The organism is Rhizobium sp. R634, assembly GCF_002211305.1.
GTDB lineage: Bacteria > Pseudomonadota > Alphaproteobacteria > Rhizobiales > Rhizobiaceae > Rhizobium.
In genome coordinates this window covers 457,517-515,187 of record NZ_LOKW01000001.1, presented here as the reverse complement: position 1 = coordinate 515,187, position 57,671 = coordinate 457,517, and the positions used below count along the sequence as shown (strand labels likewise).

The following is a 57,671-nucleotide window of genomic DNA, read 5'->3' as shown; positions in this document are numbered from 1 at the left end:
CCATTCGAAGGAGATGCCGAAATCGCCGCGCGAGAGGATTCCCCATATCCATTTGAAATATTGGACGAGCATCGGATCATCGAGGCCGAAGCGCTCGCGCAGTTGCGCGGCCGTGTTCTGGTCGACGATTTCATTGGATGCCGCGAGCGTCGCGATATAGGTCGTGACATAGTCGCCCGGCGGCAGCTGGATCAGCACGAAAGCCAGGAAGCTGACGGCGAAAAGCGATGGAATCATCCATAAAAAGCGTTTGGCGATGAACACCAGCATTGAGGCGTCTCCCGACGTGGACGCCGCCCTCCGTCCCCTTCGGCCTTTAGGGCCGGCAAGGTTTCGGAGGGCGAACCTGAATGAAAGCGCCGTGCCCGAAGGTACGGCGCTCGAAGATCGACATCAGCTCGTGAAGGTGAATTGTTGCGGCAGCGCGGGACCGGGATTGGGCCAGGACCAGCTGTCCGGCTCCTTCTCGGGCACGTTGCGCAGATTGTTGCGGATGATGCCGAAGCCGCCGACGGCGAGGCAAAGCCCGACGGTCTCGAATTCCTCCGCCGCAATGTCGAAGATTTGCTTCATGATCGCGCCGCGCTTGTCGAGATCGGCCGTAGACCGCGCCTCGTCGAAGAGCTTCATGCGCTTCTTCTGGCTTTCCGGCGGCTCTTCGCCGCGCGCGCCGTTGGACGTATACCAAAGCGTCCACGGAATGGCGTAGCGCGACCCCTGCGGATGGAAGGCGAAGAAGTCGCGCGGATCGAGCATCGGGTCGAGACCGCCCGGTCCCGGCCAGACGGCCGCATCATGGGCGTTGTCGTCGCCGCGGGTATAATAGAGCGCACGCTCGATCGTGTTGACCTTCATGTCGACGCCGATCTGGGCCCAGTGCGCCTTGACCAGTTCGAGCGCGTCGACGAGGTCCGGATAGAGCGTCGGGATGACGTCGATCGAGAAGAACACCTTCTGCCCGTCCGGCCGAACGCGCATGCCGTCGCCGCCCTTCTTGTAGCCGGCCTCGTCAAGCATGGCGCCCGCCTTGTCGGGATCATATTCGGTGAACTGGCGCGCATATTTCTCATGGTACCAGGGATGGGTCGGACGCGGTCCGGCTTGGTAAGGCTCGCTCTGGCCGAAATAGACGATGTCGATCAGTTCCTGGCGATTGATGCCGATCGAAAGCGCCTGCCGGAACGCCTTGTCGGCAAACATCTTGCGCATGGCAGGATCTTTGTGGGTGATGTTGAAATAGATCTGGCACTGCTGCGCGGCCGAGGGAACGAGCGTCAGCAAGCGGTAATCGCCCTTCTGCATGTTCTGGGAGAGCGTCGGCTTGTTGGCGAGCACGCTGATATGGCGCTCCTGGATGTCGATCTTCCCGGAGATGACGTTCAGCATCAGCGATTCCACATCCTGCGAAATGCCGAAATTGACCTCATCGATATAGGGAAGCTGGTTGCCTGACGTATCGACCTGCCAGAAATAAGGGTTGCGGGTCATGACGACGCGCGTCGCACCGCCGACATAGGGTTCCTTGACGACCCAGGGATCAAGCGTCGGCTTGTCGACATTGCCCCATCTGGTCGGGATCTCGATATCGCCGCAGCGGCTGCGGAAGAGTTCCGTCCAGCTGGTGACGCCTGCCTTCTTGGCATCGGCCTCGATGTTCGGGTTATATTTCGGCAGGAACTGGCTGCAATAATGCTTGGGGAAGAGCGTCGGATGCTGGCCGAGCGGCGTGGCGAGGTTTTCCAGGTAGAGCGCGTTGGCCGCGGCAAAGGTGAATTTCACCGTATAGTCGTCGATCTTCTCGACATTGACCGCCTTGCCGGCGACGGAAAGCTGCGCCGGCGTGGCGCTGTAAAGCTCGGTGTTCTTGACACAGTCCTCGATGGCAAAAACCACGTCGTCGGCCGTGAAGGGATGGCCGTCGGACCAGCGCACGCCTTCGATCAGATGGAAGGTGAATTGCGTCGCGTCGTCGCTGACCTCCCAGCGCTCCGCGAGGTTCGGCTCCACTGCGGTAAATTCCAGATTCCAGCGCACGAGGCTCTGGTTGCCGACCATGCGCAGGATGCCGTTATGGTCGGATGAACCGCGCAAGCCGCGGCGCAGCGTACCGCCATAAGTGCCGACCTTTTCGAACGGCGTCACGACCATCGGCTTCTTCGGCAGGCGCTCGGCAAGCGGCGGCAGCTTGCCGTCCTTGACGAGCTGCGCCAGCGCAGGCGCCTCGCCGCCCGCCGCAAAAGCGCGCCCGGCGATGGACAGTGCCGCAGCGCCGGCCATGCCACCGAGAACGGCGCGGCGGGTGACACCGCGAGACAGAATTTCATTGGGCATCGATTCCTCCCCTTTTATGCCGGAACAGGCTTGTCCCGCTTGGCACGGCAGGCTCCCGGCCTGCCGTTTTGCGCCCTCCTCGGCGCTGGGAGGAAACCATAGACACGTTCCCAGATGATTACAAGAGTTGACAGATAATTACAGATTCGATAGCGATGCAGCATCAAACGGGGCGCCCAAGCCGTTGGGAAGATAGCCTTGGGGGAGAAAAAACGGCTGATCTGTCAGATGCTGTCCAGCAGCCACAGCGTGGCCGCGGCGGCGCGGCGCCATCTCGGCGCATGATCGGGCAGGCATATTTGGCTTCTGCTCGCCGGCCGGAAAGGCGACGGCTGAATTTGCCGCGTGGCGGGAGAGAAAAGGACGATAATGACATTCGCAGTCGACGCCGTTCCCACCAGAGGCGCAACGCGCTTCAGCGACATCATCTACGAGAAGATCGTAGGGATGATCGCGGACGGCAAATTTCCGGTAAACGAGCGGCTGCCGTCGGAGACGAAGCTCGCCACCGATTTCGGCGCCTCGCGGCCCGTCGTGCGCGAGGCCCTGGAGCGGCTCAGAACCGACGGCCTCATCGTCTCGCGCAAGGGATCCGGTTCCTATGTCCGGCAGCGGCCGGATTCGTCGATGCTGAAGATGGTTCCGGTGGGATCGCTCGCCGACGTGCAGCGCTTCTTTGAATTCCGGGCCGGGCTCGAGGCCGAGGCCGCGGAGCTTGCCGCACGCAACTGGCAGCCGGCCGACAAGGAACGGATCACGGCAGCCCTGGTTGCGATCGAGCAATGTCTGGGGAACGGCGAGCTCGGCGCCGAGGAGGACCAAGCGCTGCACGATGCGATCGCGATGGCGACCGGGAATCAGTTTCACATCACCGTGCGCGAATGGTTCCAGCCGCACTTCGCCATCGGCCATTCGGTAACGCGAAGCCTCAGCTTGAAGCGCACGCCGGAGCAGATCCGCAGCGTCCAGGACGAGCACGCGGTGATCGTGGAGGCGATCTTCGCGCGGCGGGAAACCGAAGCCCACGATGCGATGAAGAAACACATACTGAATGCGCGCGCCCGCATGTTCCAGGGGGTTTGAGCGATGACGGAAGGAAAAACGATGAGACGGGTTGCTGTGACGGGTGCTGCCGGACGCGTCGGGACGCTGCTTCGCCCGTTCCTTCGCCAGCATGTGGAGCACTTGCGTCTGATCGATATTCATGAGCCCGCCGAGCTCGCTGAAAACGAAGATTTCGTGCGCGCCGATCTTTCGAAGCTGGACGAGGCAACGGCGGCCCTCAGAGAGGTCGACGGCGTCGTTCATCTCGCCGGCATCGCGAGCGGCATCGACATGAACGCCATTCTGCAGGCCAATGTGCTCGGGACCTACAATCTCTACGAGGCCGCCCGGATCAACAGGGTCGGGCGGATGGTTTATGCCTCGAGCAACCACGCGACGGGCTTTTATCCGCGCGGCGAAGTCATATCGCCGCTCGATCCCATGCGGCCGGACAGTCCCTACGGATTGTCCAAATGCTGGGGCGAGCTGGTGGCGGGGCTCTACTACGACACTTCGGGCATCCGCTCGCTTTCCATCCGCATCGGCAATGCCGGCACCTATCCCAACAGCGAACGCTCGATCGCGATCTGGATCAGCGCCCGGGATCTCGCGCAGCTGGTGCAGATCGGACTCACCCATCCCTCGATCGCCGCGACTGTGATCTACGGCGTGTCCGATACGGACGAAAAATGGTGGGACAACGATCTGGCGAAGCGGCTCGGCTACCAGCCGCAGGACCGGCCGCGCGATCACGCCCGCATCGAGGGCGGCGCGGAAGGACGGGTCGCCCGCGCCTTCCAGGGCGGCGGCTTCTGCGAATTCAATCACGACGGCAACATCCGCATGCGCGATGCCGAGGGTCTCGTCAAAGAGCTGGAGACCGTATCGTGACGGCGCCCCGCATCATCGAACCGAAGATCCGTTCTGTGCTGCAGCAGCCGCTGACGGTCGGTGAATCGCCGGTGTGGGACGAAGAGACCGGCGCGCTCTGGCTCGTCGACATCCTGGCGCCGGCGATCGTCCGGATCGCGGCGGATGGCAAGGCCGAGCGCTTCGACATGCCGGCGGCGGTCGGCTGCCTTGGGCTTTGCCGCGACGGCAGGATCGTCGTCGGCCTCCAGACCGGCGTTCACATCTTTGACCCGGTTACTCGCCATCTGGAATTTCTCTGCGATCCAACCGGGCGCGAGATGATCGGCCGCCTCAACGACGGCAAGGTCGGCCCGGACGGGCGTTTGTGGGTCGGCTCGATCAGCGAGGCCAAACCGCAGGTGAACGATGGGGCGCTCTTCCGTGTCGGTGCCGATGGCAGCATGCGGACCGTCGCGACGGGACTGACGAGTTCCAACGGCCTTGCCTGGTCGCCGGATGGCCGGCGCATGTATCACTCCGACAGCCGGCAATGTTTTCTGCAGGCTTTCGATTTCGATCCCGGGACGGGAGAACTCGGCGAAGGGCGCCGCCTTCGCAGCTTCACCGAAGAACAGGGCCGGCCGGACGGCTCGACGACCGATCGCGACGGGTTTTACTGGAGCGCCGGCGTTTCCGCCGGTCGCCTCAACAGAATATCGCCCGAAGGCGAGATCGTCGAAATTTACATTCTGCCGGTCGCAGCACCGACCATGCCGTGTTTCGGAGGGCCCGATTTCAGCACCCTCTACGTCACGAGCCTGTCGACCGACCGGACCGGTCGTTTCGAGGCGGGCACGGTCATCGCCTTCGACGTGGATGCGGAGGGATTGCCACCCTTCCGCTTCGGCAAACAGTCATCTTGATGGAAAGCGAGCGGGGTAGAAAAATGAGCATCGCGAACATGCGCAAGGCGCTTACGGGGGTATCGGGCGTACCTGTCACGGCTTATGACGGCGGGGGCGAAGTCGAACCCCGGATTACCGCGAAGGTTTATGCGCGGGTGGCTGCGGCGGGCATTCACAACATCGTCGCAGCCGGCAATACCGGGGAATTCTACGCGCTGACGCCGCAGGAGATCCGGATCGTCCACGAAGCGGCGGTCGCAGGCGTCGATGGGCAAGCGCCGGTGACGGCGGCGGTCGGCCGGTCGCTGCGCGAAGCGATCGGCATGGCCAGGGATGCTGCCGCGATGGGTGCATCGGCCGTCATGTCGCATCAGCCCGTCGATCCTTTCGCGGCACCTTCGGCCCAGATCGATTATTTCTGCAATCTCGCCGATGCGTCCGCCCTGCCGCTCGTCGCCTATGTCAGGGCCGAGGGTTTCAGCGTCGCGGAGATCGTCCGCCTCGCCAATCACGGCAATATTGCCGGCATCAAATTCGCCACAACAGATCTGATGCTGCTGTCGCGCGCGATACCCGCCGCCGATCCCAATGGCGCGCTCTTCGTCTGCGGCCTGGCGGAAAGCTGGGCGCCGACCTTCACGGCAGCCGGCGCGCGCGGCTTCACGTCAGGCCTCGTCAACGTGGCGCCGAAACTTTCGCTCGCCGTTCACGACTCGCTTGATAAGGGCGATTTCGCCGCGGCGAGAGCAATCGTCGGCAAGCTCGAACCCTTCGAGCGGATGCGAACCAAATTCCGCAACGGCGCGAACGTGACGGTCGTGAAAGAAGCCGTCACCTATTCCGGCCTCGATGTCGGACCGGTCCGCGTGCCGGGACTGCCGCAGCTCGATCAGCAGGACCGCGAGGAGCTGCATCGCCTGCTTCGAGGCTGGGAGGCCGAGGGCGACATTCAAACACAACCGGACCGGCAGGCCGTGAAGGCTGCCGGCTGAATTCGAACATTCTTCTTCAAGCAACAGGCGCGGGATGGCGCCACGAGATTGGGAGGTCTTGAGATGCTGAAACAGCTATTGACGACGATCGCAGTTACCGGCGCCCTGATGGCGGCGCAGCCGAGCCTGGCGGCATCGCCGCCCAACATGCTGGTGATCGGGACGAATCTCACCGGTATCCGGACGCTCGATCCGGCCCAGAACAATGCCCGCACGGTCTCCGAGCTGATCTCCAACCTCTACGACAACCTCGTGCAACTGTCGCCGGACGATCTGAAGACGTTGAAGCCGATGCTGGCGACGCAATGGAGCGTCTCCCCTGACGGCAAGGTCATCACGCTGACCCTGCGCGACGATGCGGTCTTTCAGAGCGGCAACAAAGTGACAGCCGAGGATGCGGCCTGGTCGATCCAGCGCGTCATCAAGATGGGCCAGGTCGGCTCCACCGATGTCGCGCTCTGGGGCTTTACTTCAGACAACGTCGAGAAGCTCGTTCGCGCCAAGGACGAACACACGCTGGAGATCGAGCTGCCGCAGGCCGTCAACACCGACCTCGTCCTCTATTCGCTGGCCGGCTCTTCGATCGGCATCGTCGACAAGAAAACGGTGCTGTCGCATGAGGCGAACGGCGATTTCGGCGGCGCCTGGCTTTCGGCCAATTCCGCCGGCAGCGGTCCGTTCAGCCTGGCGCAATGGCGTCCGAACGATGTGGCGATCTTCAATGCGCAGCCGAAATATTGGGGCGGCAAGCCGGCCATGGCCCGCGTCGTCGCCCGCCACATCCCGGAATCCGGCAATCTTCGGCTCCAGCTCGAAGCAGGCGACGTCGACGTTGGTCAGTATGTGGCAAGCGGCGATCTCGATGCGCTCGCTACCAACAAGGACGTGGTAATCGAAAACGTTCCGGGTCTCGGCTTCTACTATATCGCCCTCAACCAGAAGGATCCCGATCTGCAGAAGCCGAAGGTTCGCGAGGCCTTCCAGCATGCCTTCGACTGGAAGGCGATCTCCGGCAACATCATGCGCTACACCGGCTTTCCCTGGCAGTCGATGATTCCGCGCGGGATGATCGGCGCGCCCGAAGAGGCAGCCGTGCGCTATGACTACGACCCCGCCAAGGCCAAGCAGCTGCTGGCGGAGGCCGGATATCCCAACGGCCTGAAGAAGGTGCTCAATCCCTCGGGAGCCCCAACCCTGCCCTTCGCGGAAGCGCTGCAGGCAAGTGCGCGCGCCGCCGGTTTCGATCTCGATCTCGTGCCCGGCGAGTTCACGCCCGCCTTCCGCGAGCGCAAATTCGAGGTGCTGCTCGGCAATTCCGGCGCCCGCCTGCCCGATCCCTTCGCTGTCGCGACGCAATATGCCTTCAACCCCGACAATAGCGACGAGGCACGCCTCGGCAGCTATTATCTCTGGCGGACGGGCATGAAGGTGGACGAGCTCAACACACTCATCGACCAGTCGATGCGGGAGCGCGACACGGAAAAGCGCACCGACATCTTCAAGAAGATGGACGGCATCTATGCCGGCATGGCTTCGCCGCTCGTCATCTTCTTCCAGCGAACCGACCCCTATGTCATGCGCGCCAACGTGAAGAATTATCACGGGCACACGACATGGTCGACGCGCTGGCACGATGTGACCAAGGAGTAGCGCGCGTGGCGAATGCCGATCTGACATCGAAGCGCGAAGGCCGCCAGCCGGGAGGGAGTGGGTTCGCCGAGGCGGCCCCGCACCCTCTGCTGAGCCTGCTGCGGCGGCTGGCGGGACGCGTGGTGGCCGTCGTGACGACGCTGCTCGGCCTGCTCTTCCTGACCTTCTCGATGGGCCGCCTGCTGCCTGCCGACCCGGTGCTTGCTATCACCGGGGCGGAAGTCAGCAAGGAGGTTTACGACCGCGTCTATAACGAGCTCGGCCTCGGGCAGCCGATCTGGATGCAGTTCCTCTCCTATGTCGGCAAGATCGCCACCGGCGATCTCGGCATGTCGGCGACGACAGGCCAGCCGATCCTGACCGATCTGATGACGATCTTTCCGGCGACCATCGAGCTTGCCATCATCGCCATGATCATCGGAGCGATCGTCGGCATTCCCTTGGGCATCACCGCTGCGGTCCGGCGCGGGACGATCATCGACCACATCGCCCGCATCGTCGCCCTTGCCGGCCATTCCATCCCGATCTTCTGGACCGGCCTGATGGCGCTTTTCATCTTCTACGCCAAGCTGAAGCTCGTCGGCGCATCGGGCCGGGTCGACGTCTTCTACGAAGGCCTCGTCACGCCCATGACCGGTTTTCTCTTGATCGATGCGGCAATCGAGGGCCAATGGGACGTTTTCCACAATGCGCTCGGCCACATCATCCTGCCGGCGGCAATCCTCGGTTATTACTCGGTCGCCTATATCAGCCGCATGTCGCGAAGCTTCATGCTGGAACAGTTGAGCCAGGAATATATTATCACCGCCCGGGCAAAGGGGCTCGGCACCCGCAAGGTCGTCTGGCGCCATGCCTTCCGCAATATCCGCGTGCAGCTGCTGACGATCCTGGCGCTGACCTTCGGCGGTTTGCTCGAAGGCGCGGTGTTGATCGAAACGGTTTTCGGCTGGCCGGGGCTCGGCCAATACCTCACCCGCGGGCTGCAGATGAACGACATGAACGTCGTGATGGGCTCGGTGCTGACGATCGGCGCCGTCTTCTTGACGATCAATATCCTGTCCGACGTCCTCTATCGCATCCTCGATCCGAGAACACGGTGACGCCATGACGATCTCCACCGAAGACGCAGACACCACCCATGCCGGCGGCTTTCGCAACTGGCTGCACGCGCCCGAGCCTCAGGGCTGGTTCCAGTCGTCGGCGCAGCAGATCCACCAGGGCTGGCTAAAGTTCAGCCTGCACCCGCTCGGCCTCGCCGGCCTCGTCATCATCGTGCTGCTGATCGTCGTAGCAACCGCCGCTCCCCTGCTCACGAGTTACGATCCGATCGGTCAGGACATGGCAGGACGGCTTGCGCCGCCTTCGGCGGAGCATTGGCTCGGCACCGACAATTTCGGCCGCGACGTCTTTGCGCGGGTGATCTACGGCGCCCGCACGACGCTCTACATCATCATGCTGGTCACGATCATCGTCGCGCCGCTCGGCCTGCTGATCGGCACCTTCTCCGGCTATTTCGGCGGCATCGTCGACGAAATCCTGATGCGCATCACCGATATCTTCCTCTCCTTTCCCGGGCTGGTGCTGGCGCTCGGCTTTGCCGCCGCTCTCGGCCCCGGCATCACCAATGCGATCATCGCCATTTCGCTGACGGCCTGGCCGCCGATCGCGCGCCTCGCACGCGCCGAGACGCTCAGCCTGCGCAAGGCGGATTATATCGCCGCCGTACGCCTGCAAGGCGCAACATCGATCGCCATCATCACCCGCCACATCCTGCCAATGTGCATTCCCTCGGTGATCGTGCGCGTCACGCTCAACATGGCCGGCATCATCATCACCGCCGCGGGCCTCGGCTTTCTCGGCCTCGGCGCACAGCCGCCATGGCCGGAATGGGGTTCGATGGCCGCCAGCGGCCGCGAATTCATGCTCGACAGCCCCTGGGTGATCGCCGCGCCCGGCATCGCCATCGCGCTCGTCAGCCTCGCCTTCAATCTCGTCGGCGATGCGCTGCGCGACGTGCTCGACCCGAGAGGTTCGGAATGACAGAGCCCCTGATCGATATCCGCAATCTCGAAATCGCCTATGGCGGCGGCCACATGCGCGCAGTGCGCGGCGTGAGCTTTACGCTCGGCCAGGAAAAGCTCGGCATCGTCGGCGAATCCGGATCGGGCAAATCCACCGTCGGCCGGGCGATCATGAAATTGCTGCCGCCGACAGCACAGGTCAGCGCCGAGCGCATGCGCTTTCACGACCTGGATCTCCTCAAGGCGAATGAGCGGACGATGATGACGATCCGCGGGCGGCGGATCGGGCTGATCCTGCAGGACCCGAAATATTCGCTCAATCCTGTCATGCGGATCGGCGAACAGATTGCCGAGACCTACCGCTTCCATCATCCCAAGGTGAGCGCGAAAAAAACCTACGCCCAGGCGCTCGACATGCTAGAAGCCGTCCAGATACGCGATCCCGAGCGCGTCGCCCGCCTCTATCCGCATGAAATATCCGGCGGGATGGGCCAGCGCGTGATGATCGCCATGATGCTGATCGCCGAACCGGAGGTGCTGATCGCCGACGAGCCGACCTCGGCGCTCGACGTGACGGTCAGGCTCGAGATCCTGGCGCTGCTCGATGAACTCGTTTCCCGCCGCAATCTCGGCTTGATTTTCATCAGCCACGACCTCAACCTGATCCGCAATTTCTGCGACCGCGTCCTCATCATGTATGCCGGCCGCGTCGTGGAAGTGCTGGAGGCGCGCGATCTCGACAAGGCCAAACACCCCTATACGCAAGGGCTGCTGGCCTCGCTGCCGACGATCGAGGATCCGCCCGCCCGACTGCCGATCCTCAAGCGCGATCCGGCCTGGCTGAATGACCTGACAACGGAGACGCCGCGATGATCCGGATCGACAATCTCACCATCCGCTTCGGACACGGTCAGCGGCCTGTCGTCAAAGACGTAAACCTCGCCATCGAGAGCGGCACGGCCTTCGGTCTCGTCGGCGAATCCGGCTGCGGCAAGTCCACGGTTCTCCGGGCGCTTTCCGGCCTCAACGCCAATTATGATGGCCGGATCGCTCTCAACGGCGAGGCGCTGGAGCGGCAGCGCAGCCGGCCGTTCTATCGGCGGGTGCAGATGGTGTTTCAGGACCCTTATGGTTCGCTGCATCCGCGCAAGACCATCCGCTCGCAGCTGCAGGAGCCGCTGCGCAACCAGGGACTGGACAGGAATTCCGTCGATGTGAACGCGGTGCTGCGATCGGTCGGCCTCGACCCGGCGCTCAGCTACCGGTTTCCGCACCAGCTCTCCGGCGGGCAGCGGCAGCGCGTGGCGATCGCCCGCGCCCTGATGCTGAACCCCGATATCCTGCTCCTCGACGAGCCGACATCGGCGCTCGATGTCTCGGTCCAGGCCGAAATCCTCAACCTGTTGCAGGACCTGCGCAAGGAGCGCGGCCTCACCTATCTCCTCGTCAGCCACGATCTCGCCGTCGTCTCCCACATGTGCAGCCGCGTCGCGATCATGGAAGCGGGCGAGATCGTCGAAGAGGTCGATATCGAGGCCTTGCGAAGAGGCGCGGTCGAACATCCCTATTCGCAACGTCTGCTGCGGGCGAGCCGGATGTATGGTAGGGCGTAGGCCCGCGCCTCATCGGAACAACAGGGTATGACCGCCTCGCCTCTCTTCCTCGGCCTTCCCGACGACCGCGCGCCCCGCGACGTGATCTGATAGCTATTCAAAGAGAATGATGCTTGCCGGCGTTGGCGGCATCGGCTTGACCATGACGCCCGCAAGGCCCGCCAGTCTGGCCATCTCGGTCAGCTCGCTCTGCGTATAGGCTTGGCCAGCCGGCGTGCTGGCGAGCATCTCCCAGGAGAACGCCGCGGGAAAAGGCGGTGACACGCCATCTTCGTTCGGCACGAAATCGACCGCAACGATCCGGCCATCCTTTGCAAGGCTCGCATTGATCTTTCGCAACAGCCCGGCGCATGTCGGCAAGTCGAAATGGTGCAGGAAATTCGGGAGCAGGACGAGATCATAGTCCGTGCCCCAATCGACGTCGAAGGCACTGCCGGCGATGGTCCGATACCGATGAGCCACACCGGCTTTATCCGCGTTCTGCCGCGACAGCTCCAATACTGCGGCCCAGTCGACAGCAACGATCTCCGCCGATGGGAAGGCCTTCGCGATTTCGATCCCGAAAACGCCGGGACCCGAGGCGATATCCAGAACCTTCTTGGGAGATAACGCCCAGCCGGAGATTTCGTCAGCCAGCAATCTGGCGCTGAGCCCGGTGAAGGAGCCCATGCCGCCCGCAAATTTCAGCCAAACGGGATTGTCCGCCGACATATTCGCAAGCCCGGCCGAACCGCCGTTCCGCACGACCGCGGCCGGATCGCGCAGAAAATTGTCCAGTATTTCGGGTGCGGCGACGAATTCGATCGCGGAGCCCATGTAGGCCGGCGAATTGCGATCGAGGAACATCCCGGTCGCAGGCGTCATTCGGTACCGTCCGCCCTCCTTTGTCAGGAAACCATGGACCACGAGATAGTCGCACAGGATGCGCACCCCGCGCTCCGAGGCGCCTATTGCCGACGCCAGCAGGGCCGCCGTTTTGCCTTCGCCGATATGCGTAAAGAGATCGAGCTCGATGGCCGCCCGGATCGCCGCCGTCTTTCGGCACGCAAATAGTGCATCGACCACGAGTTCGGGCGACACGACGCCGGCATGGGCGTCCCCGACGATTGTTTCCATGAGATCCCCCGAGCCATCGATCGTTCCTGCCTGGCAGCGACAGCCGCGGAAATTATGCGTACATCCGCATATTCTACAATACCTACCACGCTAACCCTATCGGGTGCCCTCTCCGTGATGGCCGGCCTGTCTCGCCGCCCCCGTTATTCGAACCGTTCCTTCTCGACGGTAGACAGATCCTCCTGACGGACAGCCGCCCGGGAAGACTCTGTAGAGAAGGCCTCTGCAGAATATTTCGCCTTGAAAGGAATCGAACCACAGCGTGGGCTGCAAATCTACTAAAGCGTTTGACGACCGCCCATTTTTTTGGCGCTCTAGCGTTGGGGGCGGCCTTCGAGCTGTCTGCAGCTTATTCGTCGATTGCACATAAAGGCCACGTAGAACCTAGATAATTATTGAAGCTCAGCGCTCGATACGCTTGCCAGTCTGCGCCAGCATACGTTTAGCCTCACGCGTCCGTGCGCAGACGAGTGCGTCCCAAATCTTCTGGCCGACATGCCAACGTGCATGGTTTGATTCGCGGGTAATTGGATCGCTCTCTGTTAGAAACTCTGAAAGACCTCATAGATGAAGCAGTCTGAGAGTTGCAGCCTAGAGCTTGCATCGCAGCAATGCATTTTCGCATTAGTTGGCGCCTTCACGGGGCGGGACCAAACGCAACAGAAGAGTTTCGTTTTAGAACCACGTGCAATAGATTAGCTCGGCCAAGAGAGTTCAGGACAAGCATGCAGCTCCCCATCAAGTCGATCCTGGTTTTCCACGCAGCCGCACGTGCAGGAAGTATTTCGCGCGCCGCAGAAGAGCTGCGCGTGACACCATCCGCCGTCAGCCAACAGATTCAATTGCTGGAAGGCCAACTCGGCGTCACGCTTCTGGCGAAAGCAGGCCGAGGGATCGTGTTGACGGAGGCAGGTGAGCGATATTTCTCGATGATCGCCGATCAGATCGAGCGTATCGAAGACGCCACGGGCACGATCCGAGGATTCAGATCCGTTACGACATTGACAGTGCGCGCTACCCCTACCCTGTCCAACAAATGGTTGCTGCCGCGGCTGAGCACCCTCCTCGACAAGCATCCCGACCTCGAGCTTCGCCTCGATGGCACCAACGAACCGACAGACTTCAACCAGGAAGCCGTCGATATCGAGATTCGGCATGGGGACGGCCGCTGGCCAGGCCTATTCGTCGAGGGTGTCGCAGACGAGCAGTTCTATCCGGTCTGCTCTCCAGACTATGCGCCGGCTGGCAGCATGAGGCCTCAGGACCTGCTTGATCATCGCCTGATACATTCCGCAAAATCGCAAGCGCAGTGGAATGGCTGGTTTCCGCTAGCCGGAATCGCCCCTAAAGAACGTTGGCGCCGCATCCTGTTCGACCGAAGTCACATGGCCATTGACGCTGCGGTCCGGGGCATGGGCATCGCCCTCGAAAGCACGCTGATGATGGGTGACGAAATTGAAAACGGGCGTCTCGTCTGTCCAGTGGTTTCCCCACCAATCGTTAGGATCACGACACAATGGATCGTTTGTCCGCGTGATCACCTTCGGCAGAAAAAGGTGCGTATATTTCTCGATTGGCTCCGACTGGAAAGGGAGACTTGGCAGACGACCTATCCGTCGGGATCCCTGTCACGTTGAGTGAGCTGGATCAAGCAGTTCGGCCACCGCCCTCTGCGCAAGCAAATCTGGCGGCAGCGCAATTTCGAGCCAGATTGCCTCTTCGTCGCCGGCAGGTACCTCCAATGTGGCAAGCTGACTCTCCAGCAATGAACCGGTGGCGAAGTGCCCCTTCCTTGCTCGCAGACGCGCTGAGATCAACTCACGGGAGCCATGTAAGAACAGGAAACGGACCCCCCGTAACCGTTCTCGCAATAACTCCCGATAGCTGCGCTTCAAGACCGAGCAGGCGACGACCACAGGTGATGCGTCGATCGCCAATGCGCTATCACATACGCTGTTTAGCCAAGGCATACGCAGTTCATCCGTCAGGGGATGGCCGTTGCGCATTCGCTCGACGTTTGCGGGCGAATGCAATTCATCCGCTTCGATGAACGCGCAGTCGAGAAGGCCGGCGAGACGCCGACCTATCTCTGATTTGCCGGTTCCCGCGACACCCATGACGACGATAAACCTTGGATACTGGCCACTCCGGATGAAGGAGACTTGCTGCCCTGCCATGCTCAATACATCCCCAACAGGCGGATCGGACCGAGTGTCAGGATGGGAAAGAGCACCAGGGCGAAGATAGCCAATGTGAGCACCGCCATCGGCGCAAGCGAACCACGTATGACGTCCTCGACCCTCATATTGGCCACCTGTGCTGCGGCAAACAAGCAGACGCCGACCGGTGGCGTCACGAGACCGAGTGTCAGCGTCATGACGGTGACGATCAAAAAGTGGATGGGATCGATGCCGAGCGCCTCTACCGGCGGCATCAACACCGGAATGAGGATGAACATGGCCGGTATGGCTTCCATGAAGATGCCGATGATCAGCAAGAAGACGAAGATGACCAGCATGCCCGTCAACGGACCGAGGTGCATCGCCTGCAGCAGGTCGGCAACCTTTTCCGGCAAGCCGTCATAGGTGAACACCCAGGCGGCAATCTGGGACGTCGCTGCGATGAATAGTATCGTTCCGGAAATACGCGCGGTTGAGATCAGGATTTCCGGCAATTCGCGAACCGGAAGCGTGCGGTAGACCAAGACCCCGAGTATGCCGACATACACGACAGCGATCGCGGCGGCTTCGGTCGGCGTGAACAGGCCGCTAGCGATCCCGATGATCAGGATCAGAGGCGTCAGCATCGGCAGGATGGCGCGAAGACCGGTGACGACAACCATGCGCAGGTTGAACGGCGAGGGAGGATTGTAACCGTAGTAGACGGAATAGAAGTGGTTGAAAACCATGAATGCGAAGGCGATGAAGAGACCCGGCACCAGACCGGCTACCAGCAACGTCCCGATGGAAACATTCGCGATCGAGCCTGCAATGACGACGAGGATCGATGGCGGGATGATCGACGACAGTGTCGCGGTACAGAGCGTCATCCCGACCGCATAACCCTTCGGAAAGCCGTGGCGCTCCATGGCCTTGATCTCGATGGCACCGACCGAAGCAATATCGGCAACGGAGGAGCCGGATACGCCGGAGAAGATCACCGACGAAATCACGTTGACATGGCCCAGGCCGCCCGGCAGCCAGCCGACGATGGCTTCAGCGAAATCGAAGATGCGCTCGGCCACTCGCCCGCGCTCCATTACAGTGCCAACCAGAATGAACAAAGGCACCGCAACCAGCAGAAACGAATTCATCGACGAGAACATGGTCTGTGACAACAGATCAAGCGGCATGGAGGTGAAGAGCCACAAGGTGGCGACGCTGGCCAGCGCCAAGGCAACCGCCAGCGGAATGCCGAGCATGCTGAGCCCGAAAAAGGCGACGAGAAGAAAGACAGACATGGTCAATGTCCTGATGTGATGGACACATCGGCATGGGCAATCTCGCCCGCCGGAAGTCCGAGTTCGGGAAGGGCAATCAGATCGCGACGGCTGTGCAGTGAATCGATGATCGCCAATATTGCAATGACTGCCGAGACCGGCATGACCATACCAATGAGCCACATGGGAATGGGCAGGGTCGCGGCCGTTTCGTTCATCATGATCTGCTGGCGCATGAGCGTGAACCCGGTCCAGCCCATCAGCCCGAAGAAGAAAACCGATGACCCGACATAGATCGGTACCGCCAGATGCTGGAACAGCCGCCGGCCCATGACGAGGAAGACAACGACGCGGGCGCTTTCCACCGTTCGGAAACCTGCCGCTAGGCCGAGAAAGACCATCCAGATAAAAAGAAAGCGAGTGGCCTCCTCGGTCCAGGGAAGCGGATGCCCCGTCAACCGGCCGATGACCTGCAGAAGGACGACGATCAGGACGCCGGCACAGGCAGCACCCGCCGCAACATCGGCGATGATCCTGACCACAGTGCCCAGCAGTGAACTCATGGAACTACGCATATGACTGCCCTTCCAACAGAGGTGCATGGACGGATGGAAAACCGGCACCTTGCCTTGAGGCAAAGTGCCGGCGAGGCATCAGTTCGTGGTGGCGAAGGCGCGCGTGCGATCGAAGAAGGACTGGTCCTTCACGAGTGCCGAGAATTTCTCCTCGAGACCTGCAGCGACATCGACGAAGGCCTTGCGCTGATCGTCGGTCAGCTCGTTGACCTCCATGCCATTCGCCTTCAGTGTCGCGAGCGATTTTTCGATATCCGCAGCATCATTCGCCGCTTTCCAGGCTTCCGTTTCCTTGGCGGCATCATTCAGTGCCGCCTTGAACGCGTCGCTCAAGCCATCGTAGCGTGCTGGGTTCATGCCCAGAACCCAGGCATCGGCGATGTGGTTGCTGATCGTTGCGTATTTCTGGACCTCGTAGAGCTTGGCGCTGACCGGCACATTGATCGGATTCTCCTGACCATCGACGACTTTCAGCTGCAAGGCGTTATAAACCTCCGCGAAAGCCATCGGCGTAGGGGCGGCACCCATGGCGCCGAAAAACTCGACCCACAGCGGGTTGTTCGGGACGCGCAGCTTCATGCCCTTCATGTCGGCGGGTGACGTGATGGCGAGCTTGGAATTGGTGATCTGGCGCAGCGGACGCGACCAGAGATCGACACCCTTGATGCCGATATTGCCGAGGTCCGACTGCAGTTCCTGGCCGAGGTCACTGTCAAGATAGGCCCGCAGCTGCTCGATATCGCGGAACTGATAGGGTATCGCGATCGCAGTGAACTTTGGGTTGAAGGTCGCGTAGAGCGATGTTGAGTTGAGCAACATGTCCAGCGAGCCGCCGGCCAGCTGCTTCACCCCTGCAGACGGATCGCCGCCATAGAGCGTGCCGTTCGGGAACACCTTGATGGTGAGTTCGCCATTGGTCTTGGTCGACACGATTTCGGCAAATTTCTTTGCAGCGAGCGTGATTTCCGATGTGTCCGCGTCCGGCGTGGAAAGCGTCAGGGTTTCCGCGTTGGCGATCGAGGCGGTCATCAGAGCCGCTCCAGCAATCAGGCTGCGAAGGGTATAGTTTTTCATGGTCATTCCTCCCGTTGATGGTCAAACTAGCATGCGTTTGGCATGCTCATTGTTGATTAATGCGTTGCAATTCGCGGATGATCCCGCTGTGATCCAGATCGCCATCGCCATTATCGACCATAGCCTGGAAGAGCCGGTCAACCTCCTCGCCGACCGGTAGTTTCAAGCCACGGCTTCGCGCAAAAGCCAGCGCCGTGGATGTGTCTTTGACCTGATATTTCGCCGGACCGCCGGGCGCAAAATTGCTCTCGACCATGCGCAGCCCGTGCTGCCGGAAGACGGTCGAGTCGGCGAACCCGCCGAGTAACGCTTCACGGACCCGGGCGGGGTTCGCTCCGCCACGTGCAGCCAGCGTCAGCGCTTCGGCGACAGCGCAGATCGTTGATGCGACGATCAGCTGGTTTGCAAGCTTCGTCAGCGCACCGCTGCCAGACGGGCCGACATGCGTGACACGGCCAAGACAGGCAAACACAGGTTGGAGACAGTCAACCGCTGTCTGGTCACCGCCGGCCATGATCGCCAACGTGCCTTCCTTGGCCCCCTTCTCCCCGCCTGAAACCGGTGCATCGAGACAGGCGATGCCTCGTGCTGCAGATGCCTCGCCGATCGCAATGGCCGTTTCCACGGGGATGGAGGTCGTCACGACCAGCATTGACCCCCGCCGCATTGCCCGGACAACGCCGCCGTCGCCAAGCAACACCGCTTCGCAAACCGGGCCGGAGCTGAGCATGCAGACGACCACATCAGCATCTTTCGCTGCGGAGTCTGCCCGCTCCACGATCGAAATACCTTTCGACTGAAGAACAGCGGCCTTTTCCGGTGTTCGGTTCCAGACCTGAACCTGAAAGCCTGCGTCAGCCAGGCGACCGGCCATGGGCCCACCCATGATGCCGGTACCGATGACGGCAATGCGATTGATCTTGCTGGTCATGACTGTATGCCCCGCATATCAAGGATATTGCCGCGCGGAGAAGCGAACCGGCCGCTCTTCCACGATCAGTGGCGGAAAGGCCTCCCGAAAACGCCCCAGGTGAGGCGTTTCCAGATGGGCGTCGAACGCCGCGCGGCTGTCGTAGACTTCGTAGAAGACGACCGTATCGTCGGAGCCTTCCGGGCAGATGACGTCGAACTGTCGGCAACCCGGCTCATCGGCGACCGAGTGTTTCGCGTCGTCACGCGCTGCCTCCAGAAAAGCGGCGAGCTTGCCGGGCTTTACCTGGAACTCCGCAATCACGACGAAGGCTTTATTGTTCAGCGTTGTCACGACACTCACTCCGCCGCGATCTTGGCGGGGCGGAAACGATCCTCCATCTCCCGACGAAGTGTGACGACGTCCAGGTCCTTGACGATTTCGACGTCATCGAACGACACGATCTGGTCTTTCTTAATCGCGCGCTTGAGCTTGACATTGTGTGCAAGGCCGATCGGCAGCGCCTTCAGGTCAAGACTGCGGCTTGCGGGAATGGCATTGGCCCAGACAGCATAACCGCCCTCACCGTCCAGCATCTCGCCGGGCTGCATGTCCTTCTTTGCGGTCGCGACGGCATCGCCACGGAACTCCTTGGAAGATCCGGTTGGCTCGTTGCGGAGCACAGCTGACAGCACACTGATCGACGTTTCGAGGCCGATGATGTGGAAGGGACGCCACATCGACGCATACCAGCCCGACGGATCGGTCAGCAGGCCGTATTGCTTGAAGCAAGCACGCGCATATTCGTTGTGCGCCTTGAACGTGACGAAGACGCCGTAACGGATGTTGTTGAACACCTCGCGGCCATCCGGTTCCTGGCTGGCGGCGATATCGACCAGACCGGAACGTGCCATGCGGCCACCATCGGCCACCGGACGGAAAACCCGAGCCAGGTCATGCAGACCCGCCGGCGGGAATGCGAGGCCGTCATCCGGGCAATCAAGGCCCGTACCATTGGCAACCGCCGCCATCTCGATCGCGGCCTTGGTGCCGTCGGTGAAGGAATTGTAGAGTTTCGGATTGAGATTGTCCGCAGCCACCTGTTCCTCGGTCCAGCCAAACAGGCCCCAGACCGTATCCGGCGTCGAATACCGGTAACGCGGCTCGAAATTCATCCCCTTGCCGGCGGATGCAATTTCGAAGCCCGTGGCTCTGGCCCAATCGACAAGTTCGCAGATGAGTGCCGGCTGGTCGCCATAGGCCATGGAATAGATCAAGCCCTTGGCGCGGGCTTTTTCCGCGAGGATCGGGCCGACCATCACGTCGGCTTCGACATTGACCATGACCACATGTTTGTTGTGCTCGATCGCTCCAAGCGCATGACGAGTGCCGGCAATCGGGTGGCCCGTCGCTTCGATGACGCATTCGATTTCGCCGCATTCGAACAATGCGTTGACGTCGTCCGTTACGAAGGTCGTGCCGTTCTTGATCGCATCACCGCTGTCGGTGGCGGAATAACGCTCCTTCGGCCAGCCAACGCGGTTCATGGATTCCTTCGCCTTGCCTACATCGAGGTCGGCAACAGCCACCATATGGAGACCATCGATGCGCTGAGCCTGCGCCAGCACCATCGAGCCAAACTTGCCCGCGCCGATCAGCCCGACCCGCACGGGTTTACCATTGGCGGCGCGGAAAGAGAGTAGAGAATAGAGATTCATGAGACAACGTCCTCGGCTAGCAAATGGGTTTGAGGAGTGCCCCGCAAACAAAAGCGCATAAGGATCCACCGCAGCAAAGCGTCTCGCCCAGCTGATTCACGGTGGCTTGAATGCGCTCTAATTTCCTCCGGGGAAGTACGGGGTTAGCCGCCACTCCCAGCTGCCTCCCGAGCAGCTCTGACCAAAACGTATGCCACATGAGAAATTAGCTCAATTTAGAAAGATCGGGGAACCTGTTAGATTTTCTAAAACGTAGTGAAAGCCTACCGAATTGCTACCGTCGCAGAGATTGCCTTCGCAGTCCGCCACATTTGACCCGATAGGTGTGAACGCCTTGAACCAATTCGAACTGCCGCCCGCGATCCTGTCAGATAATGGCAATCCATTTTGCGACCATCACTTGTCTACTAATTTTCGATGCGCTAATTTATACAAGAATGAGTTGCATCCGTTAGTGCCGGCTCGATAGGTGCGGATGGCTGCAGAAGCGATACCTTCGGATGTCCGCATGATCTGGAACCATCGCATTACACGCATCATTGTCGGCCTGCTGCTGCTGGCACTCGTGACTGTCGTCTCATTGCCGGCGATCACCGGCTTTACGAGCCTTGATGGCACGGTCAATGCCCGGTTCGCGATCGTCAATGCCCCAATCGACGGCACGATTGCGGAAGAGCCCCTTAAGGTCGGCAGCCCGGTCAAAGGCGGACAATCTCTCGCAGAAATCAGAAATACGCGCGTCAATCGCGCAATCCTCGCTTCGCTCGAGGCAGATCGCAACACGGCGCTCGACCGCGTCGCGGCGCTGAAAAAGGAGCGGGAGGAGCTCTCCGCGCTTCGCGACGAATTGTCCACCAGATTGGAAGTCTACAGGCAGACCACCATTGCCAATCTCGAACGCGAAGTCGAAATCCTGCGGAAGAAGGTCGAGGTGTCGCAGGCTCAGGACTTGGTCGCTCAGGTCGACCTGAACCGTCGCATGGCACTCGAATCGAAAGGCATTCTGACGCAGAAGCTGGTCGAGGCCGCGCGAGCCGCCGGAGCTGCGACGGGCGGCGAGGTCGAAATCAGCAATCTCACCGTCGATCAATTGCAGCAAAGGCTCAATGCGGTCCGCCAGGGCATCTTTGTCTTCGGCGACGGGCAGAACGACGTGCCTTATTCGCGACAGCGCGAAGACGAAGTCGTCGTTCGCATCAACGACCTGAACTCGCGCATCGCGGAAAATGAGACACGGGCCACCGAAGTCCAAAAGCAGCTGGCCGAAGAGAGAAACCGCGTCAGCAGCCTCGAATCCGCAACCGCAATAGCGCCGTTCGACGGCGTTGTCTGGAGCAGGAGTATCGTCGACGGTTCCAACGTTGTGCTGAACAACGAGCTGGTGCGCCTGCTCGACTGCCGGGAGCTGTTCGTGGATATCCTCGTTCCCGAGGTCAATTATGATGAGATCTATCCAGGGCTTGTTGCGCAGGTGCGCTTGTTCGGCCGCAGCGATGTCTTCAAGGGTACGGTCATTTCCGTCAGGGGCAGCTCGGCTTCCGTCGAGACCGATTCCTTTGCCGCCAGTTTGCCGCCGTCGACGCAACGCAACGCCCGCATTCGGGTTCGCCTCGATCCGTCCTTCATGAACGACGACTTTGCGAATTTCTGCCAGGTAGGGCGCACGGTGCAGGTACGGTTTTCCAAACACGGCATCAACGTAACCAACTGGGTCAAAAACCTGTGGTTCAGTATCTTGTAGCGCTGGTTCCAACGCTGTTCGTTTTGGCCTTCTTCTTCCTGGGGCCGTTCAATTGGTCGCGCCATCACACCTGGACGCGGGCGGTGACCTGCGCGTTTGTCGCCGCGGTCGCACTGCGATACATGTTCTGGCGCCTGACGGAGACGGTGCTTCCCTATCCCAACGACGGCCCTAGTTTCTACTGGGTCTGGATCCTCTTTATCGTCGAGGTTCTGGCCTGCATCGAAGTCATCCTTTTTCTGGTCTTGATGAGCCGCTACGTCGACCGGAGCGCGGAAGCGGACAGGCTGGCTCGCGTTTTCTTCGCGCGGGAGCGGCGTGAACTGCCGACCGTCGATGTTTTCATTCCCACCTATAACGAGCCGCTCGACGTGCTCGAGCGAACCATCATCGGCGCCCTCTCGCTCGATTATCCCGCCGACAAATTGAATGTGTATGTGCTTGACGATCAACGCCGCGATTGGCTGAAGGCCTATTGCGAGGAAAAGAACGCCATCCACGTCACACGCGGCGACAACAGCCATGCCAAAGCCGGCAATATGAACAATGGGCTGAAGGTCAGCTCGGGCGAGTTTATTGCGATCTTCGACGCCGATTTTGTTCCCTATCGGCATTTCCTTCGCCGGACGCTGCCCTTCTTTGCAGATGAAAGCATCGGCATCGTCCAGACGCCTCAACATTTCTTCAATGTCGATCCGGTGCAATCGAATCTGGGCCTGGAGAATATCTGGCCGGACGAGCAGCGCCTGTTCTTCGATGAGATCGCCCCGAGCCGCGATGCCTGGGACGTCAGTTTCTGCTGCGGATCATGCTCGATTGCCCGCCGCGAGGCCATCGATGCAATCGGCGGGTTTCCGACGGAGTCGATCACGGAAGACCTGCTGACAACCCTTTCGATGCTCAACAAGGGCTACAAGACGCGCTACCTGAACGAGCGGCTTTCGATGGGACTGGCCGCCGAAAACCTGACCGGTTATTTCGTGCAGCGCGAACGGTGGTGCCAGGGGGGTATTCAAACCCTGTACCTTTATAATGGCCCTTTGCGCGGCCCAGGATTGACGCTCTTTCAACGGATCATGTTCCTGCCGGCATCATGGCTGGTGCAGTATCTGGTCCGTTTCACGATCTTGCTTGTCCCCATCGTCTATCTCTGGCTCGGCCTGCTCCCGCTCTATTTCACTGACGTAGCCGATTATGTCTCTCATCAGGTGCCGCTGCTGGCGGCGTATTTTCTGCTGATGCTGTGGATCACGCCGACGCGCTATCTGCCTGTGATATCAAGCGCTGTCGGGACCTTTGCGACATTCCGCATGTTGCCGACCGTGGTTTCCAGCCTGGTGAAACCATTTGGCAAGCCCTTCAGGGTGACGCCGAAGGGCAGCGGCAACGAGGCGAACCAGTTCGACCGCTACAGCTTCGCCTGGATCGCAAGCATGATCACGGTCACCGTCGTTGGTCTGCTGGTCAACGTCGTACCGGAAACGTCGAATGTACAGGGTCAGTTTTCGCCGGTCGCGGCCTGGTGGTCAGGGATCAATATCGTCGTCCTGCTCATCGCGTCCCTCATCTGCTTTGAGAAACCCCGGCGCCTGTTTCATGCGTTCAAGCTGGATGAACCGGCTATCGTAGACGATGTCCCTGGACAAATCGTCAGTTTGGCGCTGGACAAGGCGGTCGTTGCAGTCCCCACCATGGCCCGGTTTCAATCCAAATCTGTCATGTTGAAACTTCCCGGCTTCGCGCCGTTCGAGGCCGAGCTCGGACAGGTCACGCAACGGCGACGGAGCATAAGCCGCGGCGGCGATAAACAAGCCTATTACCTGCATCTCTATTTCGAGCTCAGCGGCTCTGCCCGCGACAGCATGATTGTGAAACTCTACACAGGTCAATATTCGCGGGACATTCGCGACATAGACAAGGTTGCCGTCTCTCTCAATCTGCTGTTGCGGTCATTCGGGCGAACGCGCACGTTTTAGCCCGGCGCGTGACAACGTGGGGACGAAGTCGGAACTTCAATGCATCCGCACATATACACGGCACTATCAATGCGATCTGGAAAACCACTATCTCCTCGGTCGAGTGGCATTGACCGCGACACGTTGTGCGATCATTATTCAGTATTATCTAAATTAGATGCCATCTTTTGATTAGATCGGAACCAAGCAGGCGCAGATGGATTGGCAGGTATCTCAAAGGGACTCTTTGGAAGGAGAGGAAAGGATGCCGGGCGGCGACGCGACACAGTCTGCTTCTGTCGAAACTCATCTCCTTGCCGGTACCGACGAGCTCGTCTCTCTTTATGACGAGAGCTTTCATCTCACCGAGCGCTCGGCAAAGCATCGGCAAACTTATGACGTCGATTCTCTGGTCGAGGCCACCTTGTGGCATGTCTATCCTGAACTCCTGGCCCCTTCGACCAAATCTGCGGTCGAATTCGTGCTTTCGAGTGGATTGCCACGAAACATCGAGGTGGCAAACGCAAAGACGGGAGATCAGCGCACGCTGACGGTTTTCCGCAGCCCTCGCGGCCTGGGCGTCGTCGAAGCGGACGGCAAGCCGAGCTTGCGCGGGACGTATAGTCCTGCTGAAAACGACCGTGCGCTTCTTTTTCACCAAGCGACCCACGACGTTTTGACCGGACTGCCGAACCGACGGCAATTCAGCGATCAACTGCGCAGCGCCCTGCCGGTGTCAAAGGGGACAAGATTTGCCCTCATGCAAATCGACCTCGACGATTTCAAACCGGTCAATGACACATTGGGCCACGGCGCCGGCGACACCGTCTTGAAGATGGCTGCCGAGCGCATCAGGAACGTCCTTGGTGAGCAGGAATTCGCTTATCGATTGGCCGGTGACGAGTTCGCCGTCATTCAACGAAGAAACGACCAGCCGCGAGAGGCGGAGCGCCTGGCGGAAGCGCTCGTCGGCGCTTTCAGGGCGCCGTTCACGGTCGAGGGAATCAATGTCTTTGTCGGCGCAAGCGTCGGGATTGCGGTTGCCCCCTCGGATGGAAACGAATTCGAACAGCTCATGAAGGCGGCGGACATCGCCCTTTATGCGGCCAAAGAGGAAGGCAGGCACAGGGCAAGGAAGTTCAACCGCGCCATGCTCATGGTTCTGGAACAGCGGGAGACGCTGCGCCGCAGTTTGCGAACCGCTCTTAGAGACGGTCAGTTCTTCATCGAATACCAGCCGCTCGTACAGCCACCTTTTTCGATCGTCGGCTTTGAAGCACTGTTGCGGTGGCGTCATCCGGTCGTTGGCATCATCCCGCCCAATATCTTCATTCCCATGGCCGAGACGGACGGTCTGATGAGCGAAATCGGTCAATGGACGCTTGAACAGGCCTGCCGCGATGCAATGTCGTGGCCGCCCCATTTTACGGTTGCCGTCAATCTCTCGCCGGCGGAATTTTTGCACGCCGGCCTTACCGACCGCATTGCGCAAACCCTGGACCTCGTCGGCATCCGCCCCGACCGCCTTGAACTCGAGATCACCGAGTCTGTGCTGCTGGAGCGCACGATCAACAATCTCGACACGCTCAATACGTTAAACATGCTGGGCGTGCAGATTTCGCTCGACGATTTCGGTACCTATTATTCCTCGCTCAGCTACCTGAAAAACTTCCCCTTCGATACGATCAAGATCGACCAATATTTCATCAAGGATCTCGAGAGCGATAGCAAAAGTCAGGCGATCGTCCGCTCCGTCATTGCGCTTGCCCACGGGCTCGGCATGAGCGTCACGGCCGAAGGTGTGGAAACCGCGGAACAGGCCGCCTGGCTCAAAAAAGCAAAATGTGACCGGCTGCAGGGATATTTCCTTGGCAAGCCGATGCCTGCCGAAGAGATCGGTGCTTTCGTCGGCAGGATCATGCAGCCCGTCCCCTTCGAAAATTTCCCGATTTCCAGATCAATGCCGCCTTTAGATCCTCGGCGAGCGTGAGCATCGGGTTCTTGAACTCTCTCGGACGGGGGATATGGGAAGGAGGAAACGGCATGAATGCAGTCAGCGACATGTCAGCGGAAGCGGCCTTCAAGCCTCTTCTGCGGTTCGAGATGGACATGGCGACATTTCTTTCCGATTGGCAGCATTGCGATCAGCTGTCGACCTTCGTGGCGCGGATGATCAGCCATAATCGCACCGATCCCATTCGGCATTCGAATTTCTTCTCGTTTGCTCTCAACGAACTGCTGGAAGTATCATTCCGCGGCGCTTCCCCGCAGGGTTCGATAGACTGCGCAGTCTATCGTCGCGATGCGACGGAACGCGTGAGGCTCAGTTTCACGTGCCCTGCCGAGCAGCGGGAATTCTACCGCGAGGCGGTATCGCGAACCCGTCAAAAGGATGCGCTCGCGCGTTATCTCAGCGCCATTTCAATGGACCAGGCGCCCAACAGGGAGGTCATTCTTCTCGATCTGGCGATCAACTTCGATGCGCGCCTGCGTCTGGAGGAGCCCGCTCCAGCATCCATAACGCTGGTCGTCGACCTGCCGCTTGAAGGAAGCACACTTTGAGCACGGCCCCCTTCCTTGCGGAATTCGACTCCAACAGCCAGGAATTCTTCCTGGCGGGCGTGATCCGGCCACATTCCGTCGACGAGATAGGCTCCAGCCTCTGCATCTTCAGGAACGCAATCGACGATGTCCGAGGCGTTCTCTACATCAATATAAAACGCCTTGTTCAGATGAATAACACTGCATTTCAGGCTTTTGCCCGCGTTGTGCTGGACACCTGCCGGACAAGGACCGATCTTCGTTTCGTCGTGGTGACGTCAAGCGTCGTCGGCTGGACCGAGCGCATGTTCAAGCACCTCGGCAGCCTTGAGCCGCGGGTCACGGTGGAGGTCTATGATGCCGGATTTTACCCCGGGCAGAGCTTCGTCGAGGATCCGAGCTTCATCCCGATATTGCGCACGCAAACCAAGATGACCTGGCGCCACGAGCGCACCATCCTTCCCCGTCACGGCATGCGCCCGGGGATCGCGATGGCCGATATCTGCTGCGGCATCGGTGATTTCGCCATGCTCGTCAAAAAGGAGTTCCGGCCGAGCCGGATCGTCGCCCTCGACCATTCCAGAGCAAGTCTTGCCTATGCCCGCGACATGGCCGCCAGCTTCGAAGTTGCCGATATCGAATATACCTTCGGCGACGCCTCCGAGATGCTGCTCGAAGACAACCAGTTCGACCTGGTGACTTGCCGTCACTCGCTCCAGATATTCAATCGGCCGGATGTGCTTCTCAAGGAACTCTTCCGGATCTGCAAGCCCGGCGGGCGGGTATACATCACCAACGAGAAAAATTCGCACTGCTTGGGAGAACCCCGCTCACAGAGCATCCAATGGACCTATAATGAGGTGGCAAAGCTGTTCAGCCACTTCGAAATGGACGTGGAACTCGGCCCGAAAAGCCGCCGATATCTCACCGACGCCGGCTTTGACAATATTCTCGTCGAGTCTTTCATGGTCACCAATCTCGACGGCGACCCGCAGGACTTTGCCGACGTCATCTCGGCTTGGGAAAATGTCTATGCCGGAGAAATGGCTGTCAGGCGCGGGGATTCTTCCGATTTCATAGAACGCTTTCGACTGGGTTTCAGGGACCATATTTTTGCCGCCCTTCATCCGAAGGGCTATGCCGGCTGGCCAATCTGGGCGGCGTCCGGACGCAAGCCATCATGAAAGCAGATCGGCACGTCGCACGTTTTGGCTTGAACTCGTTTCGTGCGAAGTTCGTCCTCGTCGTCGGCAGCGCCGTGCTGTTCGACCTGCTGGTGACCGGAGGCCTGGCGCTTTGGAACGTGCAAAGGCTCTCTCGGGATGCCACCGCCGAGGTCGGCCAAGGCCTGGAGGAGGCCAATCAGGGCTATATCCGATCCTATGCGGAAGTAACCGCAGAACATGTGAACCTGCTGCTCAGCCAGGTCCACTCCGACGTCGCCACATTGGCGGGGGTTCTTCAGGAACAGATCGATCGTCCCGCCAGAGAAACTCAGATCGGTCAGGCCATGGCTCTCGCTTCTCCGGAAAGCGCCAAAGTCGTCTACGATGAGAAAGGAGGATGGGCTCAGAACCTGCCGGGCTCGCCATCCGTCGTCAGCATCTGGGGTTATCTGCTGGGGCCCGATCACCGTCCCTTGCCTGATGTCCAGAGGGACATCGATAACAGTGCCGTTCTCGACCTGGTCGCGCCGAGCCTGTTGTCGGACGGCCTGTCCAAGCTGCAGATGTATTATATCGGCCCGAAGGAGCGTCCGATCTTCAGGACGGCGCCCTACACGGAGCAGGCCCAGACCTTCGACAAACTCTATCCGGGCCACAACAGCGCGGAGTTCTGGACCTTTTTCTTTCCCGGACTTTACGAGTCGTGGGAGGGATGGGGCAGAGGCGAGGAAAAACGGCTGGCCGGCAGCGAGATTACGCAGACGGCGCCTTACACGGATGCAATCACCGGCAAGCTCATCGTCAGCTTCTTTCAGCCGCTCTGGTCCCCCGACCGTAAGAAAGTGGCCGGCGCTGCCGGAACGGATATCACGCTCGACCAGCTGGCCGGAATCGTCGAGAACGTCAAGGTTGCCGATAACGGCTTCGGATTCCTGGCCATGTCGGATGGAAACGTCGTGGCCATCAATCCGACCGGCGAGAAGATCATCGGATTGCGTGCATCGAACAATCAGGGCGGCGAAGGTGTCACGGGCCTGAACCGTTCGCTGAAAGGAAGTACGCAGCCGGAAGTGGCGCAACTGCCGCTGGGTGAGGACGGGCTGTTACGCCATATTCTCCTTGATGAAAATGGCGAAAAGGTTCCTTACCTCGTCGTCTTGAAACAGCTGCAGCCGACGAACCTTTGGGTTTCCGGCCCCGTCGGACGCGAAGCCATGCTGCTCGGCATCGTCGTGCCGGAGCGGGAGATCTACGCGTCGCTATTTGCCGCCCAAGCCGGAATTTCAAAGGCGACAAACCGGATTCTGATCTACCAGATCCTGGCGCTTCTGGTGTCGCTGTGCTTCGTCATCGCAGCCGTTTTTGCCATATCGAAGCGCATCACCCGGGGCATCAGCTCGCTCGCCGAAGCCGCCAAACGCATCCAGGCGAAGGACTATTCCGTTCGGGTGGACATCCCCACACGCGATGAGGTCGGAGAAGCGGGATTGGCCTTCAACCGCATGGCTGAGCAGATCAGTTTCCATACGGAGAATCTCGAGCAGCTTGTGGAGGACAGAACGCAGGAGATTGAAGCAGCCAACCAGCAAATCTCCACCTTGAACAGACAATTGCGCAGCGAAAACCTGCGCTTGGGCGCGGAGCTTGCGGTTGCGCGCCGGATCCAAATGATGGTTCTGCCCAAGACCGGTGAATTGGAAGAAATTCCGGATCTGGAAATCTCTGCTTACATGCGCCCCGCCGACGAGGTTGGGGGCGACTACTACGATGTCCTGAGGGATGGAAAGCGGCTGAAGATCGGCATCGGTGACGTCACCGGACACGGCCTGGAAAGCGGCGTGTTGATGCTGATGGTCCAGTCGATCGCGCGGGCATTGCAGGAGGCCGGCGACATGGAGCCTTCTCAGTTTCTGAACAGCGTGAACCGGGCGATTTATAAAAACCTCGTCAGGACCAGCACCAACAAGCACCTTTCCCTCGCCTTTCTGGACTACGACGGAAGACGCCTGACGCTGTCGGGCCAGCACGAGGAGCTGATCGTCGTTCGCAAGTTCGGAAAAGTCGAGCGGATCGACACGCTCGACCTCGGCCTGCCGATCGGGCTGGAACCGGATATTTCATCGTTCGTGGCGACACGCGAGGTATCCTTTGACCGCGACGATATCATCATTCTGCACACCGACGGCGTGACCGAGGCCGAGGATCACAATGGTGAACTCTTCGGCATCGAGCGGCTTTGCGATAGCGCCGGCCGGCGATACGGCTTGAGCGCCGAGGACATGAAGGTCGGGATCATTGAGGATTTAATGGCTCATATCGGCACGCAGAAGATCCATGACGACATCACGCTCGTGGTTATGAGGCACAGGTGAAGGGATGACGATCCTATATGGACTGGAAGATCTGGCGATCGGAACGGGCGAAAATATCACGCGGCTGCGCCTTTTCGAGGGCCCCCTCGATCTCGGTTGGAAACATTGCGCGATCACCTCGGATTTCGTCGCCGAGTTCGTCGCCTTGCGCTACCGCACATCCCATAGCCTCTATAGGGAGGTCCGGCATAATGTCGGTTATCTCACCAACGAGCTTGTGGAGAATGCGGTCAAATTCCGCGCAGCCGGCGAAATCGTCGTGGAGGCTTCGGTTGAGAACAATGTCTTTCGCGCAAAGGTCTCCAATCTCGTCGATGAGGAAGCCTCCCGGAAATTCCAGCATCTGCTGTCGCAAATCACCATCAGCGATCCGGGCGACCTCCTCATCGAGAAGATAGAGGCAAATGCAAGAGACGCGGATTCGACCATCTCTGGTCTCGGGCTTCTCACTCTCATGAGTGACTACGGCGCCCATTTTGCATGGGTTTTTGGCGCGGAGAAGCCGGATGGCAGAATTCCGCTTGAAACCTATGCGTCCATCACAGTTCCAGATGCCTCGAATTAACGAGAGAGTGGATATGGAAATCAAGGAAGAAGAATATCAGGTCTGGTCGGAAGGTACGGAAATCTTCTTCGACGGAATCATGCGCCTGCCCAATACCGAAGCCTATGCACCCATCTTTTCCCTTGTCATGAGTATTCTGGAAGCCGCTCCGGATCGCGTCACCGTCGACCTTACAGGCTTGCAATTTCTCAATTCTTCCGGGATCAACCTGCTCGCGAAGCTGACGATCGAAGTCCGCAACAAGCCGAATGTCCAATTCACGGTACGCGGAAGCTCGGAATATCCGTGGCAGTCGAAATCCCTTCCGAACTTGAAGAAGCTATATCCGGGCGTGGATCTCAGGCTTGCCTGAGCGGAGGCCTCGGACACCAGATCATAGCCAATCACCGATTGTGGTCCCGCGACGAGGCGCGGGAAGCGCAGCCGGGACAACCGGGCGCTCAGTTGCGACGGTTTTTCTTATGTCGCGTGGGCTGAGCCCGAATTCATGGCTGAAAGCACGCGTAAAGTTGGCAGCGGCGTTGAAGCCGGCGGCCTCGGCGATCTCGGAGATTTGCCTGTTGTCGGCCGGGTTGCTGAGATCCGCATAGGCCTGCAGCAATCGACGTTTGCGAATGTAGTTGAAGACGCCCCCGCTCGCTTCGAACAATTGATAGAGCCGCGTGCGCGAGATGCCCAACGCACGGCACATGGCGTCGGGGGTCAGATCGTCTGAATGGAGGTTGAGGTAAATGTAGCGGTGCGCCCGCTCCATCATGCCCATGCCGGTCGGGATCTGGCCCGTATCCGGCCTTGTGGACGACGCGACGCATGCGACGACCATATCGGAAATCGTTTGCACCACCCGCGGCACCTCCCCGGCGGTCAGACTGCTCAGGTTTGCTTCCAGGCCAGTCATGTAGCTTATAAGCAATTCGGCCAGGCTGCCGGACAGAACCGTATTGTTGCCCCCCTGGAGAAGGCTCGCATTCGCAGCCAGCAATTCATAGGGCAAGAAAACAAGCACGGCGACGGAATCAATCATTCGTCCGCGATAGGGATGACCGAGAGATGTGAAAAGTGCCTCGCCGGGGCCGACCTCCGTGACGCGCCGGTTAACCTCGGTCCAGGCCCGGCCGCTGCGAAACAGGCCGACGCTCCAGTGGTCAATGGGGCTCGAGCGCAGCATGGTTTGATCGCGAATGAAACTGTATGCCTGCGCGCGCTGCTGAATGATGAGGACGTCACCAAGACGCCAGCCAACCTGTTCGGCGAGGAAGCCGTCGTCCGCCGAGCTTGGGTCCGGCAGACGGACATCGACGAGCGGCGCCATATGCGCGCGCCAGGCCTCGAACTGCTCTTTCGGCGGCAGATCCTGCGTCGAGAAATGCAAGGGAACCAGCGCAGGCGGCACATCCAGGCGATGTTCCTTTTGTATCGCAGGTTCGCGAGGCCACCGCCGCCGCTCCCTTTGGTCCGGCCGTTCCTGTTCCTGGGGGAGGTCATCTCCAGGTTCGGACTCCTTACTCATCCAATCCCTCCCGCGCATGCCTTTTGAAATTGAGAGCGAAACAAACGTTCTCGCGGGGCTGAACCTTCCGTGCCGTTCCAGCATGATGCCGAAAAGTGTGAGCGGTTTTCGGACGACATCATGCTCTAACTCTTTAATTTAGAACAGGATTCAGATTTTAGGCCAAAGAGCCTAAAATCATTCTGTTCCAAGACGGCCGCAACGTTACGTGTATAAATCATCTATCATATTCTAATCCGAGCAGAAATGTACGAAATGATAATTTACGGGATGCGAAGATAACGACAAATGCGTGCTGATCCTGTATCTAAATAAGCAATGGTTGAGGCCATAGCAGTTCTGAGATTCAGCAATATCTCATGTGGCGACGCAAGGTAGTTGCAGAGCACTTTCAAGTGCGAAGCGACACCAATCAAAAGAAAACATGGCGACCGCGAGAGGATAGTCGTGACTATCCGAGTGATATTCCTGCAGGCTTTGGACAAGCTTCGGCCTACGATTGAATTCTTCTCGATACGAACCGCAGAAGAATTCTTGTTGCCAGCAATGCGAGTTTTGCCCGATCGCATTTTATGGAAGACGCTCCTGATGCCGGATGGGCGGGTGACGGTGGAGCGAGGGGTTGCGCGCAGCCGAGGCGCCATCTGTGTCTATGCGTAATGAGCCGAGGCTTGCACGCAACCCCTATCTATTCGACGCTTCGATGAATTTTACACGAACCTGCGCTTTCATGTGCAGAACGGAGGCTAAGATGACCACCATAAGCAACGAGAAACAGATAGAATTGAACCCGATTTCGAGCTGCAGAAGCGCAGTCGAAGTCGCCATGGTGGAAATGCTCGTGAATTTGCAGAAACGCGGCTGGCTCGCAGAGGAACTGGCGCTGGCGCTCGCAGATGCCTCCGAAGACCTCGTCATGCTCATCGCGAACAAGAAGCCTCGATCGCATTGATAAGCCGATCGCTTCGGCGTTTGCGGTGTTATCCGCCGCAAGAATAGCCCACCTGCTTGCCGACTCTTCACAAGGCAAGCTCTACCTGCGACGGGTGAATCCGCCGCAGGTATCGTTCGCTGGGATGTTTATCCTCTTTGAATTCCACCTTCATCTCAAGAACGATCAGGGATGGCCATCGCGAGCCCCGCTGGCCATTGTCGCGCCAGAAGCGCCTCGCCACCCATATTCAACGGATCCGCGCAATGGGGCAGTGGAAAGCCGTGACTGCCCCGGCAGCCTGAGCTCAATGACAAGCGCTTCGTCCGGGCTTCGGTCAAACAACGTGACATCACCCTGCCGCGTCCTACGGTTCGCGAATTGCGTTATCGAGGCCACGCAGCAGTGGATACAGGAAATAGGAGATCACCGTTCGTTTGCCGACCTTGATTTCCGTGGACACGGTCATGCCGGGAAGCAGTCGCACCGGGACATCTGCGGCATTCAGCCGGGTGTCGGCCAGCAGGATCCGCGCCTTGAAGAAGGGGGCGGCAGGCTGGCTGGGGGTCTCTGTCTGCTCCTGTTGGCCGGTGACGAATGTATCCTGGCTGATGGTTCTCACCTCGCCCGAGGCCGTGCCGTATTTCTGGAAAGGATAAGCGTCGAGCTTGACGCGGGCTTCCTTGCCGACAGCCACGCGGCCGATGTCGCGGGTGTTGATCGAGACTTCGGCTTCGAGCGGCACGTTGATCGGCACCAGGGTCACGATCGGTTCGGCTTCGCGCACCACCGATCCGATGGAGCGCTGGGCGAGATCGAGCACGACGGCATCGGCGGGTGCGGTCAGCGACACCATGTTGCGGCGCAGTTCCATCTTCTTCAGCTCTTCATCGGCCATGTCGCGCTGACCGCGCAGTTCCACCAGCTGCTCCATGGCGGCGCGGCGGAAATCCTCGATGAAGGCCTGGCGGTCAGCCCGGAGCTTGGCATAGGCGTGGGCGGCCTCGTCGGCCTTTCCGCGGACGGCGGTCAGATCGGATTCGACGTCGAGACGGGCGTCGCGCGAACCGAGCATGGTGATCAGCGAGCCGCTCTGCTTGTCGTAGAGCCGCGTGCGCGCGCCTTCGATCTGCGAGAGCGTGTCGCGCCGGTCGATGAGCACGGCCTCCTGGTTCTTGCTGGCGGCAAGTGCGGCCGACTGGCCGGCGATCTGCTGCTCGAAATTCTGCAGTTGCGCCATGTAAAAGGCCCGCCGCTGACCGAAGAGCTGCACTTGCAGCATCTCGTCCGGCGTGTTGCCAGCCATGACCGTGTAGTCGTCGCCGGCAAGCTCCGCCTCGATGCGCTTCACCTGGGCGTCAAGCGCGGCGAATTTTGCCTGCTGCTGATCGACATCGGCCTGGCTGAAGGTGGCGTCGAGGGTTGCGAGCGTCTGCCCGGCATGCACCACCTCACCGGCCTTCACGTCGATCGTGCGGATGATCGAGGTTTCGAGCGGCTGGACGACGATGGTCGGCTGCGTGGTGACGAGTTTTCCCGGCGCAATGACCACTTCATCGATGGAGGAGACGGAGGCCCAGGTGATGACCGCGGCAAGCAGCGCAGTGACGCAGTAGAGCGTCATGCGGGCAACGCGCGGCGGCGCGCGTTCCTCGAGTTCCACCGCATCGGACTGGAATTCCGCGATTGCCGGCGGCAGCGGCGGGCGGGCTACAAGTTGCCCGCCCCTGCTTGAAGGCCCCTTGTCTGCAGGCCTCTTCTCTGTGGGCACCGGCATGTTTTCGTCGGATTTTCTGATATGCGCGTTCATGCGACCTGCCTCATCTGCTGCGACCACAGGTGGCGGTAGGTCATGCAGCGCGACACCAGCTGATCGTGCCGACCGATATCGGCGACCTTGCCCCGCTCGATGACGAGAATGGCATCGGCGTCGACGAGTGTCGAAAGCCGGTGCGAGACGATGATGACGGTGCGGCCGGCGGCGATGCGGCTGAGATTTTCGCGGATGATCGCCTCGCTGTCGGGGTCGAGCGCGCTCGTCGCCTCGTCGAAGATCAGAAGCTTGGGATCGGTGATCAGCGCGCGCGCAATTGCCAACCGCTGCTTCTGGCCTCCGGAGAGATTGGCGGCGTTCTCCTCCAGCATCGTGTCGAAGCCGCGCGGCAGCCGCTCGATGAATTCCTCGGCGCCGGCGACACGGGCGACCTCCATGATTTCCTCGATGCTGGCATCGGGTTTTGCGGCGGCGATATTGTCGCGCACAGTGCCGCGAAACAGGAAATTATCCTGCAGCACCACCCCGATGCTGGTTCTGAGATGAACCAGGTCGATTTCGCGGCTGTCATAGCCATCCATGCGCACCAGCCCCTCCTGGCTCTGGTAAAGCCCCTGGATGAGCCGGGTGATGGTCGTCTTGCCCGAGCCGCTCTTGCCGACCACGCCGAAGACCGAGCCTGCCGGAATGGCGAAGGAAACGTTGTCGAGCGCAGGTGCTGCGTCGGGCGCATAGCGGAAGGTGACCCTGTCGAATTCGATGCGGCCATGCAGATGTGGCCTGACCCCGCGCCCGCGGCCCGCCTGTTCCGGCCGCTGGTTCATGATCTCGCCGAGCATGCGCACGGACAGCGCCACTTCCTGATATTCATGCACCATGGTGACGATCTGCACGAGCGGCCCGGAGACGCGGCCGGCGAGCATGTTGAAGGCGACCAGCGCGCCGATCGTCATCGCGCCTGAGAACACGTCGAGCGCGCCGAGCCCGATGATGGCGACGCTCATCAGCTTTTCCAGAAGCCCCGTCAGCGACTGGGCGATGGTCGAGATCTTCTCGACGCGGAAGCGCACGGAGATGGACTGGGCCGAATAATCGTCCCAGACCTTGCGCTGGCGCGGCTCCAGCGCCAGCGATTTGACGGTGCGCATACCGTGCACGGTTTCGACAAGCAGGGCCTGCCGGTCGCCTTCGGCTTGGTAGAGCGCCTGCAGGCGGCGCTGGAACGGCCCGACGAGCATCATCACCGCCAGACCGACAAGCGCCGCGAAGCCGAGCACGACGAGCGTCAGCTTGACGCTGTAGAGAAGCAGGATCGGCACGAAGACGAAGAGCGAGACGCCGTCGAGAAGCGTCAGGAACAGCCGACCGGTCAGGAATTCGCGGATGCGCCCCGTCTGCTGCATATGCTTGACGAGAACGCCGGCAGACGCCTGCTCGAAGAGTGCGATCGGCAGGTTGAGCAGATGGCCGAAGGTGCGCGTCGCCACCCGGATGTCGATCCTGTTGGTGGCGTAGAGCAGCAGATATCGGCGCAGGAAGCTGAAGGTCGCGTCGAAGACGAGCGCCACCGCGATACCGATCGTCAGAACCGTCAGCGTCGCATAGCTCTGATGCACGAGCACCTTGTCGATGACGAGCTGGAAGAACATCGGCGTCGTCAGCCCGAGGCCATAGAGCACGAAGGCGGCGAGCGCCACATCGCGGAAGAAGCTGCGCTGCTTGATGATCTCGGGGATGAACCAGCGGAAGCCGAAGGGCCGGTCCTCATCGGACATGCGATAGTTGCGCTTCAGCAGAACCACCGATCCGAACCAGGCCTTGGCGAATTGCTCCTCGCTCAGCAACATGACTTCTTGGCGGGCGGCAAGCGGGTCGAGAACGCGGATCCTCTCGTCCTCGCCCTCCCCGATGGCGCCGGCGATGACCACCCAGTTGCCGTTCGAAAGTTCGGCAAGAGCCGGGAAGGCCTCGCCGAGCTGGAACAGGCTTCGCCAGTCGAGGGTCAGATGCCTCGCCCTGAGGCCGGCATCCTTGGCCATCCGGAGCATCTGCCGCACGGCCACCGGATCGTTGCCGACGGCATAATCGTGCTGCAGTCGCTCAGGCGAAAGATCGACGCCGTGATGACGCGCAACGAGCGCAAGACAGTGCAGGTTGGTATGCAGAAAACCACTCATGGCCCACCCGAAACGCTACAAGACCGAGACTTGGATTTAAAAGTTGGAGACGTCTCCTGCGCGTCCGGATCGACGCGCAGCGCTCCACACCTCTGTTCATCAGTTGAAGTTCGGCGAGGCGTTCGACGCACCGCCCTGCGTCGATTGGATGTCGGCAGCCGCCGCCCCCGACATGTCGCCGATGCGGCGGACCGCACCCGCCTCGACCAGCCCGCCGAGCGCCTTCTGCATGAGATCGACCGCATTGGCGAAGGCATCCACCGGCATGATGATGCGCTGGCGGAACACCGGCTTCGGATTGTTGTTGGCGTCTCGCTCGGTGGCCGAGAGCGACATCACGTCGATGCGCACGATCGTTCCCGTGATGGTGATTTCACCGATGCCATCTGCATAAAGTTCGCTGCTCATTGTTCTCTCCTCTGGTTGATGTGAAAACTGTCACTTTGCGGCGCATCGGATTGTCCGAATCCGCTTCACGCTTTTCGCCCCGATGCGTGCGTGTCATGCCGCCATGCCGGAAACGGATCGCGAAGACCGACGGCGGTTTGCGGATCGAAGCCTGTTTCTTCCCCGGTCAGGCAATCGTCGAGCGCGGCCCGGATCGCCGCCTTGTCGAAGTGCGAGCCGATGAAGACGAGTTCCTGGCGGCGGTCGCCCCAGACTTCGTCCCAATGCCGGTCGATGAGCTGGCGGAATTGCGGAAAGCGAGGCCATTGCACCTTCGGCACGGAGGCCCACCAGTATCCTCTGGTTTCGATGCGGCATTGGGTGCCGGCGATCGACAGCAGGCCGATCTCATCAGGCCTCGTCGCCAGCCAGAAATGACCCTTTGCGCGGATGAGGCCTGCCCATTTCCTGTCGAGGAAATCCTTGAGCCTGAGCGGTGCGAAAGGCCGGCGGCTGCGATAGACGAAGCTTGAAATGCCGTATTCCTCGGTCTCCGGCACATGGTCGCCCCAACCGAAGAGCTCCTTGTGCCAGAGCGGGTGGCGGGCAGCCTTCGCCTCGCTGAAGAGGCCGGTATCCAGAATCGTGTCGAGCGGCACCTGGCCGAAGACCGCCTCGACGACCTGGGCATCCGGATTGAGTGCGGCGACGACCCGGCGAACCTCGGCAAGGTCGGCGCAAGACACGTCGCCTGCCTTGTTGATGATGACGACATCGGAAAATTCGATCTGCTCGACGAGCAGGTCCACGAGCTTGCGCTCGTCGTCCCCGTCACGCCTCTCGCCGCGATCGGCAAGGAACTCGGCGCTGTGGTAATCGGCAAGCAGATTGACCGCATCGACGACGCAGACCATCGTGTCGAGCCTTGCCACGTCGCAAAGGGCCGCCCCGCTCTCGTCGCGGAAGGAGAAGGTGGCCGCGACAGGCAGCGGTTCGGCGATGCCGGTGCCCTCGATCAGCAGATAGTCGAAACGGCCGGCGGCCGCGAGCCGCCTGACCTCGCTCAGGAGGTCTTCGCGCAGCGTGCAGCAGATGCATCCATTGGTGAGCTCCACCAGTGTCTCGTCCGTGCGCAGGAGGTCCGCACTCCCTTCACGCACGAGATCAGCATCGATGTTGACCTCGCTCATATCGTTGACGATGACGGCAACCCGACGCCCTTCCCGATTGCTCAGGACGTGATTGAGCACAGTCGTCTTTCCGGCGCCGAGAAACCCGGCGAGAACCGTAACCGGCAATCTGATATCTGTACGCATCATCGATACTCTCACACTTCACGGCATGCTTGGCCTTGCATCCGCGTGGGCGTTACGCCGCGAGCTGCGGTTTGAATGCGACGTCCACGTAGTAGTTCGTGCTGTTATAGCTGGCGGTCGGGAACAGCCCGCCCGATCCATAGGCATAGACGCCGTTGTTGCCGCCTGATGCCTTCAGGTCCCCATTCGTCACGTCGCTGGCGAAGTAATTGCCGGTCGCCGAATAATGGCCGTTGGTGCTGTAGGAAACGACGTAGGTCGTATCCGCCTGGATCGCGATCTGCTGGCTGAGCTGCGCGGTCTGCCAGCCGCTCGCCGTCTCGTTGTTGAAGGTGACGCTGCCGAGAAGCGTGCCGGAGGCGGTCCACAGATAGCCGTTGTGCGGGCCGGTATTGTCGGCGCCCTTGTAGAAGCGGATGGCGGTGATCCAGCCGGCGGCATCGGCCTGGAACTTCATGCCGAGATTGACCTGCTGGTTGTCGTTGACCGAGACGACCGAGGGCGTCGCGTTTGATGCAAAGAGGTTCTGCTCAGGACCGGCGGCGGCGTTGTTGATGGTGAGCGCCACCTGGGCCGAGGCCGTGCCGCCCTTGCCGTCCGAGATCGCGTAGCCGAAGCTCGCCGGTCCGGAATAACCAGCCGTCGGGGTGAAGGTCACCGTCTGGGCCTGCGCGTTCCAGGCGACCGAGCCGTTGACCGCGCCGCTGACGCCGGTAACGGTGAGCGGATCGCCATCGCCATCGGTATCGTTTGAAAGCAGCGCCGAGGCCTGGATGGTAATCGGCGTGCCCGTATTGGTCGAGTAGCCGCTGTCATTGGCGGCGACCGGAACCGCATTCTGCGCACCCTGCTGGTAGAGCACGTCCACCCAGTAGTTGCTGGCATTGTAGGAAGCGGTCGGGAACAGGCTGCCCGTACCATAGGCATAGACGCCGTTGCCGCCGCTGACCGAACTGGCCGGCGCCGTCAGCGCGCCGCTCGTATGGTCGGTCGTGAAATAGTTCGCCGTTGCCGAATAGAAACCGTTCGAATGGTAGCTCGCCACATAGGTGGTGCCGGCCGTGACATTGATCGGCTGGGTGAAGGAAACCGTCTGCCAGCCGCTTGCCGTCTCGTTGATGAAGGTTGCCTGGCCAAGGAGCTGGCCGCTCGCGGTCCAGAGCGAGCCGACATGCGTGCCGGTATCCTGAGCGCTCTTGTAGTAGGTGAGCCCGGTGATCTGGCCATTGGCGGAAGCGATGAACTTGACGCCGAGTTCGACCGAGTTGGCGTCATTGGCGGCGCCAACACCCGACGTATCGGCACCGGTAAACAGGCTCGAGGTCGTGCCACCGCCGGGCTGCGAATTGACCGTGAGGCTGACGGTGGCCGAAGCCGTGCCGCCATGCCCGTCCGAGATCGAATAGGAGAAGCTTGCAACGCCGGTATAGCCTGAATTCGGCGTGAAGGTCACCGTGTTGGTCTGGCTGTTGAAGGTCACCGTTCCATTGACCGCGCCGTTGGCGCCGGTAACGCTCAGCGGATCGCCGTCGCCATCGCTGTCGTTGGCAAGCAGGTTTGCTGCAGCAATCGACAGGGCCGTGTTGGCATAGGTCGTGTAGCCATTGTCATTGGCGGCGACAGGCACCGTGTTGCCCGTCGACTGGTTGAAGACGACATCGACCCAGTAATTCGACGACTGGTAGCTCTGGGTCGGGAAGGTCGAGCCCGATCCGACCGCATAGACGCCGTTCGTACCGGCCAGCGCCGTCAGCGAGCCGTTGGTATGGGCCGTGTTGAAATAGCCTGCCGTCGCCACATAGCTGCCGGTCGTGTGGTAGGAGGCGACATAGGTCGCACCCGCCGTGATCTGCAGCGGCGTGGAGAAGTTCGCAGTCTGCCAGCCGGAGAGCGACTCGTTGTTGAAGGTCACCGTCGCAACGAGCGTGCCGTCGGCTCTCCAGAGGGAGCCGGTATGCACGCTGGTATCGCCGGCAGCCTTGTAATAGCGGATGCCCGAGATCGTGCCGTTTGACGAAGCGACGAACTTCATGCCGAGTTCCATCGCTGTATTGTCGTTGAAACTGCCGCCGGTCGGTCCCTCGCTTGAGGTAAACAGCGTCTCGCCGGCCGGACCTGCCTGCACGGTGAGGCTGACATTGCCCTGATCCGTGCCGCCGCGACCATCCGACAGCGTATAGCTGAAGCTTGCCGGGCCTGAATAATTGTTGGCCGGCGTGAAGGTGACGGTTCCCGTCTGCTTATTGAGAGCGACCGTGCCATTCACGGCATTGCCGACGGCGGTGATGGTCAGCGCATCGCCATTGGCATCGACATCATTTGCCACGAGCGCGGCAATCGAGATGACAAGCGTTCCGTTGTGGCCGATGGTCAGCCCGCTGTCGTCGGTCGCCACCGGCTGGCTGTTGGGGCCGGCATCGAAGACCACATCAACCCAGTAGTTGGAGCCACCGGGGCTCTGACCGGGGAACGTGCTGGTGCCGCTATAGGCAAAGACGCCGCCGCCATCGACTGCCTTCAGCGCACCGCTGGCATAGGGCTCGCTGAAATAGTTCTCGGTGAGGGAGAAGAATCCGTTGCTGTGATAGGAGGCCACATAGGTCGTGCCGGCGGCGATCTGGATCGGCGAGGAGAACATCACCGTCTGCCAGCCGGAGAGCGATTCACCCACCGACACGCCGGTTGCGAGCAGCGTTCCGTCGCCGGACCAGAGGCTGACGACGTGGTCGCCGGTATTGTAGAAGCCCTTGTAGAAGCGGATGCCCTGCACGGCGCCTGCCGTCGTTGCCTGGAAGCGCAGGCCGAGCTCGACCGGATCGCGATCGATCGCCGTTTCCACAGCAGGCTTTTCCGCCAGCGTCCACAGGCCCTGCGTGCCCGGCAGGGTGACCGTGACCTGCTTGCCGGCCGATGGCGCCTCCAGATTGACGCTGTCGTCGACGGCGCGCGACAGGATGGTATAGGTGCCGCTTGCCTGTACGACCCAGTTGTAGCTCCAGCTTTCGCGGCCGGTGGCCTTGAACCAGTGCTGGCCGCCATCGGTGGAAACCTCGACGCCGGCGATGATGCCGCCGCCGAAATCCTGCGCCGTGCCCGTGATCGTCACATGCTGGCCTTCGAGGAAGCTTGCGCCTGATATCGACGAGCTGATCGTCGAGGTGGGCTTCAGCGTGTCGGTCGACTGGGTCGCGAGGATCAGGCTCGCATCCAGCGTGGTCGGCTGGATGCCCATGTCGGCGAACATGTTGACCATCGCCTGCTGCACGTTGCGATCGGTCGATGTCGTCGGGCCTTGGTGGTTGTCGCTCAGGCCCCAGGACCAGAAGACGGTGCCGGCGCCGAAGACCAGCGCGCCGCTTTCCGCGCGGTACATGGTGAGGCTGTGGGTGGCGATCGCCGAACCGACCGTCGTGCCGTAGTCGCGCAGATATGTATCCACCGAGATCGACGAGAGCGACAGGTTGACGAGACCGTCAGGCCGGAAGCCGTTCTCGACATCGGAATCCCACTCATAGCCGAGCAAGTTCTGCACCAGATTATAGGTATCGCCCTCCTGCAGCTCCGAAACCTCGGTATTGCGCCAGAAGCGCAGGTTCGAATAGTCGTAAGGAATGGAGATCGTATCCTGGCGGTAGCTGTCCACCTGGAACATCGTGCCGGTCAGCGAATTTTCCGGCTCCTGCCCCGGATCGGCATAGCGCGGATCGCGCCAGGTGCCGGTGCCGACATTGCTCGGATCGGTGCTCGTGCCCCAGGTCTCCTTGTAGCAGACCATGGTGCGATAGGCTTGGCCGCTGCCGTCGATGCTGCTTTCCCAGCGGACCTTCCAGTAGCATTCGTTGCCGCTCCAGAAGGCGAGGTTGACGCCGGCATCGCGGGCAGCCTCGACATTTTCGCGCTGTTCTGCAGACCAGTATTCGTCGTGGCCGACAGAGAGATAGGCATCGTGATTGAGCAGCAGCGCGCCGTTGCGAGTCGCATCGACGCCGGAAATATAGGACACGTCGTAGCCGTTCTGCTCCAGCCACGAGATGGCGGAGGATTCGACGCCGAAGATATAATCGTGCGAGCCGCCGATCGGGCTGGTATTGGTGATAATCGGCCGGTTGTAGCTGACGGCGGACGCACGGCCGATCGCGGTCAGCCCGCAGCTGCAGTTCGGCGGCAGGTAGCCGATCATGTCGGCCGGATCGACGGGAACTTCGCCATAATAGAGGCTGGCGCCGCCCCAGGCATTATAGGCCTGCCAGGTGGTGTCGGATGTCTGGAAGACGATATCGCTGGTAGAAGCATCGTCGCGTACGACGAAGGGGATGATACTCGCATCCTCAGTGCCATCCTCACGCACCAGCTTGGCGAAATAGACGCCCGAGACGGCATCGTCGGGAATCTCCCAGCTCGCCGATACCGACCAGTTGCCGCAATCGATGAGCCCGAGCGACATGTCGACGATCGGGTGCGGCTGGATCTGCGCCGTGGTCAGCGATTTCTCGATCGAGTCGACCTTGCGGGCGCCCATACCGCCATAATAGCCCATGCGGTAGATATCGATGCGGTAATGGGTGGAATCGGTGGCGATCTTGAAATCGACCGTCTGGCCGATATTGGTGCTGATTTCGGTGGCGAAACCCTGGATGGTGCCGTTGCCGTCGCCCTCCAGTCCCCATTCGCTGATGGGGTTGCCCTGCCTCAGGTTTTCGAGCGCGATCTTGTTGGGCGTCACCACAGCTGCAGGCGAAGCCACCGCCGCCGGTGCCGCCAGCGCTGAGGGAGCCGCGGTCGTTTCAGCCGAAACGTCCTGGCTCGCTTCCTCCGAGAGGGAGAGCGTCGAAACCTGAAGACGCAGCGAAGTTGTGCCGAGGCTGCTGGAGGAGCCGACCGGCGCCGCCGTTTTCGCGCTATCCGTCTCGGCATTGCTGGTGACTCCCGTAAGCGCCGGAGCGGCAGGCAGTGTCGCAGCCTCCTGCGATGGATCGGGGGCAAGCACGGTGTCTTGCTTTGTCGAGGAGGGCGTCTCGAACACCGTCGCAACCGATGCCGTCTTGATCGAGCTGTCTTGCGCGCCGCCGTCGCCCGCAGGCGCCGTCGGCGATGCGGCGGACGATTGCGTGGTACCTGATAACGACATCAGTGACGATGTGACCGTATCGGTGAAGGAGGATTGGACGGTAGCGCTGCCCTCGTTGGCAAAGCCGGAAAAGGCCTGCGTGCTCGAAGACACCACGATCGGAGTTGCAAGCAGTGCAGTCCAGGTTGACGTTACGTGACTGATGCAAGGCGTGCCGCCCGAAGCACTTAAATATTCTCGATTCCTCACATGAAATCTTAACAAGAGCGGCGTCCCCGTTTCCGTCGACCAGCATTGGAGATTTCATCCTGCCAGCTTTCGAAACGGAGCGTACGACAGCAATCAGGGGTATGTGGGTGGTACCGCATACGCCGATATGATGACCCTCACGCCATACCCGACCGATAGGCCCCAAAGCCTCCTGCTGCCGCTGCTTTAAGCGGCTGACACCGGTGGAAAAAGAGATTGCTTGACCCGACTTCGCCAATCCGGCTGTCGAAGAGGTAAGCGCCGGCCTTGTCCTGCGGCGCTCCGTGCTACCAGGCCGGAAATGGATCTTCGAGAGCCGACCAGTCCCGTGGATCCGAGCTGGCCAGACAGTTGTCCAACGCGCTCCGGACACCCGTCTCGTCCATATCAACACCGATGAACACGAGCTCCTGCCGACGGTCGCCCCAAGCGCTGTGCCACCGGCTCTCGATATGCTGACGAAACTGCTGATGGCTAGGCCAGTCCTGTCGGGGAACGGCCGCCCACCAGAGCCCCATGGGTTCGCAGCGCCGCTGCATCCCGGCGGCCGACATCACACCCACGTGACGCGGCCGCGTGGCCAGCCAGAAATGGCCCTTGGCGCGGATGACCCCCGGCCAGGGCTCGTCCAGGAAGGCTCTAAACCGCGTGGGGTCGAAGGGACGCCTCGTGCGATAGACGAAGCTCGTTACCCCGTATTCCTCCGTCTCCGGAACATGGTCGCTAGGGCTGTACAGCTCTTTGTGCCACAGCGGGTGGGCAGCAGCTTTTACTTCGTCGAAGAGGCCCGTATTAAGGATGCTTGCAAGCGCGACCTCGCCGAAGTCAGTCTCCACCTGGCGTGCATCCGGGTTGAGCGCAGCCACCGTCTTGCGAACGTCCGCGCGGACCTCTTCGCTCGCATCCGAGATCTTGTTGATCACGACAATATCGGCAAACTCGATCTGGTCCACCAACAGGTCGATGAGCGTCCGCCGGTCCTCGCCGTCCCGCTGCAGCCCGCGATCGCGAAGCAGGTCGGCGCTGCTGTAATCGGCCAGGAGGCTTGCGGCGTCGACGACGGTCACCATCGTATCGAGTTTCGCAAAATCGGAAAGCGAAACACCGCTCTCGTCGCGGAATGAAAAAGTTGCCGCGATTGGGCATGGCTCGGCAATGCCGGTCCCTTCGATCAGCAGATAGTCGTATCGCCCCTCTTCGGCCAGTCGCCGCACTTCCGTCAGGAGATCATTGCGCAGGGTGCAGCATATGCAGCCATTGCTGAGCTCGATCAACGTCTCCGTCGTATGCGACAGGTTGCAGCCGCCGTCTCGAATGAGACTGGCATCTATGTTCACTTCGCTCATATCGTTGACGATGACGGCGACCCGCAGACCCTCGCGATTGCTCAGCACGTGGCTGAGAAGCGTCGTCTTGCCGGCGCCGAGAAAACCCGAGAGCACTGTCACCGGCAGCCGGTCGACGCGGTTCATCGGCATCCTGTCAATGAGGGCATTCGGAGCGACTGACATCAGCGTCTTATGAGCCTCATTCGAAACCGTTTCTAACCTCGTTTTACGCGTCAGGCGACAAGCTGCGGTCGGAAGACCACATCGGCGTAATAATTTGCCGAATCGTAGGTATTGGTGGGGAAGAGACCCGTGGTGGCAGATCCGCCATAGGCATAGACCCCATTGCCGCCGGCGGCAGCGCTGGATAGCGCCGACAGCGGACCGTTGCTGACGCCGTTGGTGAAGAAGCCATCCGTCGCCACGTATGCGCCTGTTGTGTGATAGGAGGCGACATAGGTGGTGTTGGCTGTGATGGTGACGGGTGTTGCAAAGTTCACCGTCTGCCAGCCGCTCGCCGTGGTGTTGGTGAAGGTGGCGGTGGCGAGCCTGGTGCCGGTGGAGGTCCACAGATCGACGACGTTTTGCCCGTTGTCGTTGGCGCTGCGGTAGAACCTGATGGCGGTGACGTCACCGGCGACGTTCGACTGGAACTTGACGCCGAGCTCGAGCTGCTGGCCGTCATTGAGGTTCGTCTGCGCCGGCGTGCTGGAGGCACTGAACAGACTGTAGGTCGCAGGCGCCACCGTCGCAGTGATATTGAAGGTCTCGTTGGCGGCGAGGCCGCCGAGATCGGTCGCCGTCACCCTGACGCCGTAGGTGCCGGCTGCCGTCGGCGTGCCGCTGAAGGTCCGCGTCGAAGCGTTGAAGGTGAGCCAGGAGGGCAGCGCCGTGCCGTCGGCGGCCGTGGCCGCATAGGCCAGCGTTTCGCCGCTGTCGACATCGGTGAAGGTCGTGGACGGCACCGCGAAGGAGAAGGCCGAGCCGACGGTGGCATTCTGGTTTGCCGTCTGGACGGCGAGCACCGGCGCATCATTGGCGCCGTGGATGGTGACGGTCAGGTTTGCCGTGGCGATGGCGCCGGCAGCGTCGCGCATCGTATAGCTGAAGACCTCGCTCAGCGTGTTGGTCGACTGGCGCAGTCCCTGCACGGCGCTGTTGGCCTCGTTGACGGCATAGCTATAGGCACCCGATGCGTTGAGCACCAGACTGCCATAGGCGCCGTTGAGGGCTGCGCCGAGCGTGCCCGACGTCGCCCCGAAGCTGACCGCCGTCACCGTCTTGGTGTCGCCGGCATCCGGGTCGGTATCATTGGTCAAGACATTGCCGCTGGCGGCCACGCCGCCCGAGCCGTTGGCGACGCCGCCCTTTTCCGTCGCATCCCCGGCATCGGCAACCGCCGTCGGCGTCGTGTTGCCTGATGTCGACACGGCGATATTGAAGGTCTCGTTGGCCGAGAGGCCGCCGAGATCGGTTGCCGTCACCCTGACGCCATAGGTGCCGGTTGCCGTCGGCGTGCCGCTGAAGGTGCGCGTCGTGGCGTTGAAGGTGAGCCAGGATGGCAGCGCCGTGCCGTCGGCGGCCGTGGCCGCATAGGCCAGCGTTTCGCCGCCGTCGACATCGGTGAAGGTCGTGGACGGCACCGCGAAGGAGAAGGCCGAGCCGACGGTGGCGTTCTGGCTCGCCGTCTGGACGGCCAGCACCGGCGCGTCATTGGCGCCGTGGATGGTGATGGTGATGTTTGCCGTGGCGGTGGCGCCCGACGTGTCGCGCATCGTATAGCTGAAGACCTCGCTCAGCGTGTTGGTCGACAGGCGCAGTCCCTGCACGGCGCTGTTGGCCTCATTGACGGCATAGCTGTAGGCGCCCGATGCGTTGAGCACGAGACTGCCATAGGTGCCGCTGAGCGCCGTGCCGAGCGTGCCCGATGTCGTGCCGAAGCGGACCGCCGTCACCGTCTTGGTGTCGCCGGCATCCGGATCGGTGTCGTTGGTCAAGACATTGCCGCTGGCGACCACACCGCCCGAGCCGTTGGCCACCCCGCCCTTCTCGGTCGCATCCCCCGCATCCGCAACCGCCGTCGGCGTCGTGTTGCCTGACGTCGACGGCCGGAAGACCACATCGGCAAAGTAATTGGATGCGTTAAAGCTGGCATTCGGGAAAATGCCTGTGGTGGCAGATCCGCCATAACGGTAGACGCCATTGCCGCCGGCGACGGCACTTGACTGGGCCGTCAACGGACCATTGGTGACCGCGGCCGTATAAAAATTGTTGGTCGCCACGTATGCGCCTGTTGTGTGATAGGAGGCGACATAGGTGGTGTTGGCTGTGATGATGACGGGTGTTGCAAAGTTCACCGTCTGCCAGCCGCTCGCCGTGGTGTTGGTGAAGGTGGCGGTGGCGAGCCTGGTGCCGGTGGAGGTCCACAGATCGACGACGTTTTGCCCGTTGTCGTTGGCGCTGCGGTAGAACCTGATGGCGGTGACGTCACCGGCGACGTTCGACTGGAACTTGACGCCGAGCTCGAGCTGCTGGCCGTCATTGAGGTTCGTCTGCGCCGGCGTGCTGGAGGCACTGAACAGACTGTAGGTCGCAGGCGCCACCGTCGCAGTGATATTGAAGGTCTCGTTGGCGGCGAGGCCGCCGAGATCGGTCGCCGTCACCCTGACGCCGTAGGTGCCGGCTGCCGTCGGCGTGCCGCTGAAGGTCCGCGTCGAAGCGTTGAAGGTGAGCCAGGAGGGCAGCGCCGTGCCGTCGGCGGCCGTGGCCGCATAGGCCAGCGTTTCGCCGCTGTCGACATCGGTGAAGGTCGTGGACGGCACCGCGAAGGAGAAGGCCGAGCCGACGGTGGCATTCTGGTTTGCCGTCTGGACGGCGAGCACCGGCGCATCATTGGCGCCGTGGATGGTGACGGTCAGGTTTGCCGTGGCGATGGCGCCGGCAGCGTCGCGCATCGTATAGCTGAAGACCTCGCTCAGCGTGTTGGTCGACTGGCGCAGTCCCTGCACGGCGCTGTTGGCCTCGTTGACGGCATAGCTATAGGCACCCGATGCGTTGAGCACCAGACTGCCATAGGCGCCGTTGAGGGCTGCGCCGAGCGTGCCCGACGTCGCCCCGAAGCTGACCGCCGTCACCGTCTTGGTGTCGCCGGCATCCGGGTCGGTATCATTGGTCAAGACATTGCCGCTGGCGGCCACGCCGCCCGAGCCGTTGGCGACGCCGCCCTTTTCCGTCGCATCCCCGGCATCGGCAACCGCCGTCGGCGTCGTGTTGCCTGATGTCGACACGGCGATATTGAAGGTCTCGTTGGCCGAGAGGCCGCCGAGATCGGTTGCCGTCACCCTGACGCCATAGGTGCCGGTTGCCGTCGGCGTGCCGCTGAAGGTGCGCGTCGTGGCGTTGAAGGTGAGCCAGGATGGCAGCGCCGTGCCGTCGGCGGCCGTGGCCGCATAGGCCAGCGTTTCGCCGCCGTCGACATCGGTGAAGGTCGTGGACGGCACCGCGAAGGAGAAGGCCGAGCCGACGGTGGCGTTCTGGCTCGCCGTCTGGACGGCCAGCACCGGCGCGTCATTGGCGCCGTGGATGGTGATGGTGATGTTTGCCGTGGCGGTGGCGCCCGACGTGTCGCGCATCGTATAGCTGAAGACCTCGCTCAGCGTGTTGGTCGACAGGCGCAGTCCCTGCACGGCGCTGTTGGCCTCATTGACGGCATAGCTGTAGGCGCCCGATGCGTTGAGCACGAGACTGCCATAGGTGCCGCTGAGCGCCGTGCCGAGCGTGCCCGATGTCGTGCCGAAGCGGACCGCCGTCACCGTCTTGGTGTCGCCGGCATCCGGATCGGTGTCGTTGGTCAAGACATTGCCGCTGGCGACCACACCGCCCGAGCCGTTGGCCACCCCGCCCTTCTCGGTCGCATCCCCCGCATCCGCAACCGCCGTCGGCGTCGTGTTCGAGGACGACGGATTGAACATCACATCGACCCAGTAATTCGTCTCATTAAAGGTGGCTGTTGGGTACAGGCTGCCGCTGCCGTATCTGTATACGCCGTTGCCTGTCGCCGGTGCCGTCAGCGGGCCGCTCGTCACATTGGAGAGGAAATAGTCGGCGGTGGTCGAGTAACGACCGGTATTGGTATGGTAAGACGCCGTATAGACCTGCCCGGGCGTCAATGCCACAGGACTGGAAAAAAACGCGGTCTGCCAGCCGCTGGCGGTCTCGTTGGTGAAGGTGAGAGTGGCGATCCGCGTGCCCGTGCTCGACCAGAGTGAACCTGTGTGCGTGCCCGTGTCCAGGCTGCCCTTGTAAAAACGAATGCCGCTGACCGTCCCTGCCACGGAGGTCTGGAAACGGACCCCGAGTTCGACGGCTGAGCTATCGTTTGTGTTGACGATAGCCGGCGTCGCCGAGCCGAAAAGGGACGTGTAACTCGGTCCGCTGACGGTGACCGTGCGTCCGGCCGAGGGTGTTTCGAGGTTGATGCTGTCGTCTACGGCGCGGGACCGGATCGTGTAGCTGCCGGCAACCTGCGGCGACCAGCTATAGGTCCAGTTTTCATCGCCTGTCGCGGGATGCCAGCTCGCGCCGTTGTCGGTCGAAACCTCGACGCCGGCGACCACCCCGCCGCCCGTGTCGGCAGCGGTGCCTGTGATCGTCACGTTAGATCCAACGGCCACCGTCCCGGGCACCGTGATGACGGAGGTCGGAGCAGCCTGGTCCGCCGAAGCGGTCCCGGCGACGAGCCCGGATTGCAGCGTCCCGGGTTGAATCCCCATATCGGCAAGCAGGTTGACCATCGCCTGCTGCACGCGCGGGTCCGTCGGAGTCGCCGTGAGATCGTGATTGTCGCTCAGGCCCCAAGTCCAGTAGACGGTGCCGGCGCCGAACACCAGCGCACCGCTCGGCGCGCGATAGAGCGTCAGATTATGGGTGGCGGTCGCATTGCCGGTCGTGTTGCCATAATCGAGCAGGTAGGTGCTGACCGGAAGCGTTGTCGACGACAGCTTGACAAGGCCCGCCGGGTCGAAGCCGTTGTCGGACGCTTCGTCCCACTCGTAGCCGAGATAGTTCTTGGTGAGCGTTGCCGTCTGGCCAGGCTGAAGGTTGGCGACGCTCGTATTGCGCCAGAAACGCAGATTGGCGTCGTCGTAGGGAATAGTGATCGCCTGGAGATTGCTGCCGACGTCGTCGACCTTGAACAACTGCCCGGTCAGTGAGTTTTCCGGGCTTCCGCCGCCGATGGCAGGCGGGCTGAAGCGTGGATCGCGGAAAGTGCCCGTCCATTCGTTGGAAGGATCGATGCCGGATCCGGCCCATGTCTCCTTGTAGGTGATCAAAGTGCGATAAGGCGTGCCGTCGGCGCTATAGGCATTGCCCCAGCGGGTGCGCCAATAAACCTCGTTGCCGCTCCAGAACATCAAGTTGACGCCGGCATCGCGCGCAGCTTCGACATTCGTTCTCTGCTGCCCCGACCAGTATTCGTCATGCCCGGCGTCGATATAGGTCTTGTGATTGAGCAGCAGGCTGCCGTAGCGGTCAACGTCGACACCCGACAGGTAGGAGACGTCATAGCCGTTCTGTTCCAGCCAGTAGATGCCCGCATATTCGGCGCCGAACAGATAGTCCTGCGGGCCGGCAAAAGTGCCGACCCCACCGCGGGTCGCAATCGGTCTGTTATAACTGACCGCATAGGCGCGACCAGCACCCTGCCCCGTCGCCGGGCCGTTGCCGCCATAGAGATTTGCGCCGCCCCAGCCGTTGTAAGCCTGCCAGGTCTGATCTGCCGTCTGAAAGACGATGTCGCTTTGGCTGGAGTCGTCACGGACGATGAACGGGATGTGATTTTCGCCGGCGGTGCCATCCTGACGGACGAGCTTGGCGATATAGACGCCTGAGACGGCGTCCTCCGGCACGGTCCACGACGCCGAGACCGCCCAGTTGCCGGCATCCACGGTTCCGGTCGTGGCGTTGCGCAACGCATTGGGCTGCGTCTGCAAGCCGGTGTGCTGAATGGTGTGAACCTTGCGGGCGCCCATGCCGCCATAATAGCCGAGGCGATAAATATCGATCCGGTAGTTGGTGGAGTTGGTATTGATCTTGAAGTTGATCGTCTTGCCGTTGTCGACGCTGATGTCTGTCGCAAACCCCTCGATGTTGGAGCTGCCGGCACCGTCGATGCCCCATTCGCTCTCCGGGTTACCCTGCTTCTGGTTTTCCAATACAATCGCGTTGCTTGCTGCTGCGGCCGCCAGATTTTGCGTTGTCAACGATCGCTGCGCAGAAGGTTGGGGTGGCGTCGTCACCGAGCCGGAAAGCACGCCGACACCTTTCGTGGTGGTGCCCTTTCCTGTCTCTCCGCCGCCTGGCAATGATCCGTTGACCGTTGATTCTGTCCAGTTCGCGGTTCCGCGCCAGCCGGAAAGAGGCGACAGGTCACGATCGAGGAGCGGGTCGCTGATCGAGGCGCCGATCGCCCGCTTGATCGTCGCCACATAGTCCGGCCCCTCGGTCAGCTTGGTGCCCGGCAATTGGCCGTCCTGCTGCAGCAGGGCGCCGCCATGGGCCCAATCGAGGATACGCGTCGGGGAGGTAAAGTAGCCGCACCCGCACACACCAAAGGGCATGCCGAACGCCAGCGCATTCGCTCCAGCATGCTGCGCGGTCGACTGCGCTGACGGCGTCGATTCGAGAATGACGACGCTGCCCGAGTGTGACCGCTCAGCCGCCACCGTAGCGGAAACTTGCCCGGACGCTGTCGGTGCAGAGCCTTGCGGCAGGTACGAAGCAAGAGGATCGTCGCCTATGGAGCTCATGCCAGGATAAGTGCGCGGCGTTGCCCCAAACGCAACTCTGTCCGCATCCGGCGCGAAATGGACGAAACCCGGCGCCTGAGAGGAGAGCACAGACCGGGTCATATCACCGCTTCGCTCTCCTATTTCGCGATTGATCGTGAAAGCGTCAGGCAAGGGCGGCGCTGCGGGGCTGTCGTCGGCCCGACTAACCGCCTCGCCATTCACGTCTGCGCTCTGCCTGGTATCATGCTCGTTGAGCGCCGCGTCCTCATGGGGATCGTCGACAAGGGTGCCCGGCTTGCTTCCATCCACGGTTTGCGCCGCTGCCGCGAGTTGAGCGCTATCACCGTGCTTTCCAGGCTTGCGCGGCCTCTCCTTTCCGCCGACCGTCAACCAACGGGGAACCAACGAATCCATCAGGAGCGAGCGCGAAGTCCACCGGCGAGCGTTGCGATACATGAGAGAAACCCTCGTGAAATTAATAGGATCGAATCTATGATGATCGCTTAAATACGAAGCTCCCAAGTATAGTCGAAAAGGACCAGAATATATCCTACGCCTTTCGCTCTACAGGCGGCATCCTTTGGGCAAGCGGCCGTTTTGCCGCACCAGAAAGCCGCACACGGAACTTTGAGCAACGGCAGAGGCTCTTGGAATTGCGGCATCTTCGATCTTGCCCGATCACGGCCCGGCGCCGCAGCTGGTCGCCGCCCCTCTCGGCCAGCGTGCCTATTCCTCCATGCAAACCTTTGATCTTCCGGGATGATAGCTCTGCGCCGCGCGGGATATGTGCTCCTGCTCGATTAGGCTGAGGCACCCTCTCCCACCTCATCAATAGTGATGAGGCAAAGCAAGCGGCCTCCACCTTCCTCAAGGCTTCGCCAGATTGCACACTAGCGATGCGGCTCCGAACCTGTCGTTTGGCGGCCGAACAGCGTCAAAGCGTGGACTGGCATCCGTTTAAGGGTGTTTTGCAGGCGAGATATGTACATGAATTCATCGCACCGCACCCCTCACTCGCTCCTTTGCGCGACGTTTGCCATCAGCGCATTCGTTTTTCTGGCCGGAGCCGCGCCGCCGGCTCTCGCCGACAGCGCGTCCTTGGCGCCACAAACGAAAATTCGCCTGACGATCGTCCAGTGGATGCAGTCCAAGGGCCAGTATGAACGCTGGGATGCGCTTGGCGGCGAATACAGCGTCTCCGAGGACGGTACGGTCTCCCTGCCGTTCATTGGCTCTATTTCCGTCGGCAATCTGAAAGACACCGACCTCACAAACGAGATCGGCAAGCGTCTGCAGGAAAAGATCGGCTTGGTTCAGGCACCGGCGGTCAGCATCGAAATTCTCGAATACCCGCCGATCTACGTCGTGGGAGACGTGACCACGCCTGGGCAATACAGTTTCCACCCCGGACTGACCGTCCTGCAATCGCTCGCCATGAGCGGCGGTCCGCGTCGCGCCAAGGAACAGGAGGAAACGCATTCGATCCAGATCGTCGGAGAATTGCGCGAGATCGATCATTCGATCCTGCGCAGCAGCGCGCGGCTGGCGCGGCTCCAGGCGGAGATGGATGGAGCGAAGGACATCGTCTTCGATCAGGCGACCGGCGCCGATCAGCAATTTGCCGCCGCCATATACAATCAGGAAAGGATTATCTTTCGGGCTCGCGCCAATGCGGTGGAGAGGCAGGCAAGGGCGTTCACCGAACTGCGCGATCTTTTGACCACCGAGATCTCGACGCTGGAAGAGAAACTGACCGGCGCAGACGACATTATCAAAACTGTCGAGGACCAGTTGGCCAGCGTCAAGTCCCTGGTCCAGAAGGGCCTGACAGTGTCGTCAAGGCAGATGGATCTGGAACGGTTGCTGACGACCTACCGCTCCGACAAGCTTGACCTTGTAACCGCCGTCATGCGGGGCCGCCAGGCGGTCAGCGAGGCGACGCGCAACCTCGAGGGGCTCTACGACACACGCCGGAGCGAAGTGGCGATCGAAGCACAGTCCGAGCGGGCAAATCTCGATCAATTCAAGCTGAAGCGCGAAACACTGCAGAAGCTGCTCATCACCGACCTTGGGAGCAATGATGGTGTGAAAAACCTGGTCGTTGACCTCCCGCTTACCTTCAGCGTGACCCGTCGCAGCGACGGACAAATCAGTCAGTTCGAAGCCTCGGAAACGACGGTGCTGGTACCGGGCGACGTGGTGAGGATCGTTCAGCCGCGCATTCTGGAGAATGCGCCACAGGCCAACACGGGCCCGTCTTTCGAATCTCAGACGCTCGCAGATCGAGCCGTCCAGTGACCCGCGACGTGCGGACAGGCTCCAACCCGGGCCTTACGGCTGGAGTTGAGCGATGACGCTACGCATGATCCCACCCAGCGGTCAGACTTATACCCAAATCCTGAAGTCGACGATGCTGATGGGCGGGTCATCGCTGATAAATGTCGTCCTGAGCATTATTCGCAACAAGGCGCTCGCCCTTCTGCTCGGTCCTGAAGGTATAGGGCTTCTCGGCCTTTACGGGGCGATCCTCGATATCGCGCAAGCGATAGCGGGTCTCGGCGTGAGCAGCAGCGGCGTGCGCCGGGTCGCCGAAGCGGCGGGCGCCGGCGACGAAGAAAAGATCGCGCGGTCGGCGACGGCGCTCAGGCGCATCTCGCTGGTGCTCGGGTTGCTCGGCGCGCTTTTGCTTGCGGCGCTGGCGTTTCCGGTGTCGAATTACACCTTCGGCGACTACCAGCATGCCGGCGGCATCGTGCTGCTGTCACTCGCGGTATTCTTCCGGCTCGTCTCTGCCGGGCAGGCCGCGTTGATCCAGGGCTTGCGAGGCATTGCCAATCTCGCCCGCATCAACGTACTTTCAGGGCTCTTCGGCACCATGGTGAGCATCCCGCTGATCTATCTGTTCGGCGAGAAGGCGATCGCACCCTCTCTCGTGGCGATCGCGGCCGTCTCGCTCCTTCCCACCTGGTGGTACAGCAAACAAATATCCACGCAGCCGCCGCCAATGTCGGCGCGCGAGTTCGGCTCGGAAGCCAAAGCTCTGTTCAGGCTCGGCGTCGCTTTCATGGCAAGCGGGCTTCTGACCTTCGGCGCGGCCTATGCCATTCGCATCATCGTGCTGAATGAAGGGGGCGTCGTCGCGGCGGGATTGTATCAGGCGGCCTGGGCGCTCGGAGGGCTCTATGCCGGTTTCATCCTTCAGGCGATGGGAACGGATTTCTATCCGCGCCTGACCGCAACCGCGGACAACAATGCCGAGTGCAACCGGCTGGTCAATGAGCAGGCGGAAATCAGCATGCTGCTGGCCGGCCCCGGTCTGATCGCCACGCTGACCCTGGCGCCGCTCGTGATGAGCTTGTTTTATTCGGCCGAGTTTCATGGGGCCGTGGAGCTTCTGCGCTGGATCTGCCTTGGAATGATGCTCAGGATCGTCGCCTGGCCGATGGGTTTCATCGTGCTCGCGAAGGGTGCGCAGACGATCTTCTTCTGGACGGAGGTTGCAGCAACATTGGTGCATGTCGGGCTGGCGTGGCTCTTCGTATCGAAGTTCGGCACGACAGGAGCCGGCACCGCGTTCTTCGGCCTCTACGTCTGGCATAGTATTCTGATTTACGTGATCGTGCGCCGCCTCACCGGCTTTCGCTGGTCGCGCGCCAATCGCAGGCACGCGCTTCTGTTCCTGCCGGCATCGGGGTTGGTCGTCTCGGCCTTTTTGCTCCTGCCGGCATGGTCGGCGATGGTGATCGGCTGTGTCGCCGTTGTGGTGACCGGGCTTTACTCGTTGCGCATGCTGGTGGAACTGCTTCCACCGGAATCGCTGCCCGCAATCGTCAGGGGATGGATCACGAAATCCGCATGAGAAAAGCCGCGCATCGGACGATGCGCGGCTTTTCTGATGTTCTATCCACACGCCTCAGCAGGCAGGCATTGCTTCAGGCAGGTACGACGTCCTGCTCGGGCTGACGGACGACGCGTTCGGCGTCGGCAACGGCCTGGCGCAATGCCCCGATGACCCTTTCGATATCGACCTCCGTCATCTGGGCGTAAAGCGGCAGGATGATCGTCTGTTGCTGCGCCGAAACGCTTCGCGTCAGGCTGGTGGCGGCGCGATGGGAGTTTTGGCCGGCATAGGCTCCCTCCAGATGAATGTTCATCACACCGCGTCGCGTCGATATTCCTTGATCGAGCAGCGCCTGCATGACGGCCCGCTGGTCGATTTCATCGGACAGTCTCACGCAGAAGCTTTGCCAGTTGCTGCGAGCCCAGCGGGGCTCGACCGGAATCGACAGACCGGGGATGGTGGACAGGCCCTCGCAATACTGCGAGGCGAATCGCCGTCGTTGCGCAACAAGCTCCGGCAGCCGGCGCAGCTGCACCCGTCCGACCGCCGCCTGGAGGTCGGTCATGCGGTAGTTGTAGCCTAGCTCGTCATAGTCCTCGAAGATCACCTGCTTGGAGCCGTGGCGGACAGCGTCGGTGACGCTCATGCCATGCTGGCGCCATAGCCGGAATTTCCGGTCATAGTCCGGATTCGCCGTCGTCAGCATGCCGCCATCGCCCGTGGTGACGACCTTTCGGGGATGGAAGGAGAAGCAGGCAATATCGCCATGGGGTTTGCCGATCTTTTCCCAGCGCCCTTCCCACAGGATTTCGCTTCCCGTCGCGCAGGCCGCATCCTCGATGACGGGTATCGAATGGCGCTTGCCGATCTCCACGATCGAGCGGAGATCGCAAGGCATGCCGAGCTGATGCACGCACAGGATCGCCTTGGTGCGGGGTGTGATCGCGGCTTCGATCAAGCCGGGGTCGATATTGTACCCATCCGGCTCGATGTCGACAAAGACGGGCACCGCATCGCAGTAGCGAACAGCGTTGGCGGTGGCGATGAATGAATGGCTGACGGTGATGACTTCATCGCCGGAACCGACGCCGGCCGCCTTCAAGGCCAGATGAAGCGCGGTCGTGCAGTTGGAAATGGCGCAGGCGTGCGGAGCGCCGACAAAGGATGCGAACTCGCTCTCGAAAGCGGCGACCTCGGGTCCCTGCGTCACCCATCCTGACAGAATGACGCGGCGCACGGCCTCGGCCTCTTCTTCCCCGAGAACGGGTTTGGCGACCGGAATTGCGGATTGAGGCGCGCTCATGCTGCCGCTCCCCCCGCGGCGGTCTGCTGCTGCCACCACGCGACGAGGTCACGAAGCCCTTGTTCCATCGAGATTTCCGCCTTGAATCCGAGCAACCGTTCGGCCTTGCTGATATCGGCGAGACGACGGGTGACGCCATTGACCGTCCGGGCCTCCTTGTGCTGCGGCTCGAGCGAAACGCCCATGACGCTGCTCAGCATCTGAGCGAGTTCCAGAAGACTTATTTCCTGGCCGCTGGCGACATTGAAGACTTCGTCGGTGACGTCGCTCTTGGCGGCGAGAATATTTGCCCGCGCGATATCGCGTGCATCGACGAAATCCATCGTCTGGCTGCCGTCTCCATAGATGAGCGGCGGCATTCCGGCCGCCAGACGTTCCATCCAGCGGATCAGAACTTCGGTGTAGGCGCCGTAAAC

Annotated in this window: 41 protein-coding genes (2 of these 41 running past the window's edge); 21 read left to right on the top strand and 20 right to left on the bottom strand. The window is 61.1% G+C overall.

Translation table 11 applies throughout. The annotated features are described in order from the left end of the window. On the bottom strand, window positions 1–270 hold the 5' end (the start) of the coding sequence (locus ATY77_RS02225) for an ABC transporter permease (RefSeq protein WP_088675792.1). 717 nt of this gene lie to the left of the window's left edge; only the first 270 of its 987 coding nucleotides appear in the window; its start codon is at window positions 268–270; its stop codon lies off the left edge, out of view. Window positions 271–393: 123 nt separating this feature from the next. After that, window positions 394–2,331, bottom strand: coding sequence for an ABC transporter substrate-binding protein (locus tag ATY77_RS02220; RefSeq protein ID WP_088685885.1), 1,938 nt, complete (start codon window positions 2,329–2,331; stop codon window positions 394–396). Between the two features lie 369 nt (window positions 2,332–2,700). On the opposite strand from ATY77_RS02220, the gene ATY77_RS02215 reads away from it, so the two are divergent. The 9 genes from ATY77_RS02215 (at window position 2,701) to ATY77_RS02175 (ending at window position 11,408) form a co-directional block, all read left to right on the top strand. Then, on the top strand, window positions 2,701–3,414 hold the full coding sequence (locus tag ATY77_RS02215; RefSeq protein ID WP_088685884.1) for a FadR/GntR family transcriptional regulator: 714 nt from the start codon (window positions 2,701–2,703) through the stop codon (window positions 3,412–3,414). Window positions 3,415–3,435: 21 nt separating this feature from the next. After that, complete coding sequence (locus tag ATY77_RS02210) at window positions 3,436–4,266, top strand: NAD(P)-dependent oxidoreductase (RefSeq protein ID WP_088685883.1); 831 nt, start codon at window positions 3,436–3,438, stop codon at window positions 4,264–4,266. Further along, window positions 4,263–5,150 (top strand): SMP-30/gluconolactonase/LRE family protein, encoded by an 888-nt coding sequence (locus ATY77_RS02205; RefSeq protein WP_088685882.1) that lies wholly within the window; start codon window positions 4,263–4,265, stop codon window positions 5,148–5,150. Before ATY77_RS02210 ends, ATY77_RS02205 begins: the two co-directional genes overlap by 4 nt. 23 nt (window positions 5,151–5,173) lie before the next feature. Beyond that, complete coding sequence (locus ATY77_RS02200) at window positions 5,174–6,124, top strand: dihydrodipicolinate synthase family protein (RefSeq protein WP_088685881.1); 951 nt, start codon at window positions 5,174–5,176, stop codon at window positions 6,122–6,124. A 63-nt stretch (window positions 6,125–6,187) separates the two neighbouring features. Next, window positions 6,188–7,774 carry an ABC transporter substrate-binding protein gene (locus ATY77_RS02195; RefSeq protein WP_088685880.1) on the top strand — a complete coding sequence of 529 codons (1,587 nt, stop codon included), beginning with the start codon at window positions 6,188–6,190 and terminating at the stop codon, window positions 7,772–7,774. Window positions 7,775–7,779: 5 nt separating this feature from the next. Continuing rightward, window positions 7,780–8,874 carry an ABC transporter permease gene (locus ATY77_RS02190; RefSeq protein ID WP_088685879.1) on the top strand — a complete coding sequence of 365 codons (1,095 nt, stop codon included), beginning with the start codon at window positions 7,780–7,782 and terminating at the stop codon, window positions 8,872–8,874. 4 nt (window positions 8,875–8,878) lie between these two features. Next, complete coding sequence (locus ATY77_RS02185) at window positions 8,879–9,814, top strand: ABC transporter permease (RefSeq protein WP_088685878.1); 936 nt, start codon at window positions 8,879–8,881, stop codon at window positions 9,812–9,814. After that, window positions 9,811–10,668 (top strand): ABC transporter ATP-binding protein, encoded by an 858-nt coding sequence (locus tag ATY77_RS02180; protein WP_088685877.1) that lies wholly within the window; start codon window positions 9,811–9,813, stop codon window positions 10,666–10,668. The genes ATY77_RS02185 and ATY77_RS02180 overlap by 4 nt, the downstream gene beginning before the upstream one ends. Further along, entirely contained in the window at window positions 10,665–11,408 is a 744-nt protein-coding gene (locus ATY77_RS02175) for an ABC transporter ATP-binding protein (protein ID WP_088685876.1), read from the top strand. Before ATY77_RS02180 ends, ATY77_RS02175 begins: the two co-directional genes overlap by 4 nt. A gap of 93 nt (window positions 11,409–11,501) precedes the next feature. On the opposite strand, the gene ATY77_RS02170 is transcribed toward ATY77_RS02175, so the two are convergent. Beyond that, window positions 11,502–12,524, bottom strand: coding sequence for a class I SAM-dependent methyltransferase (locus ATY77_RS02170; RefSeq protein ID WP_088685875.1), 1,023 nt, complete (start codon window positions 12,522–12,524; stop codon window positions 11,502–11,504). A gap of 725 nt (window positions 12,525–13,249) precedes the next feature. Between ATY77_RS02170 and ATY77_RS02165 the strand changes: the two genes are divergently transcribed. Next, the gene (locus ATY77_RS02165) at window positions 13,250–14,161 is read left to right on the top strand and encodes a LysR substrate-binding domain-containing protein (RefSeq protein WP_088685874.1); all 912 of its coding nucleotides are present in this window, start codon (window positions 13,250–13,252) and stop codon (window positions 14,159–14,161) included. Here ATY77_RS02165 and ATY77_RS02160 read toward each other — a convergent pair. The 7 genes from ATY77_RS02160 to ATY77_RS02130 form a co-directional block, all read right to left on the bottom strand. After that, window positions 14,153–14,701, bottom strand: coding sequence for a gluconokinase (locus tag ATY77_RS02160; protein ID WP_088685873.1), 549 nt, complete (start codon window positions 14,699–14,701; stop codon window positions 14,153–14,155). The genes ATY77_RS02165 and ATY77_RS02160 overlap by 9 nt on opposite strands. 2 nt (window positions 14,702–14,703) lie before the next feature. Continuing rightward, window positions 14,704–15,984, bottom strand: a complete 1,281-nt coding sequence (locus ATY77_RS02155; RefSeq protein WP_088685872.1) for a TRAP transporter large permease — start codon at window positions 15,982–15,984, stop codon at window positions 14,704–14,706. Window positions 15,985–15,986: 2 nt separating this feature from the next. Next, the gene (locus ATY77_RS02150; RefSeq protein WP_088685871.1) at window positions 15,987–16,538 is read right to left on the bottom strand and encodes a TRAP transporter small permease; all 552 of its coding nucleotides are present in this window, start codon (window positions 16,536–16,538) and stop codon (window positions 15,987–15,989) included. A 78-nt stretch (window positions 16,539–16,616) separates the two neighbouring features. Continuing rightward, window positions 16,617–17,612, bottom strand: coding sequence for a DctP family TRAP transporter solute-binding subunit (locus ATY77_RS02145; protein WP_088685870.1), 996 nt, complete (start codon window positions 17,610–17,612; stop codon window positions 16,617–16,619). Between the two features lie 46 nt (window positions 17,613–17,658). After that, the gene (locus tag ATY77_RS02140) at window positions 17,659–18,543 is read right to left on the bottom strand and encodes an NAD(P)-dependent oxidoreductase (RefSeq protein WP_088685869.1); all 885 of its coding nucleotides are present in this window, start codon (window positions 18,541–18,543) and stop codon (window positions 17,659–17,661) included. Between the two features lie 18 nt (window positions 18,544–18,561). Next, the gene (locus ATY77_RS02135) at window positions 18,562–18,867 is read right to left on the bottom strand and encodes a putative quinol monooxygenase (protein ID WP_088686240.1); all 306 of its coding nucleotides are present in this window, start codon (window positions 18,865–18,867) and stop codon (window positions 18,562–18,564) included. 14 nt (window positions 18,868–18,881) lie between these two features. Further along, on the bottom strand, window positions 18,882–20,240 hold the full coding sequence (locus tag ATY77_RS02130) for a Gfo/Idh/MocA family oxidoreductase (protein WP_088685868.1): 1,359 nt from the start codon (window positions 20,238–20,240) through the stop codon (window positions 18,882–18,884). A 508-nt stretch (window positions 20,241–20,748) separates the two neighbouring features. Here ATY77_RS02130 and ATY77_RS02125 point away from each other — a divergent pair. The 8 genes from ATY77_RS02125 (at window position 20,749) to ATY77_RS02090 (ending at window position 30,932) form a co-directional block, all read left to right on the top strand. Continuing rightward, window positions 20,749–21,981 carry an HlyD family efflux transporter periplasmic adaptor subunit gene (locus tag ATY77_RS02125; RefSeq protein WP_088676076.1) on the top strand — a complete coding sequence of 411 codons (1,233 nt, stop codon included), beginning with the start codon at window positions 20,749–20,751 and terminating at the stop codon, window positions 21,979–21,981. After that, window positions 21,963–23,957, top strand: a complete 1,995-nt coding sequence (locus ATY77_RS02120; protein ID WP_088685867.1) for a glycosyltransferase — start codon at window positions 21,963–21,965, stop codon at window positions 23,955–23,957. The genes ATY77_RS02125 and ATY77_RS02120 overlap by 19 nt, the downstream gene beginning before the upstream one ends. A 244-nt stretch (window positions 23,958–24,201) precedes the next feature. Then, complete coding sequence (locus ATY77_RS02115; protein WP_088685866.1) at window positions 24,202–25,926, top strand: EAL domain-containing protein; 1,725 nt, start codon at window positions 24,202–24,204, stop codon at window positions 25,924–25,926. Between the two features lie 53 nt (window positions 25,927–25,979). Further along, complete coding sequence (locus tag ATY77_RS02110) at window positions 25,980–26,498, top strand: ubiquinone biosynthesis methyltransferase UbiE (protein WP_088685865.1); 519 nt, start codon at window positions 25,980–25,982, stop codon at window positions 26,496–26,498. Then, entirely contained in the window at window positions 26,495–27,661 is a 1,167-nt protein-coding gene (locus ATY77_RS02105) for a class I SAM-dependent methyltransferase (RefSeq protein WP_088685864.1), read from the top strand. The genes ATY77_RS02110 and ATY77_RS02105 overlap by 4 nt, the downstream gene beginning before the upstream one ends. Next, window positions 27,658–30,015, top strand: coding sequence for a SpoIIE family protein phosphatase (locus tag ATY77_RS02100; protein WP_088685863.1), 2,358 nt, complete (start codon window positions 27,658–27,660; stop codon window positions 30,013–30,015). The genes ATY77_RS02105 and ATY77_RS02100 overlap by 4 nt, the downstream gene beginning before the upstream one ends. Window positions 30,016–30,019: 4 nt before the next feature. Beyond that, window positions 30,020–30,580, top strand: a complete 561-nt coding sequence (locus tag ATY77_RS02095; RefSeq protein WP_088675774.1) for an ATP-binding protein — start codon at window positions 30,020–30,022, stop codon at window positions 30,578–30,580. 13 nt (window positions 30,581–30,593) lie between these two features. Next, on the top strand, window positions 30,594–30,932 hold the full coding sequence (locus ATY77_RS02090; RefSeq protein WP_088685862.1) for a hypothetical protein: 339 nt from the start codon (window positions 30,594–30,596) through the stop codon (window positions 30,930–30,932). 21 nt (window positions 30,933–30,953) lie between these two features. Here the strand turns inward: ATY77_RS02090 and ATY77_RS02085 are convergent, their stop codons facing one another. Continuing rightward, window positions 30,954–32,090, bottom strand: a complete 1,137-nt coding sequence (locus ATY77_RS02085) for a helix-turn-helix domain-containing protein (protein WP_088685861.1) — start codon at window positions 32,088–32,090, stop codon at window positions 30,954–30,956. A gap of 751 nt (window positions 32,091–32,841) precedes the next feature. On the opposite strand from ATY77_RS02085, the gene ATY77_RS02075 reads away from it, so the two are divergent. Next, window positions 32,842–33,042, top strand: a complete 201-nt coding sequence (locus ATY77_RS02075; protein ID WP_088675771.1) for a hypothetical protein — start codon at window positions 32,842–32,844, stop codon at window positions 33,040–33,042. A gap of 346 nt (window positions 33,043–33,388) precedes the next feature. Here ATY77_RS02075 and ATY77_RS02070 read toward each other — a convergent pair whose 3' ends face one another. The 7 genes from ATY77_RS02070 to ATY77_RS02040 all read right to left on the bottom strand — a co-directional run bounded on the left by ATY77_RS02070 (window position 33,389) and on the right by ATY77_RS02040 (window position 52,567). Further along, a complete protein-coding gene (locus tag ATY77_RS02070; protein WP_088685859.1) occupies window positions 33,389–34,831 on the bottom strand; it encodes an HlyD family type I secretion periplasmic adaptor subunit in 1,443 nt (480 codons plus the stop codon). Then, the gene (locus ATY77_RS02065) at window positions 34,828–36,972 is read right to left on the bottom strand and encodes a peptidase domain-containing ABC transporter (protein WP_088685858.1); all 2,145 of its coding nucleotides are present in this window, start codon (window positions 36,970–36,972) and stop codon (window positions 34,828–34,830) included. Before ATY77_RS02065 ends, ATY77_RS02070 begins: the two co-directional genes overlap by 4 nt. Window positions 36,973–37,071: 99 nt before the next feature. Continuing rightward, window positions 37,072–37,380: a hypothetical protein gene (locus ATY77_RS02060; protein ID WP_088675768.1), complete on the bottom strand. Its 309-nt coding sequence runs from the start codon at window positions 37,378–37,380 to the stop codon at window positions 37,072–37,074. Between the two features lie 65 nt (window positions 37,381–37,445). Continuing rightward, window positions 37,446–38,678 carry a GTP-binding protein gene (locus ATY77_RS02055; protein ID WP_088685857.1) on the bottom strand — a complete coding sequence of 411 codons (1,233 nt, stop codon included), beginning with the start codon at window positions 38,676–38,678 and terminating at the stop codon, window positions 37,446–37,448. A gap of 49 nt (window positions 38,679–38,727) precedes the next feature. Beyond that, entirely contained in the window at window positions 38,728–44,007 is a 5,280-nt protein-coding gene (locus ATY77_RS02050; RefSeq protein ID WP_088685856.1) for a DUF4082 domain-containing protein, read from the bottom strand. Between the two features lie 272 nt (window positions 44,008–44,279). Beyond that, window positions 44,280–45,464 (bottom strand): GTP-binding protein, encoded by a 1,185-nt coding sequence (locus ATY77_RS02045; RefSeq protein ID WP_088686239.1) that lies wholly within the window; start codon window positions 45,462–45,464, stop codon window positions 44,280–44,282. 89 nt (window positions 45,465–45,553) lie between these two features. Beyond that, entirely contained in the window at window positions 45,554–52,567 is a 7,014-nt protein-coding gene (locus ATY77_RS02040) for a DUF4082 domain-containing protein (RefSeq protein ID WP_088685855.1), read from the bottom strand. Window positions 52,568–53,092: 525 nt separating this feature from the next. Between ATY77_RS02040 and ATY77_RS02035 the strand changes: the two genes are divergently transcribed. Both ATY77_RS02035 and ATY77_RS02030 read left to right on the top strand, forming a co-directional pair. After that, on the top strand, window positions 53,093–54,409 hold the full coding sequence (locus ATY77_RS02035; RefSeq protein WP_088685854.1) for a polysaccharide biosynthesis/export family protein: 1,317 nt from the start codon (window positions 53,093–53,095) through the stop codon (window positions 54,407–54,409). A 52-nt stretch (window positions 54,410–54,461) separates the two neighbouring features. Next, a complete protein-coding gene (locus ATY77_RS02030) occupies window positions 54,462–55,970 on the top strand; it encodes an O-antigen translocase (RefSeq protein ID WP_088685853.1) in 1,509 nt (502 codons plus the stop codon). 73 nt (window positions 55,971–56,043) lie between these two features. Here the strand turns inward: ATY77_RS02030 and ATY77_RS02025 are convergent, their stop codons facing one another. Both ATY77_RS02025 and ATY77_RS02020 read right to left on the bottom strand, forming a co-directional pair. Next, a complete protein-coding gene (locus tag ATY77_RS02025; RefSeq protein WP_088675762.1) occupies window positions 56,044–57,255 on the bottom strand; it encodes a DegT/DnrJ/EryC1/StrS family aminotransferase in 1,212 nt (403 codons plus the stop codon). Continuing rightward, window positions 57,252–57,671: the final stretch of an NAD-dependent epimerase/dehydratase family protein gene (locus tag ATY77_RS02020; RefSeq protein WP_088675761.1), read on the bottom strand. It continues 552 nt past the right edge of the window; 420 of the gene's 972 nt are visible here — the last part of the coding sequence; its start codon lies off the right edge, out of view; its stop codon occupies window positions 57,252–57,254. Before ATY77_RS02020 ends, ATY77_RS02025 begins: the two co-directional genes overlap by 4 nt.

Excerpts from the sequence above, each read along its gene's own strand:
- ATY77_RS02065 (WP_088685858.1), bottom strand. The coding sequence starts at position 36,972 with ATGAGTGGTTTTCTGCATACCAACCTGCACTGTCTTGCGCTCGTTGCG.
- ATY77_RS02150 (WP_088685871.1), bottom strand. The coding sequence starts at position 16,538 with ATGCGTAGTTCCATGAGTTCACTGCTGGGCACTGTGGTCAGGATCATC.
- ATY77_RS02100 (WP_088685863.1), top strand. The coding sequence starts at position 27,658 with ATGAAAGCAGATCGGCACGTCGCACGTTTTGGCTTGAACTCGTTTCGT.
- ATY77_RS02180 (WP_088685877.1), top strand. The coding sequence starts at position 9,811 with ATGACAGAGCCCCTGATCGATATCCGCAATCTCGAAATCGCCTATGGC.
- ATY77_RS02165 (WP_088685874.1), top strand. The coding sequence starts at position 13,250 with ATGCAGCTCCCCATCAAGTCGATCCTGGTTTTCCACGCAGCCGCACGT.
- ATY77_RS02060 (WP_088675768.1), bottom strand. The coding sequence starts at position 37,380 with ATGAGCAGCGAACTTTATGCAGATGGCATCGGTGAAATCACCATCACG.
- ATY77_RS02160 (WP_088685873.1), bottom strand. The coding sequence starts at position 14,701 with ATGGCAGGGCAGCAAGTCTCCTTCATCCGGAGTGGCCAGTATCCAAGG.
- ATY77_RS02110 (WP_088685865.1), top strand. The coding sequence starts at position 25,980 with ATGAATGCAGTCAGCGACATGTCAGCGGAAGCGGCCTTCAAGCCTCTT.
- ATY77_RS02185 (WP_088685878.1), top strand. The coding sequence starts at position 8,879 with ATGACGATCTCCACCGAAGACGCAGACACCACCCATGCCGGCGGCTTT.
- ATY77_RS02195 (WP_088685880.1), top strand. The coding sequence starts at position 6,188 with ATGCTGAAACAGCTATTGACGACGATCGCAGTTACCGGCGCCCTGATG.
- ATY77_RS02170 (WP_088685875.1), bottom strand. The coding sequence starts at position 12,524 with ATGGAAACAATCGTCGGGGACGCCCATGCCGGCGTCGTGTCGCCCGAA.
- ATY77_RS02055 (WP_088685857.1), bottom strand. The coding sequence starts at position 38,678 with ATGATGCGTACAGATATCAGATTGCCGGTTACGGTTCTCGCCGGGTTT.
- ATY77_RS02155 (WP_088685872.1), bottom strand. The coding sequence starts at position 15,984 with ATGTCTGTCTTTCTTCTCGTCGCCTTTTTCGGGCTCAGCATGCTCGGC.
- ATY77_RS02125 (WP_088676076.1), top strand. The coding sequence starts at position 20,749 with ATGATCTGGAACCATCGCATTACACGCATCATTGTCGGCCTGCTGCTG.
- ATY77_RS02045 (WP_088686239.1), bottom strand. The coding sequence starts at position 45,464 with ATGAACCGCGTCGACCGGCTGCCGGTGACAGTGCTCTCGGGTTTTCTC.
- ATY77_RS02210 (WP_088685883.1), top strand. The coding sequence starts at position 3,436 with ATGAGACGGGTTGCTGTGACGGGTGCTGCCGGACGCGTCGGGACGCTG.
- ATY77_RS02115 (WP_088685866.1), top strand. The coding sequence starts at position 24,202 with ATGCCGGGCGGCGACGCGACACAGTCTGCTTCTGTCGAAACTCATCTC.
- ATY77_RS02040 (WP_088685855.1), bottom strand. The coding sequence starts at position 52,567 with ATGTATCGCAACGCTCGCCGGTGGACTTCGCGCTCGCTCCTGATGGAT.
- ATY77_RS02085 (WP_088685861.1), bottom strand. The coding sequence starts at position 32,090 with ATGAGTAAGGAGTCCGAACCTGGAGATGACCTCCCCCAGGAACAGGAA.
- ATY77_RS02140 (WP_088685869.1), bottom strand. The coding sequence starts at position 18,543 with ATGACCAGCAAGATCAATCGCATTGCCGTCATCGGTACCGGCATCATG.
- ATY77_RS02175 (WP_088685876.1), top strand. The coding sequence starts at position 10,665 with ATGATCCGGATCGACAATCTCACCATCCGCTTCGGACACGGTCAGCGG.
- ATY77_RS02220 (WP_088685885.1), bottom strand. The coding sequence starts at position 2,331 with ATGCCCAATGAAATTCTGTCTCGCGGTGTCACCCGCCGCGCCGTTCTC.
- ATY77_RS02030 (WP_088685853.1), top strand. The coding sequence starts at position 54,462 with ATGACGCTACGCATGATCCCACCCAGCGGTCAGACTTATACCCAAATC.
- ATY77_RS02095 (WP_088675774.1), top strand. The coding sequence starts at position 30,020 with ATGACGATCCTATATGGACTGGAAGATCTGGCGATCGGAACGGGCGAA.
- ATY77_RS02070 (WP_088685859.1), bottom strand. The coding sequence starts at position 34,831 with ATGAACGCGCATATCAGAAAATCCGACGAAAACATGCCGGTGCCCACA.
- ATY77_RS02215 (WP_088685884.1), top strand. The coding sequence starts at position 2,701 with ATGACATTCGCAGTCGACGCCGTTCCCACCAGAGGCGCAACGCGCTTC.
- ATY77_RS02145 (WP_088685870.1), bottom strand. The coding sequence starts at position 17,612 with ATGAAAAACTATACCCTTCGCAGCCTGATTGCTGGAGCGGCTCTGATG.
- ATY77_RS02200 (WP_088685881.1), top strand. The coding sequence starts at position 5,174 with ATGAGCATCGCGAACATGCGCAAGGCGCTTACGGGGGTATCGGGCGTA.
- ATY77_RS02025 (WP_088675762.1), bottom strand. The coding sequence starts at position 57,255 with ATGAGCGCGCCTCAATCCGCAATTCCGGTCGCCAAACCCGTTCTCGGG.
- ATY77_RS02090 (WP_088685862.1), top strand. The coding sequence starts at position 30,594 with ATGGAAATCAAGGAAGAAGAATATCAGGTCTGGTCGGAAGGTACGGAA.
- ATY77_RS02130 (WP_088685868.1), bottom strand. The coding sequence starts at position 20,240 with ATGAATCTCTATTCTCTACTCTCTTTCCGCGCCGCCAATGGTAAACCC.
- ATY77_RS02035 (WP_088685854.1), top strand. The coding sequence starts at position 53,093 with ATGTACATGAATTCATCGCACCGCACCCCTCACTCGCTCCTTTGCGCG.
- ATY77_RS02075 (WP_088675771.1), top strand. The coding sequence starts at position 32,842 with ATGACCACCATAAGCAACGAGAAACAGATAGAATTGAACCCGATTTCG.